The 57,671-nt window shown below is 63.0% G+C and carries 51 protein-coding genes and 3 pseudogenes (1 of these 54 only partly in view); 22 read left to right on the top strand and 32 right to left on the bottom strand.

The features are described from left to right. Window positions 1-44 (top strand): annotated as a pseudogene (locus tag ABIE53_RS25205) (sensor histidine kinase); it begins 1,185 nt to the left of the window's first position. 270 nt (window positions 45-314) lie between these two features. Continuing rightward, window positions 315-692, top strand: coding sequence for a DUF2917 domain-containing protein (locus ABIE53_RS25200; protein ID WP_006049274.1), 378 nt, complete (start codon window positions 315-317; stop codon window positions 690-692). 104 nt (window positions 693-796) lie between these two features. Here the strand turns inward: ABIE53_RS25200 and ABIE53_RS25195 are convergent, their stop codons facing one another. The 9 genes from ABIE53_RS25195 to ABIE53_RS25155 form a co-directional block, all read right to left on the bottom strand. Next, window positions 797-1,378, bottom strand: coding sequence for a hypothetical protein (locus tag ABIE53_RS25195; protein WP_006049273.1), 582 nt, complete (start codon window positions 1,376-1,378; stop codon window positions 797-799). 232 nt (window positions 1,379-1,610) lie between these two features. Continuing rightward, window positions 1,611-2,813: a 3-oxoadipyl-CoA thiolase gene (gene pcaF / locus ABIE53_RS25190; protein WP_053859514.1), complete on the bottom strand. Its 1,203-nt coding sequence runs from the start codon at window positions 2,811-2,813 to the stop codon at window positions 1,611-1,613. A 372-nt stretch (window positions 2,814-3,185) separates the two neighbouring features. Next, the gene (denD, locus tag ABIE53_RS25185; protein WP_192699344.1) at window positions 3,186-4,166 is read right to left on the bottom strand and encodes a D-erythronate dehydrogenase; all 981 of its coding nucleotides are present in this window, start codon (window positions 4,164-4,166) and stop codon (window positions 3,186-3,188) included. 50 nt (window positions 4,167-4,216) lie between these two features. Then, complete coding sequence (otnI, locus tag ABIE53_RS25180) at window positions 4,217-5,002, bottom strand: 2-oxo-tetronate isomerase (RefSeq protein ID WP_192699345.1); 786 nt, start codon at window positions 5,000-5,002, stop codon at window positions 4,217-4,219. A gap of 76 nt (window positions 5,003-5,078) precedes the next feature. Further along, complete coding sequence (locus tag ABIE53_RS25175) at window positions 5,079-6,413, bottom strand: MFS transporter (protein ID WP_192699346.1); 1,335 nt, start codon at window positions 6,411-6,413, stop codon at window positions 5,079-5,081. Window positions 6,414-6,486: 73 nt separating this feature from the next. After that, a complete protein-coding gene (otnC, locus tag ABIE53_RS25170) occupies window positions 6,487-7,197 on the bottom strand; it encodes a 3-oxo-tetronate 4-phosphate decarboxylase (protein ID WP_192699347.1) in 711 nt (236 codons plus the stop codon). Beyond that, entirely contained in the window at window positions 7,197-8,504 is a 1,308-nt protein-coding gene (otnK, locus tag ABIE53_RS25165) for a 3-oxo-tetronate kinase (protein ID WP_192699348.1), read from the bottom strand. The genes otnC and otnK overlap by 1 nt, the downstream gene beginning before the upstream one ends. A 15-nt stretch (window positions 8,505-8,519) precedes the next feature. Next, complete coding sequence (gene ltnD / locus ABIE53_RS25160) at window positions 8,520-9,410, bottom strand: L-threonate dehydrogenase (protein WP_192699349.1); 891 nt, start codon at window positions 9,408-9,410, stop codon at window positions 8,520-8,522. A gap of 74 nt (window positions 9,411-9,484) precedes the next feature. Then, a complete protein-coding gene (locus ABIE53_RS25155; protein WP_006049265.1) occupies window positions 9,485-10,189 on the bottom strand; it encodes a FadR/GntR family transcriptional regulator in 705 nt (234 codons plus the stop codon). A 236-nt stretch (window positions 10,190-10,425) separates the two neighbouring features. On the opposite strand from ABIE53_RS25155, the gene ABIE53_RS25150 reads away from it, so the two are divergent. Then, window positions 10,426-11,250 carry an IclR family transcriptional regulator gene (locus ABIE53_RS25150; RefSeq protein WP_006049264.1) on the top strand — a complete coding sequence of 275 codons (825 nt, stop codon included), beginning with the start codon at window positions 10,426-10,428 and terminating at the stop codon, window positions 11,248-11,250. Window positions 11,251-11,325: 75 nt separating this feature from the next. Here the strand turns inward: ABIE53_RS25150 and ABIE53_RS25145 are convergent, their stop codons facing one another. From ABIE53_RS25145 to manD, 6 genes and pseudogenes are all read right to left on the bottom strand, one after another. After that, entirely contained in the window at window positions 11,326-12,516 is a 1,191-nt protein-coding gene (locus ABIE53_RS25145) for a M20 aminoacylase family protein (RefSeq protein ID WP_192699350.1), read from the bottom strand. 95 nt (window positions 12,517-12,611) lie between these two features. Continuing rightward, window positions 12,612-13,163 (bottom strand): phosphonate metabolism protein/1,5-bisphosphokinase (PRPP-forming) PhnN, encoded by a 552-nt coding sequence (gene phnN, locus ABIE53_RS25140; protein ID WP_053859522.1) that lies wholly within the window; start codon window positions 13,161-13,163, stop codon window positions 12,612-12,614. An 80-nt stretch (window positions 13,164-13,243) separates the two neighbouring features. Further along, a complete protein-coding gene (locus tag ABIE53_RS25135; RefSeq protein ID WP_310074578.1) occupies window positions 13,244-14,077 on the bottom strand; it encodes a GntR family transcriptional regulator in 834 nt (277 codons plus the stop codon). A gap of 66 nt (window positions 14,078-14,143) precedes the next feature. Then, on the bottom strand, window positions 14,144-15,436 hold the full coding sequence (locus tag ABIE53_RS25130) for an MFS transporter (RefSeq protein WP_192699351.1): 1,293 nt from the start codon (window positions 15,434-15,436) through the stop codon (window positions 14,144-14,146). Window positions 15,437-15,520: 84 nt separating this feature from the next. Beyond that, complete coding sequence (locus ABIE53_RS25125; RefSeq protein ID WP_006049259.1) at window positions 15,521-16,567, bottom strand: L-idonate 5-dehydrogenase; 1,047 nt, start codon at window positions 16,565-16,567, stop codon at window positions 15,521-15,523. Window positions 16,568-16,621: 54 nt separating this feature from the next. Then, window positions 16,622-17,832, bottom strand: a pseudogene (gene manD, locus ABIE53_RS25120) (D-mannonate dehydratase ManD). Window positions 17,833-18,043: 211 nt separating this feature from the next. Between manD and ABIE53_RS25115 the strand changes: the two are divergent. Continuing rightward, a complete protein-coding gene (locus tag ABIE53_RS25115) occupies window positions 18,044-19,537 on the top strand; it encodes a mannitol dehydrogenase family protein (protein ID WP_192699352.1) in 1,494 nt (497 codons plus the stop codon). Between the two features lie 24 nt (window positions 19,538-19,561). Here the strand turns inward: ABIE53_RS25115 and ABIE53_RS25110 are convergent, their stop codons facing one another. Both ABIE53_RS25110 and ABIE53_RS25105 read right to left on the bottom strand, forming a co-directional pair. Next, complete coding sequence (locus ABIE53_RS25110) at window positions 19,562-21,385, bottom strand: diguanylate cyclase domain-containing protein (RefSeq protein ID WP_006049255.1); 1,824 nt, start codon at window positions 21,383-21,385, stop codon at window positions 19,562-19,564. Then, a complete protein-coding gene (locus ABIE53_RS25105; RefSeq protein ID WP_192699353.1) occupies window positions 21,385-22,533 on the bottom strand; it encodes an extracellular solute-binding protein in 1,149 nt (382 codons plus the stop codon). Before ABIE53_RS25105 ends, ABIE53_RS25110 begins: the two co-directional genes overlap by 1 nt. Before the next feature lie 627 nt (window positions 22,534-23,160). Between ABIE53_RS25105 and ABIE53_RS25100 the strand changes: the two genes are divergently transcribed. Beyond that, entirely contained in the window at window positions 23,161-23,943 is a 783-nt protein-coding gene (locus ABIE53_RS25100; protein WP_006049253.1) for an ABC transporter substrate-binding protein, read from the top strand. A gap of 278 nt (window positions 23,944-24,221) precedes the next feature. Then, window positions 24,222-25,337, top strand: coding sequence for a succinylglutamate desuccinylase/aspartoacylase family protein (locus ABIE53_RS25095; RefSeq protein ID WP_192699354.1), 1,116 nt, complete (start codon window positions 24,222-24,224; stop codon window positions 25,335-25,337). A gap of 83 nt (window positions 25,338-25,420) precedes the next feature. On the opposite strand, the gene ABIE53_RS25090 is transcribed toward ABIE53_RS25095, so the two are convergent. Next, a complete protein-coding gene (locus ABIE53_RS25090; RefSeq protein ID WP_006049251.1) occupies window positions 25,421-26,236 on the bottom strand; it encodes a MetQ/NlpA family ABC transporter substrate-binding protein in 816 nt (271 codons plus the stop codon). Between the two features lie 303 nt (window positions 26,237-26,539). Here ABIE53_RS25090 and ABIE53_RS25085 point away from each other — a divergent pair, with 303 nt between their 5' ends. Beyond that, window positions 26,540-27,703, top strand: a complete 1,164-nt coding sequence (locus ABIE53_RS25085) for a porin (protein WP_006049250.1) — start codon at window positions 26,540-26,542, stop codon at window positions 27,701-27,703. 116 nt (window positions 27,704-27,819) lie between these two features. On the opposite strand, the gene ABIE53_RS25080 is transcribed toward ABIE53_RS25085, so the two are convergent. Both ABIE53_RS25080 and ABIE53_RS25075 read right to left on the bottom strand, forming a co-directional pair. Continuing rightward, entirely contained in the window at window positions 27,820-28,608 is a 789-nt protein-coding gene (locus tag ABIE53_RS25080) for a COG4705 family protein (protein ID WP_006049249.1), read from the bottom strand. Between the two features lie 109 nt (window positions 28,609-28,717). Then, window positions 28,718-29,332, bottom strand: a complete 615-nt coding sequence (locus tag ABIE53_RS25075) for a pyridoxamine 5'-phosphate oxidase family protein (protein WP_053859529.1) — start codon at window positions 29,330-29,332, stop codon at window positions 28,718-28,720. Window positions 29,333-29,532: 200 nt separating this feature from the next. On the opposite strand from ABIE53_RS25075, the gene ABIE53_RS25070 reads away from it, so the two are divergent. Further along, complete coding sequence (locus ABIE53_RS25070; RefSeq protein ID WP_192699355.1) at window positions 29,533-29,850, top strand: DUF4148 domain-containing protein; 318 nt, start codon at window positions 29,533-29,535, stop codon at window positions 29,848-29,850. 48 nt (window positions 29,851-29,898) lie between these two features. Here the strand turns inward: ABIE53_RS25070 and ABIE53_RS25065 are convergent, their stop codons facing one another. Next, window positions 29,899-30,807 (bottom strand): LysR family transcriptional regulator, encoded by a 909-nt coding sequence (locus ABIE53_RS25065; RefSeq protein ID WP_029966408.1) that lies wholly within the window; start codon window positions 30,805-30,807, stop codon window positions 29,899-29,901. 117 nt (window positions 30,808-30,924) lie between these two features. Between ABIE53_RS25065 and ABIE53_RS25060 the strand changes: the two genes are divergently transcribed. From ABIE53_RS25060 to ABIE53_RS25030, 7 genes are all read left to right on the top strand, one after another. Next, window positions 30,925-32,019, top strand: a complete 1,095-nt coding sequence (locus ABIE53_RS25060) for a tartrate dehydrogenase (RefSeq protein ID WP_192699356.1) — start codon at window positions 30,925-30,927, stop codon at window positions 32,017-32,019. 151 nt (window positions 32,020-32,170) lie between these two features. Then, window positions 32,171-33,481 carry an MFS transporter gene (locus ABIE53_RS25055; protein ID WP_006049244.1) on the top strand — a complete coding sequence of 437 codons (1,311 nt, stop codon included), beginning with the start codon at window positions 32,171-32,173 and terminating at the stop codon, window positions 33,479-33,481. Between the two features lie 95 nt (window positions 33,482-33,576). After that, window positions 33,577-34,110, top strand: coding sequence for a DUF4142 domain-containing protein (locus ABIE53_RS25050; protein ID WP_006049243.1), 534 nt, complete (start codon window positions 33,577-33,579; stop codon window positions 34,108-34,110). Then, window positions 34,103-34,462, top strand: coding sequence for a cupredoxin domain-containing protein (locus tag ABIE53_RS25045; RefSeq protein ID WP_192699357.1), 360 nt, complete (start codon window positions 34,103-34,105; stop codon window positions 34,460-34,462). Before ABIE53_RS25050 ends, ABIE53_RS25045 begins: the two co-directional genes overlap by 8 nt. 13 nt (window positions 34,463-34,475) lie before the next feature. Continuing rightward, window positions 34,476-35,204 carry an RNA polymerase sigma factor gene (locus ABIE53_RS25040; protein WP_192699358.1) on the top strand — a complete coding sequence of 243 codons (729 nt, stop codon included), beginning with the start codon at window positions 34,476-34,478 and terminating at the stop codon, window positions 35,202-35,204. A gap of 256 nt (window positions 35,205-35,460) precedes the next feature. Continuing rightward, entirely contained in the window at window positions 35,461-36,471 is a 1,011-nt protein-coding gene (locus ABIE53_RS25035) for an ABC transporter substrate-binding protein (protein ID WP_044021052.1), read from the top strand. Window positions 36,472-36,595: 124 nt separating this feature from the next. Continuing rightward, a complete protein-coding gene (locus tag ABIE53_RS25030; RefSeq protein ID WP_192699359.1) occupies window positions 36,596-38,296 on the top strand; it encodes a GMC family oxidoreductase in 1,701 nt (566 codons plus the stop codon). An 18-nt stretch (window positions 38,297-38,314) separates the two neighbouring features. Here the strand turns inward: ABIE53_RS25030 and ABIE53_RS25025 are convergent. The 6 genes and pseudogenes from ABIE53_RS25025 to ABIE53_RS25000 form a co-directional block, all read right to left on the bottom strand. Then, window positions 38,315-39,743, bottom strand: a pseudogene (locus ABIE53_RS25025) (aldehyde dehydrogenase family protein). A gap of 31 nt (window positions 39,744-39,774) precedes the next feature. Then, entirely contained in the window at window positions 39,775-40,569 is a 795-nt protein-coding gene (locus tag ABIE53_RS25020) for an ABC transporter permease (RefSeq protein WP_006049237.1), read from the bottom strand. After that, window positions 40,566-41,477, bottom strand: coding sequence for an ABC transporter permease (locus ABIE53_RS25015; protein ID WP_053859533.1), 912 nt, complete (start codon window positions 41,475-41,477; stop codon window positions 40,566-40,568). Before ABIE53_RS25015 ends, ABIE53_RS25020 begins: the two co-directional genes overlap by 4 nt. After that, the gene (locus ABIE53_RS25010) at window positions 41,474-42,832 is read right to left on the bottom strand and encodes an NAD(P)/FAD-dependent oxidoreductase (RefSeq protein WP_192699360.1); all 1,359 of its coding nucleotides are present in this window, start codon (window positions 42,830-42,832) and stop codon (window positions 41,474-41,476) included. The genes ABIE53_RS25015 and ABIE53_RS25010 overlap by 4 nt, the downstream gene beginning before the upstream one ends. Window positions 42,833-42,836: 4 nt before the next feature. After that, entirely contained in the window at window positions 42,837-43,547 is a 711-nt protein-coding gene (locus ABIE53_RS25005) for an HAD-IA family hydrolase (protein WP_053859535.1), read from the bottom strand. 73 nt (window positions 43,548-43,620) lie between these two features. Next, window positions 43,621-44,694 (bottom strand): ABC transporter ATP-binding protein, encoded by a 1,074-nt coding sequence (locus ABIE53_RS25000; RefSeq protein ID WP_029966427.1) that lies wholly within the window; start codon window positions 44,692-44,694, stop codon window positions 43,621-43,623. A gap of 100 nt (window positions 44,695-44,794) precedes the next feature. Between ABIE53_RS25000 and ABIE53_RS24995 the strand changes: the two genes are divergently transcribed. Then, window positions 44,795-45,766, top strand: coding sequence for a LysR family transcriptional regulator (locus ABIE53_RS24995; protein ID WP_029966428.1), 972 nt, complete (start codon window positions 44,795-44,797; stop codon window positions 45,764-45,766). An 11-nt stretch (window positions 45,767-45,777) separates the two neighbouring features. Here ABIE53_RS24995 and ABIE53_RS24990 read toward each other — a convergent pair whose 3' ends face one another. Then, window positions 45,778-46,257: a hypothetical protein gene (locus ABIE53_RS24990; protein WP_310074557.1), complete on the bottom strand. Its 480-nt coding sequence runs from the start codon at window positions 46,255-46,257 to the stop codon at window positions 45,778-45,780. A gap of 8 nt (window positions 46,258-46,265) precedes the next feature. Here ABIE53_RS24990 and ABIE53_RS24985 point away from each other — a divergent pair, with 8 nt between their 5' ends. From ABIE53_RS24985 to ABIE53_RS24970, 4 genes are all read left to right on the top strand, one after another. Continuing rightward, window positions 46,266-46,667, top strand: a complete 402-nt coding sequence (locus ABIE53_RS24985) for a DUF6232 family protein (protein WP_006049230.1) — start codon at window positions 46,266-46,268, stop codon at window positions 46,665-46,667. Window positions 46,668-46,941: 274 nt separating this feature from the next. Beyond that, the gene (locus ABIE53_RS24980) at window positions 46,942-48,057 is read left to right on the top strand and encodes a hypothetical protein (RefSeq protein WP_192699361.1); all 1,116 of its coding nucleotides are present in this window, start codon (window positions 46,942-46,944) and stop codon (window positions 48,055-48,057) included. 127 nt (window positions 48,058-48,184) lie between these two features. After that, on the top strand, window positions 48,185-48,889 hold the full coding sequence (locus tag ABIE53_RS24975) for a M35 family metalloendopeptidase (RefSeq protein WP_192699362.1): 705 nt from the start codon (window positions 48,185-48,187) through the stop codon (window positions 48,887-48,889). A 10-nt stretch (window positions 48,890-48,899) separates the two neighbouring features. After that, on the top strand, window positions 48,900-49,688 hold the full coding sequence (locus ABIE53_RS24970; protein WP_114156914.1) for a hypothetical protein: 789 nt from the start codon (window positions 48,900-48,902) through the stop codon (window positions 49,686-49,688). Window positions 49,689-49,978: 290 nt separating this feature from the next. Here the strand turns inward: ABIE53_RS24970 and ABIE53_RS24965 are convergent, their stop codons facing one another. After that, window positions 49,979-52,432 carry a glycogen/starch/alpha-glucan phosphorylase gene (locus ABIE53_RS24965; protein WP_029966441.1) on the bottom strand — a complete coding sequence of 818 codons (2,454 nt, stop codon included), beginning with the start codon at window positions 52,430-52,432 and terminating at the stop codon, window positions 49,979-49,981. Between the two features lie 796 nt (window positions 52,433-53,228). Between ABIE53_RS24965 and ABIE53_RS24960 the strand changes: the two genes are divergently transcribed. Then, entirely contained in the window at window positions 53,229-54,596 is a 1,368-nt protein-coding gene (locus ABIE53_RS24960; RefSeq protein ID WP_029966445.1) for an MFS transporter, read from the top strand. Between the two features lie 46 nt (window positions 54,597-54,642). Here ABIE53_RS24960 and ltaE read toward each other — a convergent pair whose 3' ends face one another. The 3 genes from ltaE to ABIE53_RS24945 all read right to left on the bottom strand — a co-directional run bounded on the left by ltaE (window position 54,643) and on the right by ABIE53_RS24945 (window position 57,056). Continuing rightward, window positions 54,643-55,650, bottom strand: a complete 1,008-nt coding sequence (gene ltaE / locus ABIE53_RS24955; protein WP_053859538.1) for a low-specificity L-threonine aldolase — start codon at window positions 55,648-55,650, stop codon at window positions 54,643-54,645. Window positions 55,651-55,852: 202 nt separating this feature from the next. Further along, the gene (locus ABIE53_RS24950) at window positions 55,853-56,650 is read right to left on the bottom strand and encodes a peptidoglycan DD-metalloendopeptidase family protein (RefSeq protein ID WP_192699363.1); all 798 of its coding nucleotides are present in this window, start codon (window positions 56,648-56,650) and stop codon (window positions 55,853-55,855) included. Between the two features lie 94 nt (window positions 56,651-56,744). Further along, window positions 56,745-57,056, bottom strand: coding sequence for a cupin domain-containing protein (locus ABIE53_RS24945; RefSeq protein ID WP_053859540.1), 312 nt, complete (start codon window positions 57,054-57,056; stop codon window positions 56,745-56,747). Between the two features lie 295 nt (window positions 57,057-57,351). Between ABIE53_RS24945 and ABIE53_RS24940 the strand changes: the two genes are divergently transcribed. Next, window positions 57,352-57,669, top strand: a complete 318-nt coding sequence (locus ABIE53_RS24940) for a hypothetical protein (RefSeq protein ID WP_029966453.1) — start codon at window positions 57,352-57,354, stop codon at window positions 57,667-57,669. The last annotated feature ends 2 nt before the right edge of the window (window positions 57,670-57,671 follow it).

The raw sequence follows: 57,671 nt of genomic DNA, 5'->3' as shown, positions 1-57,671 counted from the left end.
TCCGCTTTCCGTTGACTCTCGAGGAGGAGCGGTTGCAGAACTAACAGCACCCGCCACCGCGGCTACGGAAAATAGCGGCCGAATTCCGTTGACAGAGCGTGCGGCAAAACGGCACACTCAATTCATGTTCACGCACACCTCCATCGCCGTCGCGATTAATCACCCGAAGCGAGCCGTCATCGGCTGGCCTCTGGGAGCATGTGCGCGTTAGCAGTCTGAATCTGTAAAACAAGCCCCCAAGGCCCCGCCGGTAACGGAAGGGGCCTTTTGTTTTGTGGGCGCCTCCGTCAGCCGGCTCTATAACGGAGAGCAAGATGGATCAGGCAAGCCCGCAGTGCATGGACGACGACGCACGTGTTCTGGCGTATCAGCAGGACGAGCGTCTGCCGAAGGTGGTGGTGCATTTTCCGGTCGCGCCTGGCGCGACGCTGACATGGCGCGTCGAAGCCGACAGCACGCTCGCGGTGAACGGTGCGCGTCTTTGGCTGACGCGCGTTAGTTCGCCTTACGATCACTGGTTGGTGCCGGGTCAAACGTTCAGCCTGCAGCGCGGCGAACGCATATGGCTCAGCATCGACGGCGAGCGCACGGCGCATGTCTCGCTGACTTATCTGTTGCCCGCACAGGGCTTGTTCAGGCGTTGTCTAAGCCGGCTCGCCCGCCTGGGCCTTGGACCGCCGACACCGCGTTGACATGCTTCCCGCGTGCGAAACACGCTCGCGAAAAGTGCAACGGCGCGATGGTCTCTTGCAGGCCATCGCGCCGCGCAAATACTCATGCTTTACCGAATTGTGTCTTACTGCGTATCTTGCGGCGTGACCTCGACGGCCGCAGCGGAGACGAACACCGCATGGATCGTATCGCCCACTTTCACACCGGTCAGATCGACTTGCGGACCGGCTTCTAGCGTCTGCGTCTGATAGGCGCCGCGCAGCGTGACGAGGCGCCGTTTGCGGTCGATCTTCTGCACGGTGGCAAGCACTTCAACCTGGCGCGCCGATTCGAAGCCCCCCGAAGCCGGCGCATAAATCTGCGTATCGACACGTTCGCGAATGCCCTTGCCTTTGCCGTCGACACGATCCGCCTTCACGAGCAGCGCGTTCTTGTAGAGCGCATCGACACGATCGCCGACTCTGAGCTTCTCGAAGCCGGCAACTTGCTGACCCACGAGCACGACCACCACGTTACCGCCTGCGCCCTTCAGCGTCAGCGCGCGGCTGCCGGGATCGATGCCCACGATCGTGGCCTTCAGATGCACCGGCTGTACCGCGCTCACAATGTCTTGCGCGGCGCTCGCCATCGCGTCTTGCGCCCATGCCGGTTGAGCCGCCGCGAGCACCGCTGCTGCCAATGCCGCTGCAATCGTCGCTGACTTCATTTACGCTCTCCTCGATGAATCGCCCTTTATTCAATGCGCATTTCGCATCGCTCCATACGCATATATTCAGGACGCTTGATTAAAGGTGCAGCGCAAAGATTGTACATGCCTTACAGAAAGCTTCAATCGCGCGAAGGGCCGCAGGCATCCATGCAAAAAAACAGCCTCTTCGCTGTTGGGCGAAGAGGCTGTTGTGCGCGGAGCGTTATCTAACGCAGACGCGTTCAGAACATCACACGCGTTCGATGGCGATTGCAATTCCCTGTCCGACGCCGATGCACATCGTGCACAACGCGAAGCGCCCTTGCGTGCGTTGCAACTGGTACATCGCCGTCGTGACGAGACGTGCGCCGCTCATGCCGAGCGGATGACCCAACGCGATCGCGCCGCCGTTCGGGTTCACGCGTGCGTCGTCGTCGGCCACGCCGAGCGTGCGCAGCACCGCAATGCCTTGCGACGCGAACGCCTCGTTCAGCTCGATCACGTCGAACTGATCGATGGTCATGTTCAAACGCGCCAGCAGTTTTTGCGTGGCGGGCGCCGGGCCGATGCCCATCACGCGCGGCGCGACGCCGGCCGTCGCGATGCCGAGCACGCGCGCGCGCGGCGTGAGGCCGAAGCGCTTCGCGGTCTCTTCGTTCGCGAGCAGCAGGGCAGCAGCGCCGTCGTTGACGCCCGACGCGTTGCCTGCGGTCACGGTGCCGTCCGGGCGCACGACGCCCTTCAGTTTCGCGAGCGTCTCGAGGCTCGTTTCGCGCGGATGCTCGTCTTGCGACACGGTGATCGGATCGCCCTTCTTCTGCGCGATCGTCACACCGACGATTTCCTGCGCGAGCGTGCCGTCCTTCTGCGCGCGCGCGGCTTTTTGCTGGCTGCGCAGCGCGAACGCATCCTGATCGGCGCGGCTGATGTTGTAGTCGGTCGCGACGTTCTCGCCGGTCTCGGGCATCGAGTCGACGCCGTACATCTGCTTCATCAACGGATTGACGAAACGCCAGCCGATGGTCGTGTCGTAGATGTCCGCCTGGCGCGAAAACGCGCTGGTCGCCTTGCCCATCACGAACGGCGCGCGGCTCATGCTTTCGACGCCGCCTGCCACCATCAACGCGGCCTCGCCCGATTTGATCGCGCGCGCCGCGATGCCGACCGCGTCCATGCCTGAACCGCACAGGCGGTTCACGGTCGAGCCGGGCACCGCTTGCGGCAAGCCCGCGAGCAGCAGCGACATGCGCGCGACGTTGCGGTTGTCTTCGCCGGCCTGATTGGCACAGCCGTAGATCACGTCGTCGATGGCGTTCCAGTCGACGTTCGGGTTGCGCTCCATCAGCGCCTTGAGCGGCACCGCGCCCAGATCGTCGGCGCGAACCGACGACAGCGAACCCGCATAGCGGCCGATGGGTGTGCGAATCGCGTCGCACAGGAATGCTTCGGACATGTGATGTCTCCAGTGATGAACTGCGCGCGGCGCCGACAGAAGCGCACGGGATGAGTCGGGCATCGGCCGGACGGGCTGCCGGGCGGTACTCGCGGGAATTCAGCTTAGCGCAGGATAGGGAACGATGCGTTCGAGTCGCCGGCCGTTTTGTTCTTTATGCGAACATACGGTCATATATCGAACAACAAGACTCGATGATAGGCGCGCGGCGGAAACGCTGTCAAGCGAACGCCGGCTTGCACCAGGGAATACGTGAGAAGCCGGAACGCGCACGGCAAAGCGTCTGACGATTGAGGCGCTCGCGCCGCGGCCCGTGTTTGCAAGGCCGCGGCGCGAGGCTGGAGGGACGTTTGAAGGGACGCTAAAGGGACGTCAGCGGAGCGAGATGCCTTCGTCGGCGATATAGCCGCGGATCACATCGGCGAAACTTTGATCGCCGCGCAAGCCCAGTTGCTCGGCGCGCGACGTATCCCATCGTCCGGGCCAACTGCCGACAATCTTTTCCACGCGCGCATCCGCCTGCCACACGATCCGTTTCGCGACTTCGTCGCCGGCCACTTCGCGCAACGCCGCGACCATCTCGTCGACGCTGACTGAAATGCCGGGCAGATTCAGCACGCGCTGGTTGCCGAGCGCGGCGGCATTCAGCTCGAGGCCGGCGATCAGGCATTCAATCGCCTTGCGCGGCGACAGCAGCCACAGGCGCGTCGAGCCGTTGACCGGACACACGGCCTCTTCGCCGTTCAGCGGCTCGCGGATAATGCCGCTCGCGAACGACGACGCCGCCGCGTTCGGCTTGCCCGGCCGCACGCTGATGGTCGGCAGACGCAGCACGCGTCCGTCGACGAAACCGCGCCGCGAGTAATCGTTGAGCAGCAATTCGGCGATCGCTTTCTGCGCGCCGTAGGACGACTGCGGATTGAGCGCCGTATCGTTCTTCACGACCTCGGGCAACTCGCCGCCGTACACCGCGACCGAACTCGTGAACAGCACGCGCGGCCGGTGTCCGCGTTGCCGGCAGACATCCAGCAGCAGACGCGATGCATCCAGATTGATGCGCATGCCGAGATCGAAATCCGCTTCGGCCTGCCCGCTGACGATGGCGGCAAGATGAAAAATCGCCGCTGTGTGGCCGTCGATCGCGCGCTCGAGCACGCTGCGCTCGGCGATATCGCCGACTTCGGTGCGCACGCGGCTGTCGCCGAAATCGTTGGCTTGCACGACGTCGAGCAGCACGAGTTCCGTGAGTGCTTGCGGCGCGCCCTGCGCGTCTTTCAACGAACCGCGCGCGAGCAGTTCACGCGCGAGGCGCTGACCGAGAAAACCTGCACCGCCGGTAATGAGTACTTTCATGATTCGCTTGAGTCCTCGTGTTGGGTTATCAGGCCGCGCTCAGGCCGCCTTCACGCTGCGTTTAGATAGGGCTTGAGCCAGCCGAGTCCCGCGGAGGTCGCGGCGCGCGGCCGGTATTCGCAGCCGATATAGCCGTCGTAACCGAGCGCGTCGATCACCTCGAACAGATACGGATAGTTGATCTCGCCCGTGTCCGGCTCGTGCCGCTCGGGCACGCCCGCGACCTGAATGTGGCCGATGCCCGCGAAATCGCGCCTCAGTTTCATCGCGAGATCGCCTTCGACGATCTGGCAGTGATAACAGTCGAACTGCACCTTCAGATTCGGCGCGCCGACTTCCGCGCAAATGGCTTGCGCTTCGTCCTGCCGGTTGAGAAAAAAGCCCGGCATGTCGCGTGTATTGATCGGCTCGATCACGATCATGATGCCCTCCGCTTGCGCGGCCTTCGCGGCATGCGCAAGGTTTTGCAGATACACCTCGCGATGCCGCTCGCGCGGCTGATCGGCGGCGATCAGGCCCGCCATCACGTGCAGCTTGCGATTGCCGATCACGCGTGCGTAGTCGAGCGCGGTGTCGATGCTGCGGCGGAACTCGTCTTCACGCCCCGGCAACGTCGCGATGCCGCGCTCGCCGCTTGCCCAGTCGCCCGGCGGCGCATTGAAGAGCGCTTGCGTGAGGCCGTTCGCATCGAGACGCGCCTTGATTTCTTCCGCGCGGAAATCGTAGGGGAACAGAAACTCGACCGCTTTGAAGCCGTCTTTCGCCGCGGCGGCGAAGCGGTCCAGGAAAGCGTGCTCGTTGTACATCATCGACAGATTCGCGGCGAAGCGAGGCATGGCGGCAACTCCTTTGAAGCGATGTTCGGCGCGCGGCAAACAACACCAGGCAATGCGTAAGCCGCGCGCAAGACGATTAACGGTTGACCAGTTTCGCGGGCGTGAGCCACGTGGCAATCGCGCCGATCACCAGCATGCCGGCCAGCACATACATGCCGGACTGCGTACTGTGCGTCAGGTCCTTCAGATACCCGATCATATAAGGGCTCGCGAAGCCCGCGAGATTCCCGATCGAATTGATGATCGCGATGCCTGCCGCCGCGGTCGCGCCCGACATGAACGCCGTCGGCAGCGACCAGAAAAGCGGCGCGCAGGTCAGCACGCCGGCTGCGGCGAGCGATAGAAATGCAATCGACACAACCGTGTTGCTCGCGAACGAAGCCGCCACCGTGAAGCCCACCGCGCCGAACAGCGCCGGCACGATCAGATGCCAGCGGCGTTCGCGGCGCTTGTCGGCGCTATGGCCCATCAGATTCATCACGACGATCGCGCAGAGAAACGGAATAGCGCTCAGCAAGCCGATATTGAACGAACCGCTAACGCCTGTCGATTTGATGAGCGTCGGCATCCAGAACGTCAAACCATATTGGCCGGTGACGAACGCGAAATAGATCAGCGACATCCACCACGTGCGCGGATCGCGGAACACGGCGCGCAGCGAATGCGCATTGGCTTTTTCCTTCGGCTGCGATGCGGCGATTTCATCGCTGAGCAAGCGCTTTTCGGGTTCGCTCAGCCACTTCGCGCTCGCGATGCCGTTGTCGAGATACAGGATCGTCGCAATGCCGATTGCAACCGCGGGAACCGCTTCGATCAGGAACATCCACTGCCAGCCTGCGAGACCCGAGCTGTTATGAAACGACTGCATGATCCAGCCGGACAGCGGATTGCCGAAAATGCCCGACACGGGAATCGCCGACATGAACACCGCAATGATCTTCGCGCGCCGATGCGACGGGAACCAGTACGTCAGATAAAGAATCACGCCAGGATAGAAACCGGCTTCGGCGAGACCGAGCAGAAACCGCAAGATATAGAACTGCGCGGGCGTCTTGACGAACACGAACAGCGCCGACATCACGCCCCAGGTAATCATGATTCGCGCAATCCAGATACGCGCGCCGAGCTTGTGCATCAGAATATTGCTCGGCAACTCGAACAGAAAATAGCCGATGAAAAACACGCCCGCGCCGAGGCCGAACACGGTTTCGCTAAACGCGAGATCCTGCGACATTTGCAGCTTGGCAAAGCCCACGTTCACACGGTCGAGATAAGCGACCACGTAGCACAGCATCAGGAACGGCACGATGCGCCAGAACACTTTCTTGTAGGTACGCTCGATTTCCGCGGCGCCGGGTTGTCCCAGGGCCGCCGCAATCGGCTGGCCCGATACGGCCTGATACGAACTCATGCAATGTCTCCTTGGATGGATGTGTGATGCGTCGCCTTGGGCGATCTAGCTTTGGATGGTCCGTTGCAACCGGCTACCAGCGCGCGCCGAACACGCTGCGCAGTTCTTCGAGCGCGGCTTCGGTAAGCGGCGCGGGCCGCGAATTCGTCATGAGCCACAAACGTGCGGTTTCCTCGAGTTCTTCGAGTGCATACGACGCCTGCGCGACCGAGCGCTCCCACACCACCGGACCGAGCCGCTCGAGCAACACCGCGCGAACGCTGCCGGCCAGCGCGGCGATTTGCGCGGCGACTTCCGGATCGCCTGGCCGGCTGTAACGAATCAGCGGGACGTGGCCCACTTTCATCACGTAGTACGGGGTGATCGGCGGCAGTACGTCGCTCTCGTTCCACACGCCCGCAAGCGTAAGCGCGACGAGATGCGTCGAATGTGTATGCACGATGCCGCGCGCCTCGCTGTTGCGCGCATAGATGCCGCGATGCAGCGCGAGCGTTTTCGACGGCTTGCCGCCCGACACCGCGTTGCCGTCGAGATCGACTTTGGCGATGTCGGCGGGATCGAGGCGGCCGAGGCACGCATCCGTCGGCGTGATGAGCCAGCCGTCGTCGAGACGCGCGCTGATGTTGCCGGCGCTGCCCACGGTATAGCCGCGCTGATAAAGACTCGCGCCCGTTATGCAGATTTCTTCGCGCACGCGCGCTTCGTTCGTTGCGTGGATGGCGGGTGCGCCGGTCGTTGCGCCGGTCGTTGCGCCGGTCGTTGCGCTAGTCAGTTCACTAGTCATCAAGCGGCTCCGTTCAGATGGCGCAGCGCTTTTTCGAAGAAATCCGTTGCGCCGAAATTGCCGGACTTTAGCGCGAGCGCGAGCGGTTGCGGGCCCGTCGTCGCAGTCGCGGGCACGCCCGGATCGATCTGCGCGCCGATGCGCAAACTGTGCACGTCGAGCGCCTGCACCACTGCGCCCGACGTCTCGCCGCCGGCCACGACGAACTTGCGCACGCCGCGCTCATAAAGGCCGCGCGCAATCGACGCCAACGTGGCTTCGACCAGATGCCCCGCCTTATCGACGCCGAGTTCGCGTTGCACCGCTTTGACTTCGTCGGGCGTGGCGGTTGCATAGATCAGCATCGGCTCGCCTTTGTCGAGGTACGTTTGCGCGAATGCGAGCGCCTGTTCGACGACGGCCTCGCCGCGCGCGGCCGCGAGCGGATCGATGCGAAACGCGGGACGCGTGTCGCGCCACGCCGCGACCTGCGCGTTGGTCGCTTTCGACGCGCTGCCCGCGAGCACCGCCGACAAACCTTCGACGGCCGGCAGTTGCGCCGCATCGTCTTGCGGCTGAAGCAAGCCCGCGCGGCGAAAGTTGGCTGGCAAACCGAGTGCGATGCCCGAGCCGCCCGTGATCAGCCTGAGATCGGCGCAGGCTTCGCCGAGCACGTATAGATCGGCGTCGGAGACCGCATCGGCGATTGCCATGCGTGCGCCCTGCTTACGCAACGCGTCGAACGATTCGCGCACGGCCGCGGCGCCCTTCGCCACCGCGTCATAGCGCACGAGCCCGACTTGCGATTGCGTCTGACGTTGCAGCACGCGCACGAGGTTCGCGTCGCGCATCGGCGTGAGCGGATGATTCTCCATGCCGGACTCGCTGAGCAATGCATCGCCGACGAACAGATGCCCGCGAAAAATCGTGCGGCCGTTCTCGGGAAACGCCGGGCATGCAATCGTGAAAGCGCTTGCCTTGTCGTCGGCGCAAAGCGCGTCGAGCAACGCATCCGTCACCGGGCCGATGTTGCCCGCATCGGTCGAATCGAACGTCGAGCAATATTTGAAAACGAACTGGCGGCATCCTTGCGCGCGCAACCAGTCGAGCGCGGCGAGCGATTGCGCGACCGCATCGGCGGCCGGAATCGTGCGCGACTTCAGCGCGACGACGATTGCATCCGCCGTGATCGTTTCGCCATCCTGAGGAACGCCGATGGTCTGCACGGTGCGCATGCCGCCGCGCACCAGCATATTCGCGAGGTCGGTCGCGCCCGTGAAATCGTCGGCGATGCAGCCGAGCAGCGCGCGTTGTGTCGTAGCCGTCATGGCAGGCGCTCCCGCTTACTTGGCCGCCGGCACGTCGATGCCGGGGAAAATCTTGATGACCGCGGAATCGTCCTCGCCGCCGTGGCCGGCCGTGGACGCCATCATGAACATCTGATGCGCCGCCGCCGAGAGCGGCAACGGGAATTTCGAGCGGCGCGCGGTATCGAGCACGAGGCCGAGATCCTTGACGAAAATATCGACGGCCGACAGCGGCGTGTAATCGCCATTGAGTATGTGCGGCACGCGATTTTCGAACATCCACGAATTGCCCGCGCTGTGCGTGATGACGTCGTACAGCGCGTCGGGATCGACGCCTTCGCGCAAGCCGAGCGCCATCGCCTCCGCCGCCACCGCGATATGCACGCCCGCGAGCAACTGGTTGATGATCTTCACCTTCGATCCCGCGCCATGCGCCGAGCCGAGGCGGTAGACCTTGCCGGCCATCTTCGCCAGCACGTCCTCGCAGGCCGCATAAGCCGCGGCGGGGCCGGACGTCATCATCGTCATCTCGCCGGATGCCGCGCGCGCCGCGCCACCCGAGACCGGTGCATCGAGCATCTGCAAGCCGGCTGCTTCAACACGCTTGCCGAGTTCGATCGCGAAGTCGGGCGCGACCGTCGCGCTCGCGATCACGACGCCGCCCGGCTTCATCGCCGAAACCGCGCCTTGTGCGCCGAACAGCACCGCTTCGGTTTGCGCAGCGTTGACGACCAGCGTGACGACCACCTCGCATTGCGCGCCGAGTTCGGCGGGCGATGCGCAACCCACGCCGCCCTCCTTCACGAAGGCTTGCAGCACTTCACCGCGCAGATCGCACGCGTGAACGCGAAAGCCCGCGCGCAGCAACGAGCGCGCGACGCCCAGGCCCATTGCGCCAAGACCGATGACACCGACATTTCTGGACATGCTCGAACCTCTCTGAAGTCTGTTAAGTGCTCACGCGAATCGGCGCGGGAATGCGCCGGGCGCGGGGCTTTGCATCAGCAAATGCCCGCTTCCGCGAGCCGCCGTGCGGCGTTGTACATATGCGTTCGCGCCGCATTGCGCGCGGCCATCGGATCGCCCGCGCGAATCGCGGCGGCAATGGCCGCATGCTCTTCGCGCACCTGACGCGAAAAGTCCTCGCGCAACGCTTCATTGCGACGCGTGACGACCGTGCCGGCCTCGAGATACTGGTTCAGGAACGTGAGCGTTTTGAGGAAATACGGATTGCCGGTGGCCGCCGCGATCGCGCGATGAAACGCGACGTCTTCGGTCACGCCGTCTTCGCCCTCGGCGACGGCCTCGTCGATCTTCGCGAGCGCGGCGTCGATGGCCATCATGTCGGCGTCGGTGCGGCGCATCGCGGCCTCGGACGCGACTTCGGCTTCGATCGCCCGCCGCAGCGCGAGAATCTGCACGACGGAGCCGGGCTCGACCGCTTCCGCGTAGTCGATGCGCAGCGGCCGCACCGTCCCATGCGCCGCGACGAACACGCCGCTGCCCTGACGCGGCTCGACCACGCCTTCATTCTTCAGCCGCGAGATCGCCTCGCGAATCACCGTGCGGCTCACGCCGAACTGTTGCGCGAGCACGGCCTCGGTCGGCAGCTTGCCGCCGCGCGTGAACGTGCCCTTGTCGATCTGCTTGAGAAGTTGCTGCGCGACCGTGTCGCTCAATGCGCGCGCTGGAATCTTGTCGAACATGCACTGCCTCGTTGTCATGTTATCGGGTCATCATACAAATTTTCGATGCGGACGGCATCCTCGGATACCCTGGGTTTTTCAAGCGCAGGGTGCTTAAGTTGGCGAAACAGAAGGCTTAAGCTATCGTCACGCCTTTGCGCATCCGCATGTTGATCAAGCGTCGATCGCGGTCGATCGAGGTCGATTCACTCGACGCGAGCGGTGCCCGAGCCCTTCGAACGCATTCTCCCAGGTCCATGAGCAAAGCCTTGCCGCCGTCCTCCGACGTTTCCGCCAGCGCCGAACCGGCCCCGGACAAACCGGGCGACTCCTACGTGCAGTCGTTCGCGCGTGGCCTCGCGGTGATTCGCGCGTTCGACGCGAAGCGCCCCGAACAGACGCTCACCGACGTCGCCGCCGCGACCGGCCTCACGCGCGCCGGCGCGCGCCGCATTCTGCTGACCTTGCAGACGCTCGGTTATGTCGAAGCCGAAGGGCGCCTGTTCCGTCTCACGCCGAAGATTCTGGACCTCGGCTTCGCGTATCTGACGTCGATGCCGTTCTGGAATCTCGCCGAGCCGGTGATGGAGGAATTGTCGGCGCAGGTTCACGAGAGCTGCTCGGCGGCCGTGCTCGACCGTACCGAGATCGTGTATGTGCTGCGCGTGCCGACGCACAAGATCATGACGATCAATCTGTCGATCGGCAGCCGCTTGCCGGCGTATTGCACGTCGATGGGCCGCGTGCTGCTGTCCGCGCTCGACGACGAAACGCTCGACGCAACGCTGAATTCGTCGCCGCTTTACGCGCACACGCCGCGCACGGTGACGGACAAGGAAGAACTGAAGAAGCTGATCGCGCAGGTGCGCCGCCAGGGCTGGGCCATCGTCGATCAGGAACTCGAAGGCGGTCTGATTTCGCTGTCCGCGCCGATCCGCAATCGGCAGGGACGCGTGATCGCCGCGATGAACATCAGCGGCAATGCGCAGCGCAATTCCGCGAAGCAGATGGTGAAGGCGTTTCTCGAGCCGCTGCAACACGCGGCGCAAAGCGTGTCGGAGATGGTGGCGCGGCGCGGGTGATGGCGCTGGCGCTTGTGCTTGCGCTTCTGCGTGAATAACGTTGAAGCACAAGCGCCGCTGCCTGCGTCCAGGCGTCTAGCGGCTCAGATACCGTTCCACAAGACGCGTCCAGAACGCGGCGCCCACCGGCAGATTGCGGTCGTTGAAGTCGTAGTGCGGGTTGTGCACCATGCAGCCGTCCTCGCCGACTCCGTTGCCGATACGCAAGAACGTGCCTGGCCGCTGTTGCAGCATGAACGCAAAGTCTTCGCTGCCCATGAGCATGTCGGTCTGTGCGACGACCTTGTCGTCGCCCACCAGTTCGCGCGCGACTTCGATGGCGAAATCTGTTTCGTGATCCGAATTAATCACGACCGGATAGCCTTCGATATATTCGACGATGGCCTTGCCGCCATAACTCGCGGCCTGCGTTTCGGCGAGCTCGGTAATGCGCTTTTTCAGCAGCGCGCGCACTTCGGCGCTGAACGAACGCACGCTCAGTTCCAGCTTCGCCGTGCTTGCGATCACGTTGTTCGCCGTGCCCGCATGCATGGAGCCGACCGTCACGACCGCCGGTTGCGACGGATCGACGTTGCGCGCGACGATCGTCTGCAACGCCATTACGATGCTCGCGGCGATCACGACCGGATCGACCGTCAGATGCGGACGCGCCGCATGACCGCCCACGCCTTCAATCGTGATGATCGCCTTGTCGCCCGCCGACATGAACGGCCCCTTGCGAAACAGCAGCACGCCCGGCTCCGCGCCCGGATGATTGTGCACACCGAACACGGCGTCGCACGGAAAGCGCTCGAACAGGCCGTCTTCGATCATTTTCTTCGCGCCGCTGTCGATGCCGCTTTCTTCGGCCGGCTGAAAGTACAGGTGCACCGTGCCCGAAAAATTGCGCGTGACCGCGAGGCGTTGGGCCGCGCCGAGCAGCATTGTCGTGTGACCGTCGTGGCCGCACGCGTGCATCTTGCCGTGCGTGCCGCTCGCATAAGGCAAGCCGGTTTCCTCGACGATCGGCAACGCGTCCATGTCCGCGCGAATGCCGATGCTGCGTGTGCCCTCGCCCATTTTCAACGTACCGACCACGCCGGTTTCACCGACACCGCGCGTCACCTGCCAGCCCCATTCTTCGAGTTTGCCGGCGACGAGCGCGGCGGTCTGCAATTCCTCGTAAGCCAGTTCGGGATGGCGATGAATGTGATGGCGAATGTCGCGCAGGCTTTCGGTGGCGGGAATCAGATCGGCTAGTTCGGTCAAACGCGCGGTTTCGCTCATTTTTCAAGGGACTCCGTGATGGCTGAAGCTGAATGAAGGCAGATGCAAAGGCGGCCGTAAGCGTGACCCACGCTCACGCGGCTCGATGTCCAGCACTATAGCCGGGCATGGCCCTTGAGGAAGGCGATCAAGGCATGGCCCGCGTCTTCGAGTTCGCCTGAGTTGTCGATCGACTCGCAGCGCACGCCGTCGGGCAAGCTGAAAGGCGCGTGACGTGCGAGCCGCGCCGCCACCTGTTCCGCGGATTCGCGCGCACGTGCGCCGAGACGCGCTTCGAGAATATGCGGCGCCGCGTCCACATGCACGACTTCGGTCCGCGGATAGCGCGCGAGCGCATGATGCAGATACTGACGCGAACCGTTGACGACCACCGTGCAACCACGCGCGAGCCACGCATCGAGTTCGATGCCGATTCCATAGTGCAGCGAATGACTCGACCACTCGAGCGCGAAGAGACCGAGCAACGAACGCGCGGCGAACTCCTCGACACTGAGCGCGACATGTTCCTCGCCATTGCCGCTTGGCCGCGTAATGTAACGATGCGCGAAAAGAATCGGCTCGCCCGCGAGATGCTTGCGCGCAAAGCCCAGCAACGCGTCTTTACCCGCGCCGGACGGCCCCATCACATAGACCAGGCGACCTGTCATTGGCCCCTCACCTCATGGCTTTTAAACGGCACACTTTGCCATAAGACGGCGCGTTTCGGGACCTGTCCAGCGCGACGTATTTACGTGGACAGCGGCACGCGCTCGGGTTCGTCCGCTTCGAACCACGCGGGATTGCGCGCGGCGATGGGACCGAGCGACACGAGAATTTCGCGCAGATGACTGCGCATCGCGGCTTCGGCGGCGGCCGGATCGTGGGCGCGCAAGCCGGCCAGGATTTTCGCGTGCTGTTTGATTAGCAGATCGAGCGGCGACACGTCGGGCAGACTCAAGTAACGCACGCGGTCCATCTGCGCCTTGATGTCCTGGATGGTTTCCCACGCGGCCGTGCAATCTATTGCTTGAGCGATCGCGTAATGAAACGCCTCGTCGAGTGCGAGAAACGCGGCCGTGTCGTTCGATTTCGCCGCGAGCTTCTGGTCACGGATGTTGTCGGTAAGCGCCTGCAATTGCTCGTCGGTAATCGACACAGCCGCTTTGCGCACGACGGCTGCTTCAATCGCCTCGCGAATGAAGCGCCCTTCGCGCACCTGACGCGGCGAAATGCGCTTCACGAAAGTCCCGCGTTGCGGCAAGACCTGCAACACGCCCGCCTCGACCAGTTTGATGAACGCCTCGCGCACGGGCTGCCGCGACACCTGAAACATGTCGGAGACGTCCTTCTCCGAAAGCGGCGTGCCCGGCGCCATCTGTCCGATAAAAATGGCCTGCCGCAACGCCCGGAAAATCTGCTTGCCGATGGGTTCGTGCGAATCGAACGACACGCTCGCGGTCAGGTCGGGCAGCGCGACATGCTTGCCTTGCTGCGCACTCGCGCGACGCCGGGCGCGCGGCACGGCGAGCGTTGCATCGGCGGAAATCGAAGGCTTGCTGGCGGAGAAATTCCTGGTCGGCATTTTTGCAAACTACGGAGAGCATCGGGTGGGGAGCCTCAGCGATACGTCGCGAGGCTTCGCACCATACTACCATGCACGTTTGATGGTCAGCGTGCCTGCACGCGGCTCGCGAATCCATACGACCGAGCACACCGCGCCAAGCACCGCAATCCCGCCCGCGAGCACGAATGCGCTGCCGTATGCGCCATGCGTCGCCTGCACGATGAAGCCGGTAACCGCGGGTCCAATCACGCCGGCCAGATTCGCCAGCAGATGCACGAAGCCGCCGACGCCGCCCACATGTTCGCGCGGCACCGTGTCCTGAATCACGGCCCAATACACGGCGCCCGTCACATAGAGGAAGAAGATCGAGACCGACATCAACGCGACCGCGCTTTGCGTGCTGGCCACGCGGCCGGCCAGCGCGACGCACACCGCCGCCGCGCCGAGGCAGGTGCCGAGCACGATCTTGCGCGACAGCAGCGGCCTGCCCGTCAACCGCAGAATCAGGTCGGAGATGAAGCCGCCCGCTTCGAGCCCGATGCTGCCGAGTACCCACGGGATCACCGTGGCGATACTCATGTCATGCAAGCTCAGGTGATGCGCTTCCGTCAGATACGTCGGGAACCACGAGAGAAAGAAGAACAGCACGTAGTTATACGAGAAGAATGCGAAGGCCGTCGCGAGAATGATCGGCTTGCGCAGGAAGTGGCCAAGGCCGAGCTTCTCGCCATCGGCCGAATGGGTGATGGCATGTTCATCCGCCTGACCGGCCAGAATGATCTCCATCTCCGCCTGCGAGACACGCGCGTTCTGCTGCGGATGTTCAGTCGTGGTCGCGGCCCATGCGATCAGCCAAAGCAGCCCCAGCAGCATGATCGCGACGAAGGCCCAGCGCCAGCCGAACTGCACCGCCATGAAGCCCACCACCGGACCCGCAAGCGCGCCGCCAAGCGGCGTGCCGGAACTGATCACGCCGATCGCGCTCGCGACTTCCTTGCGCGGAAACCAGTTGTTGACCATCTTGCTGTTGGACGAGCTGAACGGGCCTTCGCCCATGCCGAACAGCACGCGCAAGACGATGAGCGAACCAATGCCCGTCGCAAGCGCCGTTGCTCCGCAAAACACGGACCATACGCCCATTGCCGTGCCGAACACGCGTTTTGCGCCGACCTTATCCGACAGCACGCCGCCCACGAAATTGAACAACGCGTAGCCGACGAAGAAGCTGCTGAACACCACGCCCATCTGCGCATGCGAAAAGTTAAGGTCTTTCTGGATCAGCGGCGCGGCGATAGACAGCGCGGAGCGGTCCAGATAATTGATGACGCCTGCGAGAAACAGCAGCGCCACGACAAACCAGCGTTGACTTTTAATCATGCGATGTCTCCTTCGGTTCTCGCCTCTTGACGGGCGTTAATACCGCTTGTGAATGGGATGCGCGCGCCTCTCGGACGTGCGGCTTCAATCGAAATTCAGGTGCACCTTCATCGATTGCGAGCGATCGAGCGCGACCTCGAACGCCTTATTGGCGTCGTTCATCGCAAATGCGTGCGTCATGAGCGGGCGCAGGTCCAGCTTGCCGGAGGCGATTTCATCGGCGGCGGTCGCGTATTCGTCGGCGAAGCGAAATGAGCCCTGATAGCGCAGCTCTTTCGACATGACGAGGTTGGCGGCAACAGGCGATTGACCCGCCGGCAAATTGCCGACCTGGATCACCGTGCCGCCCGCGCGCGCCGAGCGCAACGCAGTGTCGAGCCCCGCGGGGCTACCCGATGCTTCTATCACGACATCGAACGTGCCGCGTTGCGCGGACCATTGTTCGATGGTCGCGGTATCGGCGGCATTCACGGTCTGGTCCGCGCCGAGCTGTTCCGCGACGCTCAACGCGCGGCTCGACAGATCCACCGCGACGACCCGATGCGCGCCGGCGCGCCGCGCGACGGACAGCAGAATGCAGCCGATCGGTCCGCAACCGATCAGCAGCACGCTCGCGCCGATGAGCGAGCCGGCCTGCTTCACCGCGTGCAACGCAACGGCGAGCGGCTCGGCCATCGACGCCTGCGCGAAATCGACGCCGTCCGCCACGGGGAAACATTGCCGCGCCGCCACGACAATGTATTGCCGGAACATGCCCTGCGTGTGCGGGAAGGTCGACGCGCTGCCCATGAAGCGCATGTTCAGACAATGATTAGGCATCCCTATCGTGCAGTACTTGCAGGTGCCGCATGCGAGGCCCGGATTCACGGCGACGCGCTGGCCGGGCGCGAGACGCGTTTCCGTACTCACGCCCGCGCCGAGCGAATCGATTTCGCCGGCCACTTCGTGTCCGAGCACAAAGGGCTCGCGCACCGCAAAATCGCCGCTTTTTCCCTTGAAGTAGTACGACAGATCCGAGCCGCAAATGCCGCCCGCGCGCACGCGCACTCGCACCTGACCGGGGCCGGGCTCCGGCGGTTCCATTTCGTCGATGCGGATCAGCTTGGGTTCGTGAAGGACGGCTGCAAACATGGTGGACTCCGGTATTTCAATTCGAAAAGAAGAATGCTCGGCGATAGCGCGGCGTCACCAGTTCCATAGCGTGCCGTCCTCGAGACGCGCAACGGGCAGATAAGCCGGGTCGTACGGGAAACGCGCGGCGGCGGCTTCGTCGATGTCGACGCCGTGACCCGGCGCATCGCCGGGATGCATCATGCCTTTGTCGAAACGCCATGCATGCGGGAATACATCGAGCGCGTCTTGCGGAAAGCCCATGTATTCCTGCACGCCGAAATTCGGCACCCACAGGTCGAAATGCAACGCCGCGCCCATGCAGACCGGCGACAGGTCCGACGGTCCGTGGCAGCCGGTGCGTACCTGATACAGCGAAGCAAAATCCGCAATCCGCCGAAGATGCGTGATGCCGCCCGCGTGAGTCAACGTCGCGCGGATATAGTCGATCAGTTGCTCCTCGATCAACTGCTTGCAGTCCCAGATGCTGTTGAACACCTCGCCGACCGCAATCGGCGTGACCGTATGCTCGCGTATCAGGCGGAAGCCGGCCTGGTTTTCGGCGGGCGTCGGGTCTTCCATCCAGAAGAGACGGTACGGTTCGACAGATTTGCCGAGGCGCGCGGCTTCGATAGGCGTCAGCCGATGGTGCACGTCGTGCAGCAGATGCGTGTCGAAACCGAACTTGTCGCGCACGGCTTCGAACAGCTTCGGCACGAAGTCGAGATATTTCTCTCCGACGACCAGCTTTGCTCTTCCACCGCGCCCTTCGTTGCGGGCTCATACATGCCGCTGCCCTTCGACACGCCATAGACAGAGCGCATGTTCGGCACGCCGCATTGAATGCGGATGGCCTGATAGCCCGCTTCGATGTGTTCGGCGTACCGCTCGAGCGCTTCGGGAATGTCGCGGCCGGTAGCGTGTCCGTAGACCATCACGCCTTCGCGCGACGCGCCGCCGAGCAGTTTGTACAGGGGCATGCCGGTCACTTTGCCGAGTATGTCCCACAGCGCCATGTCGACAGCCGCGATTGCCGTCATCGTGACAGGACCGCGGCGCCAGTACGCGCCTTTGTACAGATACTGCCAAGTGTCTTCGATACGGCCAGGATCGCGGCCGATCAGAAGCGGACACACGTGGTCCTTCAGATACGAGGCAACGGCCAGTTCACGGCCATTGAGCGTCGCATCGCCGATACCGTGCACGCCTTCGTCGGTGACGATTTTCAGCGTGACGAAGTTGCGGCCGGGACATGTGACGATGACGTCGGCACGAACGATCTTCATGTTTTCTTCCTTGCAGAGACGAGGCTTGGGGCGACAACCGCAGCGGCAACGTGTTGCCGAAACCGCGTTTTTCGCAGTGCCCGAAGCGTTGGAACGATGCTACCATACAAGTATATTGAAGCGTCAAATCAGGGTTTTCCCGCTGATTCACTGCGATTCACCGTAATTCACAGCCCGTGACGCAACCCGTGACCTCGTCTGGATTTCAAACATGAGCACGCCAGCATCGTTGCCTCGACTCAATCGTCAAGCGTTGTCCGCATTGCATGAACATGTGTTATCGCCGCAGGCCGCATGGCGCGAGCCCGGCATCGGCATCGTTCATCTCGGCATCGGCAATTTTCATCGCGCGCATCAGGCGCTTTATACGGAAGAAGCCATGCTCGCCGAAGGCGGCGACTGGGGCATTTGCGGCGTCACGCTGCAAGGCGACGTGGCCAAGCGCGATGCGCTGATGGAACAGCAAGGCTTATATAGCGTCGTGGAACGCGGTCCTGACGGCGCGAAGGTGACGGTCGTGCGCGCACTGCGCGAGGTGCTCGCAATGCCGCACGATAGCGACGCGCTGTTTAGTCGACTCGCAGATCCCGCAGTGCGGATCGTGTCGCTGACCGTCACGGAAAAAGGCTACTACCGCGATGCAAAAACAGGCGACGTCGCGCTCGACGATCCCGCCGTACAACACGATCTTTCGCATCCACACGCGCCGCGCACCGTGCCCGGCATTCTGGTCGCCGCACTGCGCGCACGCCGCGACGCTGCAATAAAGCCGTTCACCGTTCTCTCGTGCGACAACCTAGCGCACAACGGCGCCGCATTACGTCAGGTGGTGTGTTCGTTTGCGCGGCAGTCCGATACGGCACTCGCCGACTGGATTGCCGCGGAAGTGGCCTTCCCGTCGACGATGGTCGACCGTATCGTCCCTGCCACGACCGACGCGGAACACGCGAGCGCAGCCGCGGCGCTCGGCTATCGCGACGCCGCGCCCGTGCCTTGCGAGCCTTTCCGGCAATGGGTTATCGAAGACTATTTTCCAGCGGGACGTCCCGCATGGCATGCGGTGGGCGCGCAACTCGTCGACGACGTCACGCCCTACGAACTGGCGAAGCTGCGCATGCTCAACGGCACGCATTCCACGCTTGCCTATCTGTCGATGCTCGGCGGCTTCGCCACGATCGACGAGGCCATCGCCGAGCCCACCGTGCGCAATCTCATTCACGCGATGATGACGCACGAAATCGCGCCGACGCTCGACATGCCCGCTTCGTTCGACGTAGCCGCCTATCGTGACGCACTGCTCGAACGCTATGCGAACCCCGCGCTCAAACACCGCTGCGCGCAGATCGCGATGGACGGTAGTCAAAAGATTCCGCCCCGCCTGCTCGGCACGATCGCGGCAAGAATCGCAGCGAATCAGCCGTTTGCGCGTCTTGCACTGGCGGTCGCGGCATGGATGACGTTCCTGCGCGGTCATGCGGATGACGGCTCGCGTTACGACATCAGCGATCCGCTTGCCGACAGATTGAAGACGCTCGCGGCATCGGCCAATGGCGAGCCGCAAGCGTTAATGGACGCGTTGCTATCGGTGCGCGAAATCTTCCCCGTGGAATTAGCCCAACAGCCCGCGTTCAGGGACGCGCTTCATCATGCGTTGCAGTTGCTGCAAACGCAGGGTGCACGCGCCGCGATAGCCGCATCGCAATAGCGCGCACAAAAAGCAAGGTGCGTATTACGCGGTCGGCTCCGCTTCGCGCCCTTCGGGTGGGCCGTCGCCTGCCGTTGCCTGCACGACTTCGATCGGCTCCGTCTGCTGACGCCGACGCGCTTCGAGTACGTCGTGATAGCGCAAATACGCGCACCGTCCCCCCGATTTCGCCGCATACATCGCCGCGTCCGCATTGAGCAGCAGTTCTTCGGCGGTGCCGCTGTCGTCGGGAAACTGGCTGATGCCGATGCTCGCGCCCACCGTCATGCCCTGGCCGTCCATCACGATTTCTTCGTTCAGCGTGGTCATGATGCGCGACGCGATGCCCGGCGCCGCCTCAGCCGAGCGGGGCCCTTCGATCAGCACAATGAATTCGTCGCCGCCCAGACGCGCGACGACATCGGCGGAATGCAGCACCTGTTTGAGCCGCAGCGCCACCGCCACGAGCACCTTGTCGCCGACCGCATGGCCGAACTGATCGTTGATCTGCTTGAAGCGGTCGAGGTCGACGAACAGCACGGCGAGTCCTTCGCGGCGGCGCGTCGCGTCCTGGATCGCGCGCTCGAGCTTCTCCATGAACAGCATGCGGTTCGGCAAACCGGTCAGCACGTCGTGCGTGGCGAGATGCACAAGTTCGCGCTGCTTGACGTGCAGCGCGTCCATCTGCGATCGGATTTCGCGGCGCAAGCGGTCGAAGCAGCGCGCGAGTACACCGATCTCGTCGGTGCGCTTGAGCGGCAACGTGCCCATTGCGTGTTCGGCGAACAGATGCGTCGCCGCATACGCGAGGATGTGCAGCGGCTTGGTGAGCGCGCGTGCGAACAGAATGGCGAGCAGCACGGCCAGTGCGCTGAAGACCAACACCATGCGGATGATGCTGCCGCCCAGCAGATGCGCGCCGGACAGCACGTCCTCAAGCGGCTTGCCGAGTCCGAGCACGATAAAGCGATTGCCCTCCGACGCGCCGAACGGTCTGCGCACGAAGGCGAGCACCTGTCCGTCTGCCTCGTGCGGACGCGCAAGACCGTTCGCGAGTACTTCGCTTTCCTTCTGTTCGAAGAGCGGCTTCGTCACGGCGAAGCTGTCCTGCATCAGCACGCGGCGACCGACATCGAAGCCGAACGTCTTGGCCGCATCGGGATGAACGAGAAAGTCGCCCCATTCGTTCGCGAGATAAACCTGATAATCGCTCGGCAAATCGCTTTGCAAACGCTTGAGCAGATTCGAGAGATTCACGTCGATCACCACGACGCCGACCACCGCGCCCTGCGCGTTCGCTACCGGCGTGCCGACCCGCAGCGTCGGCTTGCCCTGTGCCGCGTGCGCGCCGTATTCATGATTGACGGAAATCGGCGACGTATAGAGGCGTCCCGGCGAAAAGGCGAGCGGCTCGAACACATACGGAAACTGGCCTTTTTCCTGCAGACTGCCGCCTTGCACGCGTATCAGTCCGTCGGCGTCGCGGTCGAAACGAATGATTTCCAGCCCATGATTCGCGCGGCTGATCAGGCGGATCTGCAGATATTCGGCATGGTGAATCATGAAGCTCGAGTACACCTGCGCGAGCCGTTCGCGGGGCAAGCTCGAGCTTAAACCGTCGTCGGCCGCGACGACTTCCGCCGACGAAGGCAAGCTCGCGAGCACGAGCGCGTCGGCGCCGACGTCGTCGATGGAGGCGGAAAAGCGCTCGCCGAGCAACTCAGTCGACGTCAGCAAGCTGCGCCCCGCTTCCTTCACAAGCATCGTGCGGTTCGAGTGATACGCGTAATAGCCGGTCGCGCCCGAAGCCAGCACGCCGATGCACGCGAGCAGCACAGAGAGTTTGAATGTGAGGCCTGGGCGGATCATCAGAAGCGCTCCGAGCGATCGCCGGACGCGATTCGGGCCCACAGGTCCTCGCGCTTTTGAATGTTCTCGACCGGCCCGATCCACAGAATGCGGGCGTTGTCGCTATTCGCCGCGGGCGCGGTCAATGTATTCGCGAGCCCCTGCCGTTGCGTCAGCAGGCGGCTCACGTCCGGCTCGAGCATGTAATTGATCCAGGCGAGCGCGAGCTGCGGCTCGGCGGCCACGCGCGTCATGGACCAGCAATCGAGCCACGCGAGCACGCCTTCGTCGGGAATCACGTAACCGACGTCGGCGCCCGCGCGGCGCAGCAATTCCACTTGCTGCGTGCCGTAGTTGCCGAACATCAACGCGACGTTATGCTGGACAAAAAATGCGGTGGCCTCTTCGGGCAACGTGTAATAGGTCAGTAAATTGCGGCGCAGTTCGACGAGCTTGTGAGCGATCGCACGCATCTGCGTGTCGTTCAGATCGAACGGATCGCGATAACCCAATGCAAGCGCGGTGAACGAAAAGTTGTGCTGCGCGCTGTTGAAGTCGAGCACCTTGCCGCGGTATCGCGGGTTCCAGAGTTCACGCATCGAGCGCGGTGCAACCGGAATCTGCTTGCGATCGTAAATGAGGCCCATCGACGAATAGGTAAACGGAATTCCGTAGACCTTGCCGTCTGAGACGATTCCTTCAATCGACGCGCGCGCCTGGAAACGCGGCAATTGTCGCGCGGTGTTGGGCAGGCTTTGCAGATCGAGCGGCGCGAGCAGATGGGCGCGCAAATAGCGCTGTATCTCCGCGGTGTTCGCGGCGAGCACGTCGAAAGGCGGCGCATTCTTCGCGTGCATTTGCGCCCATAACGCTTCGTCGGAATCGACGAGCGTCACTTCCACCTTTACGTCGTAGCGCAATTCGAAAGTCTTCACGACGTCGGCATCGGCGTAACCGGGCCACGCGAGCACATGCAGGACTTTTTTCGCGGCCTCGGCCGATGCACCCGACAGCATCCCGACGCACAGAAACACGCTCAGCGCGACGCGCAGCAAGACGCCGCAATAGCCGCGCGCAGCTAACCGCGCGCGTGGCAAAGCCGCTGAAATTCGCCGCTGGCCACGCCGCTCGTCATGGCGCTTTTCATCTGCCGTCGAAATCATGTGCATACAACACCGTTAAGCAGAAGGCAGTTCCGGCGAGCCTATGCCCGCGTAATCAATCGCGAATTAAACCGGAGAACATTTCCTCAGACAGGACTGCTCTTTTGGCGCTACATGGCGAGCGAGAGGAGCAACGATGATAGCGCCAAGCAATATCTTTTTGGTTTCCTTACTACGTAAATGCCGAGAAATAACTCACACTCGGCGGGACACGACGGGCAATCATCCCGTGATAACGGCATATGGCTGACTTTCTTTAATCCTGCGACGAATTAAATTGCCGTGCGATTGACAAATGTCAATTAACGATTCGCATTACCACCGCATTACAGCGACACTACGGCGGTACTACTTCGGCACTCCGCATTCGGGCGCAGCGCGGAAATTCCGATGCGACATGCATCGTTTTATGATGCAGCGCGGTCCGGAGCGCTTTTATTTTCGGGGCATGCGCGATGCGCTATCCGGTGTTTCACTAACTACCCAATATTTTTGAACTGATAAGCTTGGCGCGCGCTGCTGGCCGCCCCGGCCGGCGGCTTCAACCCAGGCCCGGTCGTAAGTCGCGCCGGGTTTCCCGCGAGCGGCACAACCGCATGCGGGAGTATTTGAACTACACCGAGGAGTTAAACAGTGAAAAAACTGCTAGCGGCATTGACGGTTGCTCTGCTTGCCACCGTCTCGATCGGCGCACACGCTAAAGATTGGACCACCATCCGTTTCGGCGTCGATGCCAGCTATCCCCCGTTCGAGTCCAAGGGCTCCGACGGCAAGCTCGTCGGCTTCGACATCGACCTCGGCAATGAAATCTGCGCGCGCCTGAAGGCCAAGTGCGTGTGGGTCGAAAACGACTTCGACGGCATGATTCCGGCGCTGAAAGCGAAGAAGTTCGACGGCGTGCTGTCGTCGATGTCCATGACGCCGCAACGCGCCGAACAGGTGGCGTTCTCGTCGAAGCTGTTCAACACGCCGACGCGCCTCGTCGCGAAGAAGGGTTCGGGCATCCTGCCGACGGCTGAATCGCTGAAGGGCAAGACGGTCGGCGTCGAACAGGGCACGATCCAGGAAACCTACGCAAAGACGTACTGGGAAGCGAAGGGCACGAAGGTCGTGCCGTATCAGAACCAGGACCAGGTGTACGCCGACTTGCTGTCGGGCCGTCTCGACGCAGCGCTGCAAGATGCCGTGCAAGCTGAAATCGGCTTCCTGAAGACGCCGCGTGGCGCAGGCTTCGACTTCGTCGGCAAGAACCTCGACGATCCGAAGATTCTGGGCAACGGCGCGGGCATCGGCATGCGTAAGGAAGATACGGATCTGAAGGCGAAGGTCGACAAGGCGATTGCCGACATCATCAAGGACGGCACGTACAAGAAGCTCGAGAAGAAGTACTTCGACTTCGACGTGTACGGCAGCTAATACGCGGACTTCCGCGCCGAGGAGCCGCGCCGTGCGCGTTTAGCGGCGCGCTCCACGGCTCCGTGAAAACGGGCTCCGCCACACGCGGAGCCCGTTGCGTTTTATGGCGGCAAAACACGCGCGCCGCCGTATCGGCTAAGATCGTGCGATCCGATGCCACCATGCTGGTGCGGCGCGCTTGCCGGATTTGCCGCCAGCAACTGGCCTCATGCAGGCTTCCCCCCTTGTAATCAACGAGATAGCGGTGCGCCGCACTTTCCCCCGCGAATTCGACAACCATGCAAACCCAATCCCATCCGCTGATTGCGCCGACGCTCGGCACCGCCCGCAACCTGACGAGTTTTCATTACGGTCCGAGCGGCGGACAGAAGATTTATATCCAGTCGTCCCTGCATGCCGACGAACTGCCGGGCATGCTCGTCTCCTGGGAATTGCGCCGCAAGCTCGCCGCGCTCGAAGCAGCCGGTAAGCTGCGCGGCGAAGTGGTAATCGTGCCGGTGGCCAATCCCATCGGTCTGAACCAGCACTTCCTCGGCCATCTCACGGGACGCTTCGAAACCAACACCGCGCAGAACTTCAACCGCAATTTCCACGATCTTTCGGCACTCGTGCTGCCGGTCATCGAGGGTCGTCTCAGCGATGACATCGACGCGAATCGCACCGCGATTCGCAGCGCGATGCGCGAGGCGCTCGACGCGCAACAGCCCGCAACCGAACTCGAATCGCAACGTCTCGCGCTGCAAAAGCTCTCTTACGACGCGGACGTGGTGCTCGATCTGCATTGCGACTGGGAAGCCGCGATGCATCTGTACACGAACCCGGACCTGTGGCCCGACGTCGAGCCGCTGGCGCGTTATCTCGGCGCGAAGGCGTCGCTGCTCGCGCTGAATTCTGTCGGCAATCCGTTCGACGAAATTCACAGCTTCTGCTGGTCCGATCTGCGCGGCCGTTTCGGCGAGCGCTTTCCGATTCCGAACGGCTCTATCTCGGTCACGATCGAATTGCGCGGCCAGCGCGAGGTGTCTTACGAGTACGCGGAGCACGACGCGCAGGCGATCATCGAATATCTGACCGCGCGCGGCGTGATCGCAGGCACGGCGGCGCCGCTGCCGCCGCTCGAATTCGCGGCCACACCGCTTGCCGGCGCGGAGCCGATCGTTGCGCCGATCAGCGGCGTGCTGGTGTATCGCTGTGAAGTCGGCACGTGGGTCGACGTGGGCCGTGAAATCGCGGACATCGTCGATCCGTTGACGGACCGCGTCGTCACGCTGAAGAGCGGCGTCGCAGGCGTTCTGTATGCGCGGCATTCGACGCGCTTTGCCACCGCGGGCCTGGAATTCGCGCGCATTGCCGGCGCGACTGCGTTTCGAAGCGGCTCGCTGTTGAGTAATTGATTCGCGCGAGCAAAGGTAAAGCGGAAGGCAAACAAAAAGGCGCCGTGAAGGCGCCTTCGCTCCTGGCTTTCCGCTAGAGAAATTTAGAACGCGGGAATGATCGCGCCTTTGAACTGGGTGTCGATGTACTTGCGCACTTCATCGGACTCATACGCCGCGACCAGTTTCTTCACCCAGGGCTGGTTGCGATCCTGCTCGCGCACGGCAATCAGATTCGCGTAAGGGCCTTTCAGATCTTCGATTGCGATGGCGTCTTTAGTCGGCTGCAGGCCGGCCTTCACGGCATAGTCGGTATTGATCGACGCCGCGTCGAGATCGCCCAACGCGCGCGGCAATTGCGCGGCGTCCAGTTCCACCAGTTTGATCTTCTTCGGATTCTCGGCGACGTCGAGCGGCGTTGCATTCACGCCGTTCGTGCCGACGCCCGGCTTCAGTTTGATCACGCCATACTTTTGCAACAGCAGCAACGCGCGATTGCCATTGGACGGATCGTTCTGAATCCCGACCTTCGCACCTTCCGGCAGATCCTTCAGCGATTTGAGCTTGTTCGAATAGAAGCCCATGGGCGACACATACGTCAGCCCCACGTTGACGATCTTATAGCCGCGCTGCTTGATCTGGCTGTCGAGAAACGGCTGATGCTGAAAACCATTGGCGTCGAGATCGCCGGCATCCAATGCGGCATTCGGCTGCACGTAGTCGTTGAATTCGATCACTTTCACATTCAGCCCCTCGCGCGCCGCTACTTTCGTGACCACCGTCCAGATTTGCGCGTCAGGGCCGCTCATCGTGCCGACCTTGAGTTGCTTGCCGTCGGCGTGCGCAAACGTTGCCGTGAACGAAAGAGCCGCGGCGCTCGCCACAGCAAGCAGATTTTTGATGACGATGCGGCGTTGCATGCAGTTCCCCATAAGCGGTTTGATTGGTAGGCGCGCATCGTCGCATGCGACGGCGGCGGCCTGAAACCAATCGTTTTTCACACGCTTATATCGGCGAACTGGAAAATGCTTATGCCCGCGACGCGTTCCGCCATGCGTCGCTTAATGCTCGACTCTGTCGACTGTGGCGTATGCGCGACAAATTTCAAAATCAATGCACCTGTCACATACCTTACTCAGCGTTCCCTTAAATTTCGGGCCATCGCACGACCTTACCCAAGAAGCAGGGCGTCGCGATCGCTCAATTTTTAATCGGAGAACGTTTTGAACAAAAAACTATTGACCGCCGCTACCCTCGCCGTTTTCGCCAGCGCAGCACACGCACAAAGCAGCGTCACGCTGTATGGCGTGATCGATGCCGGCATCAGCTATGTGAACAACTCGAAGACCGCCACCGGTCACGACAATCTCTTCAAGTACGACGACGGCGTTGCTCAAGGCAGCCGTTGGGGCCTGCGCGGCACCGAAGATCTGGGCAACGGCCTGAAGGCGATCTTCGTGCTCGAAAACGGCTTTAACAGCGGCAACGGCACGCTCGGCCAGGGCGGCGCGATGTTCGGCCGTCAGGCGTATGTGGGCCTGTCGCAGAACAATGTCGGCTCGCTGACGTTCGGCCGCCAGTACTCGTTCTCGACCGATTACCTCGGCGGCAATTACTCAACCGGCGGACAAACCGTTGCAGGCAACTACGCGTATCACATCAACGACGTGGACCAGCTTACGTCGAGCCGTATCAACAACGCGGTCAAGTTCAGCAGCGCGAATTTCGCGGGCCTCACGTTCGGCGCGATGTATGGCTTCTCGAACCAGGCGGGCGCATTCGCAGGCGCGCCGGCAACCGGCACGGCCGCAGCGCCGGTCGCGGGTTCGTCGCGGGCTTACAGCTTCGGCGTGAACTACGCGAACGGTCCGTTCGGCATCGGTGCGGCTTACACGGACATCCGTTATCCGGGCCAGTCGACGCCGTCGTTCTCGACGACGATTGCCAACGTCGCGACCGGCAACGTCCGCGATCTGCGCACGTTCGGCGTGGGCGGCCGTTATTCGATCGGCGCAGCCACGCTGTGGGCGTTGTACACGAACACGCGCTTCGAGCCGATTTCGGGCGGCACGACGACGTTCGCCGCGTATGAGGCAGGCGCGAAGTACGCGTTCACGCCGGCATTGACGGCAGGCGCGGGCTACACGTACATGCACCTGAGCAACGCGAATCGCGGTCACTGGAATCAGGTCGATCTGAGCGTCGACTACGCGCTGAGCAAGCGTACCGACGTGTATGCGCTGGGTATCTATCAGATCGCGGCGGGCCGCAACGGCACGCAGGATCTGCAAGCGCAGATCGGTTCGAGCACGAGCTACTTCAACACGTCGGGCACGGGCGCGGACAACCAGTTGGCGTTCCGGGTGGGCGTTCGCCACAAGTTCTAAAGCGGATTTGTACCGTGCGACGGGTTGTTGCTTCGCCGGTGTGAATGTGAAGAAACGCCCCTGTTTTCAGGGGCGTTTCTGTTTGCGACGTGTTTTTCAGCGCACCGAGCGCTGCGTCACACAGCCGGCTCGCGTCTTGCCGAGCGCTGCGGCAACAACACGATACACGCGATGATAAACGCAAGCAGAATGCCGGAGGCGTATAAGCGGCTGATGTGCAATCCGCCTTCCGCAACCGGCTTGTCGAGCAGATCGCCGAGCGTCGCGCCGAGCGGACGCGTGAGGATGAACGCGGCCCAGAAGAGCGCCGTGTGCGATACGCGCGACCAGAAATACAAGGCGGCCACGACGAGCAAGCCCGCGCCGAAGATCATCGCGCCATATTCGTAGCCGACACCGAGACCGCCGCGATCCTCGCCCGCGACCCAGTCGCCGAGAGCCGTGCCGAGTGTCTGCGAGAACAGGATCGTGATCCAGTAGAACCATTCCGCTTTTGCAGTGACGATGCTCTGCACGGAGACGGTTCCTTCCGAGCGATACCAGATTGCGAGGCTCGCGGCCAGCAATGCAACGACCAGCGCAACACCGCCTGGATAGCCGATGCCGAGCGACCTGTCCGCGAAATCGGCCATCGTGGTGCCAAGCGTCGTAGTCGCGATGATGGTCGCCCAATAGAGGAACGGACGAAAGTTGCGCGCCTTGATTTGCGCTGAAACGAGCGCGATAAAGAACACCAGAAAAATCGCCGAACCGATCAGGTAGCCGAGCTTCAGCGACATGGACACCCAGTCGCCACCCGTTTCGCCGAGCGTGGTCGCCGCGACCTTGATGATCCAGAAACCCAAGGTCACTTGCGGTACTTTGCTGACAGCCTCTTCGGTAAAGCTGGCGGCGTCGTCTTTCATAACTTGCTCCTTCCTGAGTAGCCTGAACGACCCGCCAATTTAACCTTCGGAGGTTAACGCTTGCTTAAGCGTCGAATAGTGCGTTGCATACATGCCGCATCGGCGCGCTTCAATAAAGCCCCGCGATCACCTTCTCCGGCATTTCCTTGTCGTATTGCGCGCCGTCGAAAGTACCGCCGCTCAAACGCCTATGCATATCTCCCGCGCTCGGCAAACTTGCGCGGTCCACCTGCTTTGCCGGGTCCCAAAGACTCGAGCGCACCAGCGCTTTCGAGCAATGAAAATACGCCGCCTCGACGTGCACGATAATCACTGTGCGCGGCAGTTTCCCGCGAACCTCGAAGCGCGCGAGCAAGTCGGGATCGACTGAAATCTCGGCGCGCCCGTTCACCCGCAACGTTTCGCCGACGCCCGGCACGAGAAACAGCAACGACACGCGCGGGTCGGCCACAATGTTTCTTAGGCTGTCGATGCGGTTATTGCCCGGCCTGTCCGGCAACGCCAACGTGCGCTCGTCGAGTATCTGAACGAATCCGGCAGCGTCGCCTTTCGGCGAGCAGTCCGCTCCGCCCTCACCGACAGAAGACAACACCGCGAACGGAGAAGCGCGTACGAACGCCTGATAGTCGCTATTCAGGCAATCAAGTTCTTTCCACAATGCGCGCTCGTGCGGCGCGCCGTAAATCTGTTCGAGCTGCTCGACGCTTTTAACGGTATGTGTCATGGCGGACGCTCTGCAAGAGAACAATCGGTAGAAATCGGAACATGCAGTATAGGCATTCGGCGCATGTCGGGTAAATCGCTTGCTGCTGTTCCGAGGTCGCGGGAATAAGAAAGCCAGTTCGCCGGTTTAACGATGCAGAGCGCGTCATATCGAACGCAAGCCGCTTTCGGACGATCCGCTCGCACATCGAGGAGCAAGCCATGAAAGACAGCCATGCACATCGCGCAACAGCCCGCGCGCTATTCGCCATTATTTCCGCCACTGCGCTGGTGGCCACGTCGACATGGGCACGCGCGCAGGCATCGCCCGACGCCGGCCATCCTCTCACGCGCGCCGAAGTCATGCACGAACTCGAAGAACTCGAGGCCGCCGGCTACACGCCGTCGCTCGGCGACGACAGTCAGTATCCATCCGGCATTCAGGAAGCCGAAAGAAAAGTGGCCGCGATGCACGCGGCTCAAAAAAGCGCGCAGATGGATCAAGATCCGGCAATGCAAGCCATGCCGATGCAGAAATAACCACTCACGCTCGACTCATACGCTACGGGAAATTCAACAACCGACGCCTCATTCCCCCAACTCGCGCGCGATGAAATCCACGAACGCGCGAATGCGGTTCGACATCTGATGCCGCTGCGAATACACGGCGAAGATGTCGGCGTTCGGCGTGTCATAACCGGGCAGCACGACCACGAGCGAGCCATCGGCCAGATACTGCTTGATGTCCCACTCCGCGCGCATCAGAATGCCGTGCCCCTCGAGCGCCCACTTCACCGCGATCTCGCCGTCGTTCGTGGTCAGCGTGCCCTTGATGCGGACGGCTTCCGTCTTCAGCGACGCGCCCTTGCCCGAACTCAAGCGCCACACGCCATAGGCTTCGTCGCCTTGGCGAATGCCGATGCAGTTATGCCGCGTTAGATCATGCGGCGTCATCGGCATGCCGTGCGACGCGATATACGAGGGCGCCGCGCACAGCAGGCGCCGGTTCGCCGCGAGGCGCCGCGCAATCACGCGCGTATCGGGCGGCTCGCCAAAGCGGATGCAGACGTCGAACGTATCGTCGGTGAGCGGCGGCGGCGTGACCGACAACTGAAGCTGCACCGACACCTGCGGATACTTCGCGACAAAGTGGGAGATTGCGGGCGCGACGTGGCTGCGGCCAAACCCAAGCGTCGCATTGACACGCAACAGTCCCTTCGGGCTCTTCTTCGCGGAACCGAGCAACTCGGCGAGCTCGTCGATTTCGTCGAGAATCCTGCGCGCATGCTGCAAATACAGCTCGCCTTCGGGCGTGAGCATCATCCGGCGCGTGGTGCGGTTGACGAGCGCGACGCCCGCGCGGCTCTCCATCTGCGTGAGCCGCTTGCTGACGGCCGCCGCCGTCAAGCCCAGCTCTCGCGCCGCCGCGCTCAGGCTGCCCGACGCCGCGAGCGTCGAGAAAAAGCTCAGATCGGCTGGCTGAACGGTATCGCGCATCGCTTCCACTTGTGAATTGAAGTTAAAGATGCTTTGAGTTTAGCACCGGTTTTTTCGTGCAGATGTCGATAGAGTCACTGCAACCAACCCAATCAATCAATCATTCGGAGACGCAGCATGAAGACCTATCGCATCGCGACCATTCCCGGCGACGGCATCGGCAAGGAGGTCGTACCGGCCGGCGCCGAGGTGCTCGAAGCGCTCGCCAGAACCACGCAGTCGTTTGCATTCGAGTTCGAAAATTTCGACTGGGGCGGCGACTATCACCGCAAGCATGGCGTGATGATGCCGGCGGACGGACTCGATGCGATCCGCGACAAGGACGCGATTCTGTTCGGTTCCGCAGGCGACCCGGACATTCCCGATCACATCACGCTGTGGGGTCTGCGTCTGAAAATCTGCCAGGGCTTCGACCAGTACGCGAACGTTCGCCCCACGCGCATCCTGCCCGGCATCGACGCGCCGTTAAAGCGCTGCAAGCCCGAGGACCTCAACTGGGTGATCGTGCGCGAAAACTCGGAAGGCGAATACTCCGGCGTGGGCGGCCGCGTTCACCAGGGTCATCCGATCGAAGCCGCGACGGACGTGTCGATCATGACCCGCGCCGGCGTCGAGCGCATCATGCGCTTCGCGTTCCGCCTCGCGCAGTCGCGTCCGCGCAAGCTGCTGACCGTCATCACGAAGAGCAACGCGCAACGTCACGCGATGGTGATGTGGGACGAAATCGCGCTGCAGGTCTCGAAGGAATTCCCCGATGTGACGTGGGACAAGGAACTGGTCGACGCGTCGACCGCGCGCATGATCAATCGCCCGGCGAGCCTCGACACGATTGTCGCGACGAACCTGCACGCCGACATTCTCAGCGACCTGGCCGCCGCGCTTGCCGGCAGCCTGGGCATTGCGCCGACCGGCAACATCGACCCCGAACGGCGCTTTCCGTCGATGTTCGAACCGATCCACGGCTCCGCGTTCGACATCATGGGCAAGGGTCTCGCGAATCCGGTCGGCACCTTCTGGTCGGTCGTGATGCTGCTCGAACATCTCGGCGAATTCGACGCGGCAAAGCGCGTGATGCAGGCCGTGGAAGCCGTGACCGCGGACAAGTCGCTGCACACGGGCGACCTCGGCGGCACGGCGACGACCGCGCAGGTGACGGCTGCGGTGTGCGCTTTCATCGAACGAGCCGCAAGGCCGGCGGCGAACGCGGCATAAGCCGTGTCAGCCACATAAACCCCCATCGCGCGACAGTTCGCGCCTCACGACGCGCACCCACGGACAACAGCCGCATTCGACGGCTGCCGCGCGCCTCGCACCCTGCTGCCTTCGCAGCAGGGCACCGCTCAAGCCTCCAAAGGAGGAGACAATGACGACCGACCTCGAAAGCCGGGTGTCCCGCAAGCTGATGCTGCGGATCATCCCGTTCGTAATGCTGCTGTATTTCGTGAGTTTTCTCGACCGCGTCAACGTGGGCTTCGCCGCGCTGACGATGAACAAGGCCATTGGCCTGTCGCCGACCGCGTTCGGATTCGGCGGCGGTCTCTTCTTTATCGGCTACTTCCTGTTCGAAGTTCCGTCGAACCTGATTCTTCACAAGGTCGGCGCGCGCCGCTGGATTGCCCGCGTGATGGTCTCGTGGGGCATCGTCTCGCTGGCCTCCGCGTTCGTCGTCGGGCCGAACAGTTTCTATGCATTGCGCTTTCTGCTCGGCGTGGCGGAAGCGGGCTTCTTTCCCGGCATCATCCTGTATCTGAGCTTGTGGTTTCCGACCCGTCAGCGCGCCGTGGCCGCCGCGTGGTTCATGGCGGCCGCGCCGATTTCCACCGCGATCGGCTCGCCGATTTCCGGCGCGATCATGAAGCTGCCGCCGATCGCCGGTCTCGCCGACTGGCAAATGCTCTATATCCTCGAAGCGCTGCCCGCGGTCGTACTCGGCTTCTTCGTGCTGAAGTATCTGACCGACACGCCGTCGAAAGCGCACTGGCTTGCGCCCGAAGAGCGCGAATGGCTGATCGCGAAACTGAAGACGGAAGCCGACGCGCGGCAGTCGCACGCGGGCCACACGGCCGGCGCGTTGAGTGCGCTGCGCGATCCGCGCGTTCTCGCACTGGCGCTGATTTACTTCGGCACGTCCGCGGGCTTGTACACGCTCGGCCTGTGGGCGCCGCTCATCATCAGGCAATACGGCTTCGGCTCGTTCGAGACGGGTCTGCTCGCGGGCATACCGAGCATCGTCGCGGTGATCGCGATGATTCTGTGGGCGAGGCACTCGGATCGCACCGAAGAACGCACATGGCACGTCGTCATTCCGTGCGCGCTGGCCTGTCTCGGCTTCGTGTTCGCAGGCAACGCGGCGACCGCGCTGATGATCGTGCTGGCGCTCGTGGTCGTGAACGTCGGCATCAGCGCGGCCAAGGCGCCGTTGTGGGCGATGCCGAGCATGTTCCTGTCGGGCGCGGGCGCGGCCGCGGGCATCGCGATGATCAACTCCATCGGCAACCTCGGCGGCTTCGTCGGTCCATTCGCGATCGGCTGGCTCAAGAACGTGACGGGCGGCTATTCGGCGGGGCTGTATGTGGTCGGCGCGACGCTGGCCGTATCGGCGGTCGTCACGCTGATGCTCAGCCGGCAATCCAGGCAGACGCCGGTCGCAGCGGGCGAGCGGCACGGTCACTGAAGCAACGCGCGTCGCGCATCATCTGGGAACAGGATTCTCCGTCGTGACATCCAACGCCGTATGCAACGCAACGTTGGCTCAACGGGAGAATCCGCATGAAACTGATCCGTCCACAATGGTTAGGCGCGCTCGCGCTCGTGAGTCTCGCTAGCTGGGCGCAAAGCGCCGGGCCGAGCGATCCGCAGATCGCGGCTATCGTCGTCACCGCGAACCAGGTCGACATCGACGCGGGCAAACTCGCCGAGTCGCGCTCGAAGTCGGGCGACGTCAAGGCGTTCGCGAAGCAGATGGTCACCGACCACAGCGCCGTCAATCAATCGGCGAGCGACCTCGTGCACAAACTCAACGTCACGCCCGAGGACAACGCGACGAGCCAAAGCCTCAAGCAAGGCGGCGATGCAAACCTCGCGGCGCTCAAGAAACTGAATGGCGCAGCATTCGATCGCGCGTATATCGATCATGAAGTGACCTACCATGAGAATGTTCTCGACGCGCTCGATAAGACGCTGATTCCGTCTGCGAAGAACGATGAGCTGAAAGCGCTGCTCGTGAAGGTCCGGCCCGCTTTCGTCGCGCATCTCGAACATGCGAAGCATGTGCAGGCGTCGCTGGAGAAAAGCAGTGGTTAAGCGGCGGCATGCGTCGGGCAAGAGCACGCGTGCGTGCGCCGCGCTGGTCTGTGCGATGCTCTTGGCCAGCTTCAGCGCATTACCGGCGAGCGCCGCGGCGCCGACAAGCCATGTCGTCACGATCGAGAACATGCAATTCAATCCGCCGAGCTTGACCGTGAAGCGAGGAGACCGCATCGTATGGATCAACAAGGATCTCTTTCCTCATACGGTGACCGGCAACACGCATGCATTCGATTCGCGCAGCATTGCCGCCAACGCGTCATGGTCTTACGCGCCCGCGAAGGCCGGCAGTTATCCGTACGGCTGCACTTTTCATCCGACGATGCACGGCGCGCTAACCGTTCAATGAGAGCCCGCACGCGATGACCGAGACAGCGAAACTGCCGTCCATGTCTGCCGCCGACCACGCCGACAACGCCGACGACGATCTTGCGATCGTCCGGCGCATCGTCGCGGGCGATCGCTCAGCGTTCGAGGTGCTGATGCGCCGCCATAACCGGCGCCTGTACCGGCTCGCGCGCGCGACGCTGCGTGACGACGCCGAAGCCGAAGACGCGCTTCAGGACGCGTATCTCCGCGCCTACCGTTCGCTCAGCCAGTTTCGCGGCGACGCCGCTTTGTCGACGTGGCTCTCGCGGCTCGTGCTGAACGAATGCTATGGCCGGCTGCGCCGCCATGCCCGCCGCGAGAACGTCGTGCCGATAGTCAGTTCCAACACCGCCGACATCGATATTGAAGCCATGCATCCGTCCGACTCCGAGCCGCCCGACAGCGCAGTAGCGCGCGCGGAAATGCGCGCGCTGATCGAGCGCAAGCTCGACGAATTGCCGGCATCGTTCCGCACGGTGTTCATTCTGCGATCGGTCGAAGAACTCAGTGTCGAGGAAACCGCGCAATGCCTGGAGATTGCCGAAGCCACCGTGCGCAGCCGGCATTTCCGCGCAAAGAGTCTGTTGCGCGAGTCGCTCGCGCGAGAGATCGACGTCGCCGGAAGCGAACTGTTCGGATTCGCCGGTGCGCGCTGCGACCGCATCGTCGCGAACGTGATGTCGCGAATCGGCAAACGCGACGGGACGGATCGAAGCGATTGAAGCCGTCAAAGCACTGCGCGCAACGACGACAACCCAGGCTACAACAGTCTGACATAACATCATGTCATGGCCGCTCCAACAATTGCGGCGTTGCTCCGGTCAAATTGGCTCACTATATTTCCATTCAAGCCTGTGCTGTTTGCCGCTTCGGCTCCGAGCCGCAGCGGCACATAGCGCCGACCTGGATGATGTCTTTTCGCTTCAACCGTATCGAGGAGAAGTCGTGATCAGCATGCCAAGGTTGCGCCCGTTTGCCATGACTCTGCTGTTGAGCGCCGTGAGCATGGCGCCCGCTCTCGCCGCGGGAAAAATCACTTTCGTGTCGCAAGGCGGCACGTATCAGGAGGCTCAGACCAAAGCCATCCTCGACCCGGCGGCGAAGGAGCTGGGCATCACCATCAATCAGGACAGCATTCCCGATGCGTGGCCGCAGATCAAGGCGCAGGCCGCGACCGGCAAGCCGATCTGGGACGTGGTGGACACGCCGACCTCGAACTGTCTGCGAGGCGGACGCGAAGGGCTGCTGGAAAAGCTCGACTTCGCGAAGCTTCCGAACGCCGCGGCGATGCCGGAAAAGTACCGCACGCCCTACTCGGTCGCGTACGAGTTCTATTCGACCGTGATCGGCTACAACAAGAAGACGCTGAAGAAGACGCCGCAAAGCTGGGCCGACTTCTGGAACGTGAAAGCCTTCCCCGGCACGCGTGCCTTGCGTAACGATCCGCAAACGGTATTGGAAGCCGCGCTGCTCGCCGACGGCGTGTCGCGCGACAAGCTCTATCCGCTCGACGTCGATCGCGCCTTCAAGAAGTTGCAGCAGATCAAGCCCGACATCACGGTGTGGTGGACTTCCGGTGGCCAGTCCGCGCAATTGCTGCATGACGGCGAAGTCGACATGACGATGATCTGGAACGGCCGCGCAAGCGCCGTGCGCAAGGACAACCCCGACGTCGATTTCACTTTCAACGACGGCATTCTGCAAAACACGCAGCTATGCGTGCTGAAGAACGCGCCGAATCTGAACGACGCTATGCGCTTCCTGAACACCGCGGTCTCGCCCGAGTTGCAAGCGAATCTGCCGCTTTATATCGACTACGGTCCGGGCAATCCGGCTGCGTTCAAGACCGGCAAGATCGCGGCCAAGCGCGCAAGCGAGTTGCCGAGCTCGCCCGAGAATGCCGCGAAGCAGGCATTGATGTCCGAAGACTGGTGGGCATCCGATGCAGGCATTCAGGCGAAAGCGCGCTGGCTCAAGTTCATGCAATAACGGGCGGCGTTCGCACTGCCATTCACGCGCCCGCGGGACCACGGTTCATCGCGGGCGTTCTGTTTTCTGGTTTGCGTTGTGCCGCGCGCAGGGCGATGCGGCGCGCGGTCTTCATCCATCCAACGTGATCGACTATCTGATTCTTGGCGGCGGATCGGCCGGCTGCGTGCTTGCCGCGCGGCTCTCCGAAGATGCGAGCAACAACGTGTGTCTCGTCGAGGCGGGCCGCGACATCTCGCAAGCGACCATGCCCGCCGACATCCGCAGCCGCTATCCTGGCCGCGCGTATCTCGACACCGCGAACCTCTGGCGGCAACTGAAAGCGCGCATGAGCGCGCCCGCCGCGCTGCGCCGCTATGAACAGGCGCGGCTTCTCGGCGGCGGCTCGGCGATCAATGCGCTAATGGCCAATCGCGGCTCGCCCGCCGATTACGACGAATGGCAAACACTCGGCGCACAAGGCTGGAACTGGCAAGCGTGTCTGCCCTACTTCCGCAAGCTCGAAACCGATTGCGACTTCAACGGGCCGGACGATAGCGGCCTGCATGGCGCGCATGGCCCGCTGCGTATCCAGCGAACCGGACCGCAACGCATCTCCCCATTCGTAAAGGCCGTGCTCAATACGTTGAAGCACGACTATCCGCTGCACGCGGATCAGAATGGTCTCTGGCAAGACGGCACTTTCATCGGCTCGATTGCGGTGAGCGCCCAGGGCGAGCGCATTCCCACATCCGTTTGTTATCTCGACGACGCGGTGCGGGCGCGGCCCAACCTCACGATTCGCACGAACGAGATCGCAGAGCGCGTTCTGTTCGACGCAAAGCGTGCAATCGGCGCGCGCGTGATGCGGCCCGACGGCACGCACGATGACTTGCGGGCGCGCTGCGTGATCGTCTGCTCAGGGGCGATCCACTCGCCCGCGCTGCTGCTGAGAAGCGGCATTGGCCCCGCGAATGAACTTGCCGCGCTCGGCATCGACGTGCTCGCGGATCGCCAGGGCGTGGGCCGCAATCTGATGGAGCACCCGTCTATCGCGGTGTCCGCGTTTCTGCCTCGCGCGGCGCGCACGCCGTTTCCCGACGAGCATCACGAGCAGGCCATCGTGCGCTTTTCGTCGGGCCTGGCCGGCACGGTGCCGGGCGACATGCACGGCGCGATACTGTCGCGCTCGGGCTGGCATTCGGTCGGCTATCGTCTCGGCACGATGTTCTTCTGGGTCAACAAATCGTATTCGCGCGGACGTCTCACACTCAAATCCGCTAGCGCATTGGATGAACCCAACGTCGATTTTGCAATGCTCTCCGACGCGCGCGATCTCGAACGGCTAAAGCTCGCGCTGCGCTTCGGCGCAAAGACACTCGCCGCACCGGCGATGGCCGCGCATCGCGGCACGGTGTTTCCGTCGAGCTATTCGCCGCGCGTCGCGGCCGTCGCGGTGCCTGGCGCATGGAACGGGCTGCAGCGCGGTGCGCTCGCCGCGCTGCTGGACATCGCGGGGCCGTTGCGGGCAGCACTGGTGCGCCGCGTCATCACGCAAGGCGCGACAACACTCGACGAACTGCTCGCCGACGATGCCGCGCTCACGCAGTTCGTCACACGTTCGGTGGGCGGTACGTGGCACCCGTCGGGCACCTGCCGCATGGGCGCCGCCGACGACCCGCTCGCGGTCACCGATGCGCGCGGCGCCGTGTATGGCGTCGAAGGGCTGCATGTGTGCGATGCGTCGTTGATGCCGTCGATTCCATGCGCGAATACGAATGTGCCGACCATCATGATCGCGGAGCGCATTGCGGATCTGCTGCGTGGGCGTTCGAGCACGGCTTAATCGTGCCCTGATCGCAGCCTACTCGCCGTACCCAACAATACCCTTCACTTCGAGAAACGCTTCGAGTCCCCACTCGCCGTATTCGCGTCCGTTGCCTGACTGCTTGTAGCCGCCGAACGGCGAGCCCGCGTCCCAGGCCGGATAGTTCAGATACACGCTGCCCGCGCGCAAGCGCAATGCAACCCGCCTCGCGCGCGCCTGATCCGCGGATTGAACATACGCTGCGAGTCCAAACGGTGTGTCGTTGGCAATGGCGATCGCGTCTTCTTCGTCGCGATACGGCATGATCGCGAGCACCGGGCCGAAGATTTCTTCGCGCGCGATCGTCATCGACGGAGCGACGTTTGCGAATACCGTGGGCCGCACGTAATAGCCGCGCGTCAAACCGTCGGGACGTCCTGGCCCGCCCGCCGCGAGCAGCGCGCCTTCCTCGATGCCCATTTCGATCAGCCGTTGCACGCGTGCGTATTGCACGTCGCTAACGACCGGGCCCATCGTCGTTTCGTCGTCGTCCGCGGGACCGATGCGGTGCGCGGCCGCCGCGCGCTGTGCAATCGCGACCGCCTCGTCGTGCCGCGCTGCCGGCACCAGCATGCGCGTCGGCGCATTGCACGACTGCCCGCTGTTGCTGAAGCACGAGTTCACGCCCGACGTGACCGCGGCTTCCAGGTCCACGTCGTCGAGAAGAATGTTGGCCGACTTGCCGCCCAGTTCCTGATGCACGCGCTTGACGGTCGGCGCGGCCAGCTTTGCGATTTCCACGCCCGCGCGCGTCGATCCGGTGAACGACACCATGTCGACATCCGGATGACTGCATAGCGCGGCGCCGACAGTCGGGCCGTCGCCGTTCAACAGATTGAACACGCCTGGCGGCACGCCCGCCGCGTCGAGAATTTCAGCGAACAGCACAGCGTTCAGCGGAGACACCTCGCTCGGCTTGAGCACCATCGTGCAGCCGGCGGCAATCGCGGGCGCGACCTTTGCAGACAATCTGATTGATCGGCCAGTTCCACGGCGTAATCAGCGCGACCACGCCGACGGGCTCATGATTGACGAGCGTCGTGCCCTTCTTGCGCTGCCACGCGAAGCTCTCGCAGGTACGCAGCAGTTCTTCCAGATGACGCTTGCCGAGCGCGGCCTGCCACGCATGCGAGAGCTTTTTCGGCGCGCCGATCTCACGCGAGATCACAGCGGCCATCTCGTCGTAGCGCGCGATGTAGGCGTCGAGTATGCGGCGGATCAGCGCGATGCGTTCAGCCGGCTGCGTCAGCGAGAACGACGCGAACGCGCGTCTCGCCGCGGCGACCGCGCGCTCGACATCTTCGGCATTGCCCAGCGCGATCTCGGCGAACGCTTCTTCGGTGCAGGGATCGACCACGGCAAGGCGCGTGTTGCCGGACGGCGCAACCCATGCGCCGTCGATATAAAACTTCAGTGCATTCGACATCCGCTTCCCAGTCAGAGGAAATGAAAAGGCATCACGCCCGCGCGCCGGCCGAACGCCGGCTCACGACGACGATCATCACGAGACACAAGGTCAACGCAGTGAGCATGGTGCTGATCGCGGCGATGGTCGGATCGATCTCGTCGCGCAGCGTGACGAACATGCGGCGCGTGAGTGTCTGATTCGCGCCGCCCGATATGAAGAGCGCGACCACGGTTTCATCGAGCGCCTGAATGAACACGAACACCGCGCCGGAAATCACGCTCGCCTTGATCTGCGGCAGCGTCACCGTGAGAAAGCTGCGCAGCCGATTCATGCCGAGACTGCGCGCGACCATTTCCTGCGTGCGGTCGAACGTGCGCAAATCCGCGCCGACGGAAATCAGCACGTACGGCAGCCCGAGCATCGTATCCGCGACGATCAGTCCGCCGAGCGTATTCACGTAACCCGCCTGCGTGAACACGAAGAACACGCCCACCGCGACGATGATGATCGGCACCATCAGCGGCAACATCAGCAGCGTGCGCAGATAGCGCATCGACCAATGCGTGCCGTGCTGGATCGCGTAGGCCGCGGCAACGCCGAGCGGCGTCGCGACGAGCGCGGCGCAAACGGATGCCGTCAGCGTCACGCGAGCGGCGTCGATCCATGCGGGGTTGTCGAAGAACGCGTGATACCAGCGCAACGAGTACGCGGGCGGCGGGAACGTCATGAAGCGCGTGTCGGAGAACGATAGCGGCACGACGATCAGCACCGGCAGCATCAGGAACACGAGGATCAGCACGACGAACGCGCCGAGCACCACTCTGCCTAACGGAATCCTGTTCATTTCGCGCCCAGGGTCTTTTCAAGTGGAATCACGCGGCTCGCGGCATAGAAGATCGCGAACACGCAAACCAGCAGCACGACGCTGACCGCGCTCGCCGCTCCCCAACTGTTGTAGATCTCCACGTTGCGGCTCACCACCATCGACACCATGATCGACTTGCCGCCGCCCATCAGTTCGGGCGTGATGTAAAAACCGAGGCACAGCACGAAGACGAGCGTGACGCCCGCGACGACGCCGCTCATCGACAGCGGCAGAAACACGCGCCAGAAAACATGCAGCGGCGAGCCGCCGAGGCTCGCGCCGGCCTGCGAGAGGTTCGCTGGAATCTTCTGCATGGCCGAATAAAGCGGCAGCACCATGAACGGCAACAGAATATGCACCATCGCGAGGATCGTGCCGAACTGGTTGTAGGCGAGTTGTATCGGCCGATCCACGAGGCCCATTTCGAGCAGCGCCTTGTTGATGAGCCCGGTGCGCTGCAACAGCACGAGCCATGCGTACGTGCGCACGAGCACGCTGGTCCAGAACGGCAATATGACCATGCCGAGTATCAGCGCGCTCCATCGCGGCGACACGGAGGCCGCGAAATATGCAACGGGATAACCGAGCAGCAGCGTCACGCCGGTCACGATCGCGCTGAGCCTGAACGTGAGCAGGAACGTATCCAGATAGGTGCCGGTGAAGATGCGCCGATAGTTGACGAGCGTGAAGCCGCCGTCATGCCAGATGGACTGCCACGAGAGCCACGCGAGCGGCACCACCAGCAGCACGACGACGACGAAAAGCGCGGGCGCGAGCAACAGCAGCATCGCGCGGTCCTCGCGTTGCCGATGGCGCTCCGACGGGTCCATCGCGGTCGTCTGCATCAAGCTGGGTCCCTGAAAAATCCGTTTGGCTGTCGTCATCATGCACCCACGGCGTCAAGAAACTGATACCACGCGGCGACGACGCGAACGCCCGGCGCGCGCAGCGAATGAAACGGCACGGGCCGCAAGCCTTGCTGGCCGAGCAACGCGAGCTCAGGCGTTTCGCCGAGCGCGAGCGCCGCGGCATGCTGGCCGAGCAGGCTCGCCATCGCGACACCTGCTCCGTTATACCCGAGACAAAACGTCGTGACGTCGTCGCTTCGGCCAACATGCGGCAGCGAGTTGAAGGTCATGCCGACATAGCCCGACCATTGGTACTCGATCTGCACGTCCGCGAGATCGGGAAACAGCGCGACCATCGCTCGGCGCAGCGCGTCGAAACCGGTGGACTGCCCTTCCTTGCCGAACGCATCGCGTCCGCCGAACAGCATGCGGCCGTCAACCTTGCGAAACCACTTCATCATGCGACGCGTTTCCGTATAGCTGCGGCGCTGCACCATCAGGCGCGCGTCGAGTTCCGCGGGCAGACGCTCCGTTGCGATCATCGCGCTGCGAAACGGCACGAGCTCGCGTTGATAGGCGGCGGTCGCAGCCGTGAGGTCGGAATAGGCATTCGTCGCGACGATCACTTGCTTCGCGCGCACCGTGCCGTGAGGCGTGCGCAGCACGGCGCCGCCGGAGCCACCCACGCCGCGCTCTGCACGCGTCATCTCGACGATCGGCGTTGCTTCGTAAATCGGCACGCCGCGCGCGGTCAGTCCGCGCGCGATGCCGTACACGTATTCGAGCGGCAGGATCGTGCCGGCATCGGCGCTCAATACGCCGCCGACAAACTCCGCCGATCCCGTCTCGCGAGTTATTTCCGCGGCCGATTGCACGGTCATCGACGTATCGCCCAGTTGCGTGCGCACCCAGTCCGCTTCCGCGCGAATCGCTTCGAACGCTCGCTCGGTGTGCGCGCAACGCAGGCTGCCCGTATGCTCGAAACGCGCGCGCTCGAGCCTGAATTCGTCGACGAACGATTCGACCACGCGCACGCCTTCGTGCGCGAGCCGGTGCATGCGCTTGGCGGTATCGAGTCCATGCAGCTTGTCGATCTGCGGAAACGACAAGCGGAATTTCGACGACACCACGCCGCCATTGCGCCCACTCGCGCCCCAACCCACCGGGTTCGCATCGAACACCGCGCAGTCGACGCCGCGTTTTTGCAGCGCATACGCGGCGGCGAGGCCCGAGTAGCCCGCGCCGATCACGGCCACATCGACGATGAGATCGCGAGCGAGCGGCGCGCCCGTGCTGACGGGCGCCTGCTTTTCGGCAGTGCGCGCCGCCATCGCGCGCCATAACGAATCGGGCTGCGGGCGTTGCGAGGCGTTGTGAATCGCGGGCGCGAGCATGACTTTAAGCGGCGCGCGCTTCGGCTTCGACCGCGTCGGCGAGCGCGCCGAGCGTCGCGAATTTGAAGGTCGGCGTCGTGACGGCTTCCGGAACCGGCGTCGCGCCGAAACCCTTCATGCCCTGACGGCGCTCGATCCAGCAGGTCGCGTAACCGAGCTTCGTCGCGATGCCGATGTCGTGATACTGGCTCTGCGCGGTGTGCAGGATTTCATCGAACTTGAAGCCGAACGCGGCCTGACGTCCGCGGTTATAGGCGAAGAATTGCGGGTCCGGCTTCGCGACGCCGGTTTCGTCGCAGCACACGGTGTCGTCGAACGGATCGCCGAGCGTGTGCGCATACGCCGACAACGCGACGCGGTCCGCGTTCGTCATCGCAACGAGCCGGTAGTGTTTGCGCAGGCGCTTCAAGGCTTCCACCGAATCTTCGAACGCGGGCCATTCGAGCACGTCGCGCTGGAATGCGGCGGCGGATTGCGCGTCGTCGGGCAGGCCGAGTTCCTTCGCGAGATACAGATAGACGTTCGCCATCTCGTGACTGGAGCGCCCCGGATATTGCGCGCGTCCGCGCATATACGGTTCGAAGATCTGATCGTCGGTGAGGTCTTTCGCCGCCGCGCCGCCCAGGCGCCGCACGGACGCGAGCACGCCCTGTTCGAAGTTGATCAGCGTGCCGACGACATCGAACGTCAGGACCTTGAAATCGGTGAGCTTCATTGCATCATCCTTTGCGGGTTGTGAGGGTTGCGTGAATTGCGCAAGAGGTAAGCCCGGGCGGGCGCGAGAAGAATCAGGCGGGCACGACGATGGTGTCCTGCGGATCGAGCAACACCGTCATGGGCTCGCCCGGCGATGGAATGCGGCGTCGCGCGTCGTGATTGCCGGGTTGGCGCAAGCTGATCGAGGTGCCGTCGGCGAGCGCGGCGAACACGCGCAAACTCTCGCCCTGATACAGCACTTCGGTCACGCGGCACGACAGCCGGTTCGCGCCTTCGGCGGAACCGCCGTCGATCACGAGCTTTTCGGTTTGCACGGCGAGCAGCAGACGCTCGCCGCGCGGCAACGGATGCGCGGTCCGCAGCAGCGCGTCGCCGAGCCGCACGGCGTCGTCGCCGGCGCGGCTCACGTCGAGCAGCGTCGCCTCGCCGATGAAGCTCGCGACGAACGCATCGCAAGGCCGGTCGTACAGACGCTCCGGCGTATCGATCTGCACGAGCTTGCCGTTCTTCAGCACCGCGACGCGGTCGCTCATGGTGAGCGCCTCGCGCTGATCGTGCGTCACGTAGACGATCGTCGCGCCGAGCTTGCGGTGCAAACGCCGCAGCTCGATCTGCATGGTCTCGCGCAATTGCTTGTCGAGCGCGGAGAGCGGTTCGTCCATCAGGATGAGTTGCGGCTCGAACACCATCGCTCTGGCGAGCGCGACGCGCTGACGCTGGCCGCCCGAAAGCTGGCTAATGTTGCGCGCCTCGAAGCCGCTCAGTTCGACCATCGCGAGTGCGTCGGCCACTTTCTTCGCCCAGCCCGCTTTCGGCTCGCGGCGCGCGCGCAGCGGGAACGCCACGTTCTCGCCGACCGTCATGTGCGGAAACAGCGCGTAGTTCTGGAACACGATGCCGATATTGCGTTTATGCGGCGGCGCAAATGTAATGTCATTCTCGCCGACCCAGACCGCGCCCGAACTCGGCTGAACAAAGCCGCCGAGGATGCCGAGCAGCGTCGTCTTGCCCGAGCCCGACGGCCCCAGCAGCGACACGAACTCGCCGGGCGCGATGTCGAGCGAAACGTCGTCCAGCGCGACCACCGGACCATAGCGCTTGCCTGCCGACCGGATCGAGACTCCTGTTTTCGCTCGTGCGTCCATTGCGTTTTTTCTCGCTAAAGGGGCTGCGTTAGGGAAAATATAGGTGGCAAACTTTTTGGCGGCAATTCCCAAATTGTTGGATCGGGCATAACATGAAGTCATGCCGAATCTACGCAAAAAATTGCCGAGCGCGAATGCGCTGTTCGTCTTCGAAGCCGCCGCGCGCTGCGGCAACTTCACGCGCGCCGCGCAGGAACTCTATGTGAGCCAACCCGCCGTGAGCCGCATGCTCGCGCGCATGGAAGACCACATCGGAGTGCGCCTTTTCGAGCGCGTGCGCGGCGGCATCGAGTTGACGGAGAACGGGCGCATTCTCTATCGCAAGATCTCCGAAGGATTCAACGGCATAGAGAGCGCGATACGCGAGATCGAGGCGCGCGCCACGGGCGTCGAGTCGGTCACGCTGTCGGTGTCGACCGGCTTTACGACGCATTGGCTGATGCCGCGCATGAGTCGCCTGAACCAGGCGTTTCCGTCGATTGATCTGAGGTTTCAGCTCATTTCGGGGCGCATCGGCGGGCCGCTGGTCGACGTCGATCTCGGCATGCGCTTTCTGCACGCCGACGAAATCGACGACAACAGCGTGCTCGTCATGCCCGAAACGCTGATGCCCGTTTGCAACCCGCGCTACCAGGAAACGGCGCAAACGGAGGCGGGCCGCGAGCATGGCGATACGGTCATCGTGATGGACGACGAGGAGCGCGGCTGGCATCACCGCTTTGGCGCGTTCGAGCAGCATGGGCGGCGCGTTGCGGGCATGCTCAGCTTCAACGACTACGCGATCGTCGTGCAGGCCGCGCTGCTCGGCCAGGGCATCGCGCTTGGCTGGTTGAACGTGGTGTCGCACTGGCTATCGCAGCGCGCGCTGGTCCCCGCCGAGGAGCAGATCATCGTGACGAGTCGGCGCTGCTGCCTGGTGTCGCCGGCGAACCGGCCATTGCGGCCGATTGTTGCGGATGTCCGCGACTGGATCGTCGAGGAGATGCGTGCCGATTTGCGCACGTTGGAGAGTGCGTATCCGCAGTTGGGGTTGCGTGGGGCGTTGAAGGAGTGCGGCGTGACTATCGGCTGAGGGCCGCTCGTTCAAAGTCCCTGTTTCATCGTATTGAGCGTGGAGCCGAAAGACTGATGCGTGTTGACCGCATTGATGATATCCGCGAGGAACCACGGGAGAATCAATTGAGTATTGGGATCGGTCACGCCGACGCTTAGTACGGGCGGCTTCGGTTTGGACTTAGACGCGTGCTGATCGGTGCGCGCGGTGGGCGTGGTGGAGGTTGCGGCAGTGGGTGGAACCTGTCGCGTGTCTCGTTCAGCGGACGGCGGCCATGTCGATGAACAGCCGGCCGCGAAGATCGCAGTGATAGCCACAGTAGCGCTGACGTAAAACCGCTTCATGATGTGAACTCCCGCTATATTGCTTCGACAGAAACGGCAGGTGCGAAGTTCGTCGGAAGGCGTTGCAGCGCTCTGGGCCGGGCCTTTTCCGAACCAAGCCAGCATCTCGCGCAAGCCCTGCGCACGCGAACTCTGGTACGCTGCGCCCTTTGCAACAGCTTGCATTCGACTCGATGGAAACTCCTTTCAACGATCGCGGCGTGTCGGTCACCCGCAATGCGCTTTCATCCGCCGGCCAGGTTTTCCCGCTGCGCGACATCGTCAGCGTGAAGGTCGTCACCGTGCAGAAGAACAAGGTATTGCCCATTACGATTTCGGTCGTGGGGCTCGTCGGCGCAATTGTCGGCGGCGTGCTTCGCGCGCCGGTGGGAATCGTGTGCGGCGTGATGCTGGCGGTCGTCGGCTGGCTCACGTGGGCGACGCAGGATGTCACGCACCGTCTGATGGTGCAAACGGCCAATGGCGAACGCGAGGCGCTGTCGAGCGTCGATCGCGACTTCGTCGAGCGCGTCGGCGCGGCCGTGAACGAAGCCAAGGGCGCAGCCGCTTCGGCTTCCGCCACGCAGAAAGTTTGAGTAAGCCGATGTTGAGCCCGCGCTCGCGGGCTTGTTAAAGCGGCCGACAGCATAGGTAGATGTGCGCGTCGGCGTCACGCTAAACGCAAATCGCCGCGGCATCGAGCCGCGCTTCCCTTCACACATCTTTGCAAGTGCTCGCCGGTGCCCGGTTAGAGTCGCCGCTCCTGTTATCGCGCGTTCACTTTCGCAGGCCTCGCGATGCGTCGCTCTCTGTGCGTAGCAGCCGCATGCATCGCCTTCGCAAGGGACCGCCTTTTTGCGAGCGTGTCTAATGTCCCTGCTTACTGTCACTGGTTATGCCGCGCGCCGGCATCCGCATTTGCATCTTCGTCTGCATCGTCATTGGCGCCGCTTGACGGCCGCCGCGCTGTTCGCGACCGGCGCGCTCACCGCGCTCAGCGGCTGCTCGACCACTTTCCCGACGCCCACGCCGCCCGCTTCCAGCGTTTCGCTGATCAACGGCGGCAAGGACGGCGTGCTGATTCCGCTGCACGTCGAACGTGCCGATGAAGACCACGCGCGTCTCGGCCTGCCCGTTCAACTCGACGGCAAACCGGTCTACGTCGCGCTCGATACGGGCACGCAAGGCGTGCGTGTGTTGAAGTCGGTGCTGCCCGGTTCGGACTATCCGAGCGCCGCGCCGGCGAGCACGCTGCTGCTCGCGAACGGCGCGCAAATTTCGGGCGCCACGGTGAAAGTGCCGATGAGCGTCGCGGGATCGAACGCAGTAAAGGTCGACGCGCAGGCGGTGGACGCCGTCAGTTGCCAGGCCAACGCCAAACGCTGCGTCGCGATGGACGGCTACACCGGCGAATTCGGCTGGGCCTTCTCCGGCCTCTTCGGCGTGGGCGCCGCGCAACCGGACGACACCTGTTGCACGCAACCGCTGCGCGCGCTCGTCGGCCACATCGGCGAACGCTATGTGGTGCATGCCAGTTTCGCGAAACCGTACTTGCTGCTGAGCCCGTCGAGCGCGATCACGAAGGACTACACGATGGTGCCGATGACGGTATCGAAGGACGGCGCGTTGCAGTGGCCGCGAGGCTGCGTCAATGTCGGCGACAAGACGACGTTTTGCGCGCCGCTGGTGTTTGCCACGGCAACCACTGGCATGATCCGCGTCGAAACCGATACCGCGCCGAACTGGACCGGCGACGACAGCCCTGGCAAGGTGCTCATTCAAGGCAACTACAACGCGGCGATTGGTTCGGGCAAGTGGGTGCATCGCTACGACGACGCGCAAGTCACCATCGTCAAGGCGCAACCGGGGGCAAACCGCATCGTGATCGGTCTGATGGGCATGCAGAACATCGACGTGCTGTTCGATTTTCCGCACGCTCAGTTGGGGCTTTATGCGCGGGATACGGTTGAGAAGTTGACGCCTTGAGGGTGGTGTTTTAAGTAAAAGAAAGGCCGTGCGTCGGTGGATGTGGTGGGTTGTTATTCACCGACGTAATGCCAAGAGCTCATTCCCATAGCGCCGGCAACGTAGCGCCGTACAGGAGCAACCTGCGGTGAATGATTTCCGTGAACGCAATGAATACGGTTTCAAGACGAGCGAAAACCAAGAGTGGTTCGAGGTGCATTCGAGCGCTGTGACGAATACGAATCCCGGTTCGATGGTGTATGTGAATATCGATACAACTCCGATTTGCCCGAACATGACGGATAGAGAATTCCGTCAAACGATTCTCTCTCTAAGAGATGATGCCCTGGAAGTGATTCAACAACGGCGAAACGAGCTTGCCGTATGGAGCCCTTCCGCACAGGAGCGAGTACGAGCATGGTTTGGCTCGGCCGATGACGCCATACGCCAAAAGCTGATTACTGGATTGACTGCCCTTGCACGAGTGATGACCGGGCTGACTGCAACGAATTTCGTACGTCCAGATCCAGACAGAGACCGAGCGGTCGGTTGCACGCCCAATACAAAAAATCTCGGGGAGGTTGCGCACGTTTGCCGTCCGGATACGGCCACTCACACAATCGCTATCGATACGAACTTCTGCCAATTACCGCAGAAATCGGCCGGCAAGCTTTCGTCGATGCAACTGACACTAGTACACGAATGCACCCATTTCGTAGATACCTTCGGCACGCTTGATTATCCTAACGCTTATGGACGCACGGCTTGCACCTGGTTCGCCCGCGATCACTCCAATCTTGCGATAAACAACGCGGACAGTATTGCGTGGTACGTGTTGGCACACGACGAATAACGGTACACATATGAAATCCATCTTATATGCAGCAGGCTTCGCACTAGCGGTGGTGTCGTTGCAAGCGCAAGCTTGCAAGATCTTTCTCCAGGACAACATAGAATTTCCGCGCAACTCCGCCGCTGTCAGTAATATTGATCGTCTGGCATTGACTCGCCATTATTTAACCGCGAGGGAGTGGACGACAGAAGGCACGTCGGTGGAAGTCGAGGCGACAGCGTTTGACTCGGAAACGAATCCAAGAGAGCTTGCCGCGTCCAGGCGGAAAAACATCACAGCATTCCTGATGCAGTTGGGACTCAGCAAGGACGATATGTTCGTTAGCGAGCGAGTCATAAAACTCAATAAGGGAAGAATTGATCCAGACGATAAATGGCAGATTGGGGTTAATTTTGTTCCCAAGTGCCCACCGTCGGGCTGCGAGAACCTCTGCAACACCCCGAAACTTAAAGGCGTCGCAAGCTATGCGATTACGGCTAATACACCGGGACCAGCGCCGGGCAGCCTTAGCTTTACGTGCGGGGACAAACGCGAGCCTGCGAACGGCCGTATTCTCCGAAGCGAGTCGTGGATACCGCACACAGAAGAAAAGGAGCTTACGTTAGTAGGAGACGTTGGATTCGGCAAACGCGGGCCACTTGCGGGGATATGTTACCGCGTCACGACCAGCGCACGCGAATACATCGGAATGACGGACGAGCAAGGCCGCACCGCGCGTATGCAGTTACTGGGCCCGGAGTACACCACGATCGAAATGAAGGTTGACCCGGATCGGTATGGCGTGTCGGGCGGCTATTGATCCGCTAGCCCCGCTTCCGCGGGGCTTTAACAGCCGAACATGAAAGTACTACATCCAGCCTTCGCTGCGATTGTGGTAGGTGCTCTGTGCATCGCCCAATCTTGTGCTTGCCATCAAGCGGGAGAAAGGGCCAGGTTTCACCGTTCGATCTAACGATGCACCCGAAAAATCTCAATGACAACGCTAGCTCCGGCCATAGAATCGCTGACGCAACCGTATAAGCCGCCCTTCGCCCGGCCTCCTTCTCTGCCGCACGCGCAACCCACAACCCGCGCCCAACCCAAATCCCCTCACCCCAAACTAAGCGGATTCACCCGCCATATCTCCCGAGCATACTCAGCGATCGTCCGATCCGACGAAAACTGCCCCATGCCCGCGACATTCTCAATCGCGCTTTCCGTCCACGCGCGCTTGTCGACGAAACGCGCGTCCACTTCGTTTTGCGCCTTCGCGAACGCGGCGAAATCGGCGAGCACCATGTAGTGATCGCCCCAATCCACCAGCGTGTGGAAAATATCGGAGAAACGCAGCGGGTCGTCGGGTGAGAAGTAGCCGCCGCGAATCTGGTCGAGCGCCATGCGCAATTCGGCGTTCTGCTCGTACACTTCGCGCGGACGGTAGCCGCTCGCGCGCAGATCGTCCACCTCGTCCGCGGTATGGCCGAAGATGAAAATATTCTCGCGGCCCACCGCGTCGCAGATTTCGATGTTCGCGCCGTCCATCGTGCCGATCGTCAATGCCCCGTTGAGCGCGAGCTTCATGTTGCCGGTGCCCGATGCTTCCGTGCCGGCCATCGAAATCTGCTCGGACAAATCGGCGGCCGGAATGATCAGTTCCGCCACGCTCACGCCGTAGTTCGGCACGAACACCACCTTGAGACGGTCGCCAATCAGCGGATCGTGATTGACCTTCTGACTCACATCGCCGATCAGTTTGATGATCGTCTTCGCCATCCGGTAAGCGGACGCAGCCTTGCCCGCGAACATCACCACGCGCGGCACCCAGTCGCGTTCCGGGTTCGCGCGAATCTGGTTGTAGCGCACGATCACATGCAGCACGTTCAGCAATTGCCGCTTGTATTCGTGGATGCGCTTCACCTGCAGATCGAACAGCGCGTCGGGATTGAAATGCAGCTTCGTATGATGCGCGAGCCGCTGCACGAGCCGCAACTTGTTCTGCCGCTTGGCCTCGCGAAATGCTTCGATGAACTCACTATCGCTACGCAGTTCGCGCAATTGCGCGAGTTCGAACAGATTGCCGCGCCAATGCGTGCCGATCTTCTGATCGATCAGCGACGACAGCGACGGACTCGCCTGCGATAACCAGCGCCGCGGCGTAATGCCGTTCGTCACATTCGTGAAGCGGTCTGGATAAATGCGCGCGAAGTCGGCGAAGATGTCGCGCGTCATCAGTTGCGAATGCAGCTTCGACACGCCGTTCACCTTGTGGCTCGCGACGATCGCCAGATACGCCATGCGCACGCGCCGCTGTCCGTATTCATCGACAAGAGAAATGCGGCGGATCATCTCCGCGTCGTGACCCGACTGCTCGCTCACATGCTTGAGAAAACCGGCATTGATCTCGAAGATGATCTCGAGATGCCGCGGCAACAAACGCGACAGCATTTCGACGTCCCACGTTTCGAGCGCCTCGGGCATCAACGTGTGATTCGTGTACGAGAAAATTTGCGTGACGTGTTTCCACGCCTTGTCCCACGGCAGATGATGCACGTCCACGAGCAAGCGCATCAGTTCGGGAATCGCCAGCACCGGGTGCGTATCGTTCAGATGCACCGCGACCTTTTCGGAAAAGCGCCCGAACGTGCTGTGCGTGCGCTGATAGCGGCGGATCAAATCCTGCATGGTCGCCGAAACGAAGAAGTACTCCTGCCGCAGCCGCAGTTCGCGGCCGGCCGGCGTGGAGTCGTCCGGATACAGCAGCCGCGATACGTTCTCCGACATGTTCTTCGTGTCCACCGCATTGCGATAGTCGCCGCGGTTGAACGCCCCGAGGTCGAGCTCGTCGGTGGCGCGCGCGGACCACAGGCGCAGCGTGTTGGTGGCGTCGGTCGCGTAGCCTGGAATCACCGTGTCATACGCGGTGGCGTTCACATGCTCGGTGTCGATCCATTCGACCTGATCGCCGCGCTGCACGGTGCGTCCGCCGAAATGCACGGTGTACTTGATCTCGGGTCGCGGAAATTCCCACGGATTGCCGGCGCGCAGCCAGTAATCCGGCGCCTCGACCTGCTCTCCATCGACGATCTCCTGACGGAACATCCCGTATTCATAACGGATGCCGTAACCGAAGCCCGGAATACCGAGCGTGGCCATCGAATCGAGAAAGCATGCGGCCAGCCGGCCGAGGCCGCCGTTGCCGAGCGCGGCGTCGGGCTCGATGTCGGTCAGCGCGTCCATGTCGACGCCGAGACTCGCGAGCGCTTCCTTCATCTGATCGTGGATGCCGAGCGCGAGCAACGCATTCGTGAAGGTCCGGCCGATCAGGAATTCCATCGACAGGTAGTAGACGCGCTTCACGTCCTGTTCGTATTGCAGGCGCGTGGTTTTCATCCAGCGCGCGACGAGCCGGTCGCGCACGGCAAGCGCCGCGGCATGCAGCCAGTCATGCGGATGCGCGGTGACGGCGTCCTTGCCGACGCCGTACATCATGCGATTGGAAATTGAGCGCCGTAGCGCGTCGACGGTACTGTTGAGCTGGTCGAATTCCAGATCGACGGCTGTCATCGAAGCCTCCGGTAAAAGCGCTGCGACATGCGCGAACCGCACAGATGACGGACGGGAGGCGCGTGCCGGTCAGGCGGGTTAAGAATCAGAGTAGGACATTTTACGACTCCCGGATGCCGGGCGAGCGCGGGTGCGGGTCACGCACATGCCATGCCCGCCTGCGCGCGCGGCTATCTGTCGGAACGCCCGATTCGACGCACGGGCGCGGTGCAACGCGCGCGTGATTGGGCACTGCGCGCGTGCATCGGGTTGTTATCGACGGTGAGGTCAAAGTGTGAAGGCGGGCAACGCGAGCGTGACATCATGCGACGTGGATCGCGTGACACTTGCGATTATTTTTTTGGCGCTGGCACGAGGGCGCGAGCACGCGAGGGGCCGAAGTGGCAATGTGATCGAATCGCGGCTTCATCTGCCAGGCGATGTGACTTCAAGCGATCGCGCGCATCAACATTCTTCGCCGTGCGTAACCCGTGAGTGCGAGCGCCCACCGATTCGAAGACGCCCGGCGGGGCTGACAGTTAGTTGCGTCCGCACGGGATTTCATACGGCTTACGACCCATGCGCGGCTCTGCACGATTTCCGCGTCTCTGTAACAATCGCTACATTCGCCGCGCGGTGCCTTGGTCCCGTTTGGTCGTTCCTCCGGCCGGCCCGCGCTCCTGCTGTTCACCTGGTCTTGCCCCTCGCGCGCCGCATCGCCGATATGCGGCGCGTCGACGTGCCTATCTCCGACGAGCAACCCGTGTCCGATAGACTCAGCGCCGCATCCGCACCGCCCTTTCCCGCGGATGCCCCCATGTCCGCCGCCAACCGCCGCGCGATGGCCGCGATCATGCTCGCCGTCGCGCTCGCCACGCTCGACACCGCGATCGCCAACACGGCGCTGCCCGCGATCGCCGCGGATCTGCACGCGGCGCCCGCGGCATCGGTGTGGATCATCAACGCATACCAGCTCGCGATGGTTGCGACGCTGCTGCCGCTCGCCGCGCTTGGGGACATCGTCGGGCATCGGCGGATTTATATCGGCGGCATTGCGCTGTTCACGCTGGCTTCGCTCGCATGCTCGCTGGCGCCGACCCTGCCCATGCTCGCCGGCGCGCGCGTGCTGCAAGGCCTCGGCGCGAGCGCGATCATGAGCGTGAACACCGCGCTGATCCGCTTCCTGTATCCGCCGCATCGGCTCGGACGCGGCCTCGGCACCAATGCGCTGATCGTCGGCGTATCGTTCGCGGTCGGCCCGACGGTGGCGTCGCTGATTCTGTCGGTTGCCTCGTGGCCGTGGCTGTTCGCGGTCAACGTGCCGCTCGGCGTGCTCGCGCTGGCTTTCGCGTGGCCCGCGCTGCCGCACACTGAGCGCGGCACGCACGGTTTCGATCCGGTCGCCGCGCTACTGAACGTCATCACGTTCGCCGCCCTGATCTTCGCGCTCGGCGAAGGCGCGCAGCGCGCGTCGACGCAACTCGTGCTGGGCGCCGCGGTGATCGCACTCGTCTTCGGCGCGCTGCTGATTCGCCGCGAAGCCGGCCACCCCGCGCCGATGCTTCCCGTCGATCTGTTCAAGCGGCCGGTGTTCGCGCTGTCGGCGGTGACGGCGGTCTGTTCGTTCGCCGCGCAAGGGCTCGCGTTCGTGTCGCTGCCGTTTTATTTCGAGGATGTGCTGCATCGCAGCCAGGTGGAAACCGGCTTTCTGATGACGCCGTGGCCGGTTGTCGTCGCGTTGGCCGCGCCGCTCGCGGGCAGTCTGTCGGATCGCTATCCGCCCGGCCTGCTGGGCGCGATCGGGCTCGCGGTGATGTCGGCGGGCATGGCGTCGCTCGCGCTCTTGCCGGTGCATCCGCACGTGTTCGATATCGGCATCCGCATGGCGATTTGCGGCGCGGGTTTCGGCTTTTTCCAATCGCCGAATCTGAAAGCGCTGATGGCGAGCGCGCCGCCCGAGCGCAGCGGCGGCGCGAGCGGCATCGTCGCGACCGCGCGGCTGCTCGGGCAGACCACGGGCGCGGCGCTAGTCGCGTTGAGCTTCAGCGTGGCGGGCCGGCATGGCCCGACGCTCGCGCTCGGCGCCGGCGCTTTCTTTGCTGGCGCGGCGAGCCTCGCGAGCGGTTTGCGGCTTCTGGCGCCGTCGCATCGCGCGGGCGTGCATGTGAAAACGTCGGCGAAATAGAAACGGGCGCGCGGCAGGCGTTCAGCCTAAGCGCGCCCCGGCACAATCAACGCGCGGCGAAATAGTCCTTCACCGCCGCGATAAACGTGTCGATGTCGGCGCGCGACACGTCCTTGTGCGTGACGAAGCGCGATGCGTAGAGCATCTGCGTGAGGATGCCGCGCTCCTTGAGCCACGCTTCGAGCGGCGCGCAATGCTGCTGCGGCAACTGCGCGAACACCATGTTGGTCGCCACCGACTGCACCTTCACCTGACCGATCGTTTCGAGCCCCGCTGCCAGATGCGCGGCGTTCGCGTGGTCGTCGGCGAGACGCTCGACGTTGTGATCGAGCGCGTACAGGCAGGCCGCCGCGAGCACGCCGGCCTGACGCATGCCGCCGCCGAGCACCTTGCGCCAGCGGTGCGCGACGTCAATGAGCGCGCGGCTGCCGACCAGCACCGAGCCGACCGGCGCGCCCAGTCCCTTCGAAAAGCAGATCGACACCGAATCGAACGGCTCGCACAAAGCCGCGACCGGCTTGCCCGACGCAACCGCCGCGTTGAACACGCGCGCGCCGTCGAGATGAGCCGACAAACCATGTTGGCGCGCGAGCTGAACGGCTTGCGCGACGTAGCTCTCGGGCAACACCTTTCCGCCGATCGTGTTTTCCAGCGCCAGCAACCGCGTACGCGCGAAGTGGTTGTCGATCGGCTTGATCGCGGCCGCGATTTTTTCGAGCGGAATGGTGCCGTCAGGGGCATTTTCGAGCGGCTGCGGCTGGATGCTGCCGAGCACCGCCGCGCCGCCGCCTTCGTATTTGTACGTGTGCGCCAACTGGCCGACGATGTATTCGTCGCCGCGCGCGCAATGCGCCATCAACGCCGCGAGGTTGCTTTGCGTGCCGCTCGGGAAGAACAGGCCCGCTTCCTTGCCAGTGCGTTCGGCGAGGGTGGCTTGCAGACGCAGCACGGTGGGGTCGTCGCCCCAGACGTCGTCGCCTGTTTCGGCGGCCGACATGGCCGCGAGCATCGCCGGAGTCGGACGGGTTACGGTATCGCTGCGCAGATCGATCATTGTGTGTCCCAGTGCGTCTTTCGAGTGAGAAGCCATGACGGGCGGCCGGCGCCGCTCGTATTGCTCATGCTGCTCGCCGTGGCGAGAAGCACGGATCGGGCGCCGGCTTGTGAGCCACACAGTGTATTCAATTTGCACGGCGCTCGCAGAGCCGCGTGAGCGTGAGCGCGCGCCGCCGCAGGTCAGCCCGGCCCGGGCTTGCTCAGCCGCCCGGCTTCGGCAGCCACGCGAGCGGATCGACCGGCTGCCCGTTCTGGCGAACCTCGAACTGGACGGAGCCGACGCCGCGGCCGTCCACCCCGACTTCGCCGATGGTCTGCCCTTGCGCGACCGCATCGCCTTCCTTCACGAGCAGCGTGCTGTTCTGCCCATACGCGGTGATCAGCGAGTCGTCATGCTTGATGATGATGAGCGGGCCATACGCCTCGATGCCCGAACCCGCGTAGACCACGCGGCCGGTGGCGGCCGCCTTGACCGGATCGCCGGGGCGTCCGCCGATCACGATGCCGTTCGACTTGCCCGGCGCAAACGTCTTTAGAACCGGGCCGCGCAGCGGCCATTGCAGCACGCCTTGCTGCGGTCCGGCGGAGGCAGTCGCACCCGGCGCCGTCTGGCCGCCTGGACCCGTCGCAGCATTCGGCGCGACGCTCGCGGGCGGCGCGACGACGCTGCCGGAGGCCATCGGCGGAGCGACGCGCAGCACCTGTCCGGGCGCGACAGCCGCGTTCACCGGCAGGCCGTTCCAGGTCGCGAGGTCCTGCGGCCTATGCCCGTATGCGGATGCGATGCCGGCGAGCGTATCGCCCTGGTTGACGCGGTAGAAACCGGCCGGCACGGGCACCGTGCTGAGCGTGGTCGGCCGCGCCTGGTTGTTGCCGTAGAACGGCGTGCTGTCCCACGGCATGCTCGTGCAGCCGTTGAGTATCACGGCCAGCCCGGCGGCCGCCAGCAGACGGGTCGCGACCAATGAAGTCCCCGTCGATTGCCTTGGTCTCGTCATGTGATTTTCCTCGACATTTTTTGATTCAATCTTGTGATTCGATCGACTTCAATCGATGCCTCTAGCATTCCGTGTGCCGCTGATCCCGCGGCACTCAAACGCTGCCCTCGGCCTCGACCACGAGAATCCGTGCGGCGCCAAGCGGATGCGCGACATGCTCGGTGCCGACCGATGCGTAGAACACATCGCCCGTTTCCAGGATCGCCGCCTGTTCGACGCCATCTTCGCGATAGCGCATCTCGACGCGGCCGTCCAGCACGGCGAACACTTCCTCGCCGTCGTTGACGTGCCACTTGTACGGCTGATCGGTCCAATGCAGACGCGTGGTGATGCCGCCCATATTGGCGATGTCGAGCGCGCCCCAGGCGCGCGTCGCGGTGAAGCTCCTGCTGCGAATGATCTTCATGGTCCCAAGGGCACGGGTTAAAGGACGGCGCGGATTCAGCCGCTGTTCAGCCGCGGTTCGATGTTCGAGCCCGAAGCGGCAGCCGTCCGAGCTGCTGCGAGCCGCTGCGAGCCACTGCGAGCGCCGCGATTTCGAACGGCCATTATAAGTCGCGTCGCGCACGCGTCTCGCCGATACCGCGCCCCGTTCGGCGCAATCGTGTGAGCATTGAAACCTTTGGACCCTCATCTATACTCAACTTTGCTGCGCCTGCGTGGCGCAGGCGCAAACGACCGGGTCCCGCAAGGAGTTGAGGATGAACAACGCCACCTTTCTGGCCGTGCAACTCAGCGTCGACGACGTCGCCGCGTCGCCGGGACTGGCCGAGTTGCTGAACATGCATCTGATTTTCGCCGCCGACGTCGCCGAAGCGGCCGACGCGCTCGTGCAGCTTGCGAGCATCGCCGGACTCGCGAGCGGCGTCGAGGCGCGCGTCGAGATTCCCGCCGTCGCGATCGAGCGGCTGCGCGAGGCGCTCGACAATCTCAGCGGCTACGACGAATCATGGCTGCTCGCGCTCGAACCGAGCCGCGCGCTATTCGACGACATCGGCCGGCAACGCACGCTGCATTGAGG

The organism is Paraburkholderia sp. OAS925 (assembly GCF_040543975.1).
Classification (GTDB): Bacteria; Pseudomonadota; Gammaproteobacteria; order Burkholderiales; family Burkholderiaceae; genus Paraburkholderia; species Paraburkholderia graminis.
This window is presented reverse-complemented; position numbering and strand designations above follow the sequence as displayed.

Coding starts and splice junctions, on each gene's coding strand:
- ABIE53_RS25200 (WP_006049274.1), top strand. CDS start 315: ATGGATCAGGCAAGCCCGCAGTGCATGGACGACGACGCACGTGTTCTG.
- ABIE53_RS25195 (WP_006049273.1), bottom strand. CDS start 1,378: ATGAAGTCAGCGACGATTGCAGCGGCATTGGCAGCAGCGGTGCTCGCG.
- pcaF (WP_053859514.1), bottom strand. CDS start 2,813: ATGTCCGAAGCATTCCTGTGCGACGCGATTCGCACACCCATCGGCCGC.
- denD (WP_192699344.1), bottom strand. CDS start 4,166: ATGAAAGTACTCATTACCGGCGGTGCAGGTTTTCTCGGTCAGCGCCTC.
- otnI (WP_192699345.1), bottom strand. CDS start 5,002: ATGCCTCGCTTCGCCGCGAATCTGTCGATGATGTACAACGAGCACGCT.
- ABIE53_RS25175 (WP_192699346.1), bottom strand. CDS start 6,413: ATGAGTTCGTATCAGGCCGTATCGGGCCAGCCGATTGCGGCGGCCCTG.
- otnC (WP_192699347.1), bottom strand. CDS start 7,197: ATGACTAGTGAACTGACTAGCGCAACGACCGGCGCAACGACCGGCGCA.
- otnK (WP_192699348.1), bottom strand. CDS start 8,504: ATGACGGCTACGACACAACGCGCGCTGCTCGGCTGCATCGCCGACGAT.
- ltnD (WP_192699349.1), bottom strand. CDS start 9,410: ATGTCCAGAAATGTCGGTGTCATCGGTCTTGGCGCAATGGGCCTGGGC.
- ABIE53_RS25155 (WP_006049265.1), bottom strand. CDS start 10,189: ATGTTCGACAAGATTCCAGCGCGCGCATTGAGCGACACGGTCGCGCAG.
- ABIE53_RS25150 (WP_006049264.1), top strand. CDS start 10,426: ATGAGCAAAGCCTTGCCGCCGTCCTCCGACGTTTCCGCCAGCGCCGAA.
- ABIE53_RS25145 (WP_192699350.1), bottom strand. CDS start 12,516: ATGAGCGAAACCGCGCGTTTGACCGAACTAGCCGATCTGATTCCCGCC.
- phnN (WP_053859522.1), bottom strand. CDS start 13,163: ATGACAGGTCGCCTGGTCTATGTGATGGGGCCGTCCGGCGCGGGTAAA.
- ABIE53_RS25135 (WP_310074578.1), bottom strand. CDS start 14,077: ATGCCGACCAGGAATTTCTCCGCCAGCAAGCCTTCGATTTCCGCCGAT.
- ABIE53_RS25130 (WP_192699351.1), bottom strand. CDS start 15,436: ATGATTAAAAGTCAACGCTGGTTTGTCGTGGCGCTGCTGTTTCTCGCA.
- ABIE53_RS25125 (WP_006049259.1), bottom strand. CDS start 16,567: ATGTTTGCAGCCGTCCTTCACGAACCCAAGCTGATCCGCATCGACGAA.
- ABIE53_RS25115 (WP_192699352.1), top strand. CDS start 18,044: ATGAGCACGCCAGCATCGTTGCCTCGACTCAATCGTCAAGCGTTGTCC.
- ABIE53_RS25110 (WP_006049255.1), bottom strand. CDS start 21,385: ATGATCCGCCCAGGCCTCACATTCAAACTCTCTGTGCTGCTCGCGTGC.
- ABIE53_RS25105 (WP_192699353.1), bottom strand. CDS start 22,533: ATGCACATGATTTCGACGGCAGATGAAAAGCGCCATGACGAGCGGCGT.
- ABIE53_RS25095 (WP_192699354.1), top strand. CDS start 24,222: ATGCAAACCCAATCCCATCCGCTGATTGCGCCGACGCTCGGCACCGCC.
- ABIE53_RS25090 (WP_006049251.1), bottom strand. CDS start 26,236: ATGCAACGCCGCATCGTCATCAAAAATCTGCTTGCTGTGGCGAGCGCC.
- ABIE53_RS25080 (WP_006049249.1), bottom strand. CDS start 28,608: ATGAAAGACGACGCCGCCAGCTTTACCGAAGAGGCTGTCAGCAAAGTA.
- ABIE53_RS25075 (WP_053859529.1), bottom strand. CDS start 29,332: ATGACACATACCGTTAAAAGCGTCGAGCAGCTCGAACAGATTTACGGC.
- ABIE53_RS25070 (WP_192699355.1), top strand. CDS start 29,533: ATGAAAGACAGCCATGCACATCGCGCAACAGCCCGCGCGCTATTCGCC.
- ABIE53_RS25065 (WP_029966408.1), bottom strand. CDS start 30,807: ATGCGCGATACCGTTCAGCCAGCCGATCTGAGCTTTTTCTCGACGCTC.
- ABIE53_RS25060 (WP_192699356.1), top strand. CDS start 30,925: ATGAAGACCTATCGCATCGCGACCATTCCCGGCGACGGCATCGGCAAG.
- ABIE53_RS25055 (WP_006049244.1), top strand. CDS start 32,171: ATGACGACCGACCTCGAAAGCCGGGTGTCCCGCAAGCTGATGCTGCGG.
- ABIE53_RS25050 (WP_006049243.1), top strand. CDS start 33,577: ATGAAACTGATCCGTCCACAATGGTTAGGCGCGCTCGCGCTCGTGAGT.
- ABIE53_RS25040 (WP_192699358.1), top strand. CDS start 34,476: ATGACCGAGACAGCGAAACTGCCGTCCATGTCTGCCGCCGACCACGCC.
- ABIE53_RS25035 (WP_044021052.1), top strand. CDS start 35,461: ATGACTCTGCTGTTGAGCGCCGTGAGCATGGCGCCCGCTCTCGCCGCG.
- ABIE53_RS25020 (WP_006049237.1), bottom strand. CDS start 40,569: ATGAACAGGATTCCGTTAGGCAGAGTGGTGCTCGGCGCGTTCGTCGTG.
- ABIE53_RS25015 (WP_053859533.1), bottom strand. CDS start 41,477: ATGATGACGACAGCCAAACGGATTTTTCAGGGACCCAGCTTGATGCAG.
- ABIE53_RS25010 (WP_192699360.1), bottom strand. CDS start 42,832: ATGCTCGCGCCCGCGATTCACAACGCCTCGCAACGCCCGCAGCCCGAT.
- ABIE53_RS25005 (WP_053859535.1), bottom strand. CDS start 43,547: ATGAAGCTCACCGATTTCAAGGTCCTGACGTTCGATGTCGTCGGCACG.
- ABIE53_RS25000 (WP_029966427.1), bottom strand. CDS start 44,694: ATGGACGCACGAGCGAAAACAGGAGTCTCGATCCGGTCGGCAGGCAAG.
- ABIE53_RS24995 (WP_029966428.1), top strand. CDS start 44,795: ATGCCGAATCTACGCAAAAAATTGCCGAGCGCGAATGCGCTGTTCGTC.
- ABIE53_RS24990 (WP_310074557.1), bottom strand. CDS start 46,257: ATGCAAGCTGTTGCAAAGGGCGCAGCGTACCAGAGTTCGCGTGCGCAG.
- ABIE53_RS24985 (WP_006049230.1), top strand. CDS start 46,266: ATGGAAACTCCTTTCAACGATCGCGGCGTGTCGGTCACCCGCAATGCG.
- ABIE53_RS24980 (WP_192699361.1), top strand. CDS start 46,942: ATGTCCCTGCTTACTGTCACTGGTTATGCCGCGCGCCGGCATCCGCAT.
- ABIE53_RS24970 (WP_114156914.1), top strand. CDS start 48,900: ATGAAATCCATCTTATATGCAGCAGGCTTCGCACTAGCGGTGGTGTCG.
- ABIE53_RS24965 (WP_029966441.1), bottom strand. CDS start 52,432: ATGACAGCCGTCGATCTGGAATTCGACCAGCTCAACAGTACCGTCGAC.
- ABIE53_RS24960 (WP_029966445.1), top strand. CDS start 53,229: ATGTCCGCCGCCAACCGCCGCGCGATGGCCGCGATCATGCTCGCCGTC.
- ltaE (WP_053859538.1), bottom strand. CDS start 55,650: ATGATCGATCTGCGCAGCGATACCGTAACCCGTCCGACTCCGGCGATG.
- ABIE53_RS24950 (WP_192699363.1), bottom strand. CDS start 56,650: ATGACGAGACCAAGGCAATCGACGGGGACTTCATTGGTCGCGACCCGT.
- ABIE53_RS24945 (WP_053859540.1), bottom strand. CDS start 57,056: ATGAAGATCATTCGCAGCAGGAGCTTCACCGCGACGCGCGCCTGGGGC.
- ABIE53_RS24940 (WP_029966453.1), top strand. CDS start 57,352: ATGAACAACGCCACCTTTCTGGCCGTGCAACTCAGCGTCGACGACGTC.